General features: G+C 62.6%; 51 protein-coding genes (2 of these 51 cut by a window edge). 21 read left to right on the plus strand and 30 right to left on the minus strand.

The window, feature by feature from the left end:
* A protein-coding gene (locus CRO06_RS07170) for a hypothetical protein (RefSeq protein WP_143247725.1) crosses the window boundary here: on the minus strand, nt 1-195 show its 5' portion. It extends 336 nt beyond the left edge of the window; the window shows 195 of its 531 coding nt (coding positions 1-195); it begins with the start codon at nt 193-195; its stop codon lies beyond the left edge, outside the window.
* Between the two features lie 25 nt (nt 196-220).
* On the opposite strand from CRO06_RS07170, the gene CRO06_RS07175 reads away from it, so the two are divergent.
* The gene (locus CRO06_RS07175; protein WP_097058098.1) at nt 221-1,015 is read left to right on the plus strand and encodes a hypothetical protein; all 795 of its coding nucleotides are present in this window, start codon (nt 221-223) and stop codon (nt 1,013-1,015) included.
* Nucleotides 1,016-1,021: 6 nt separating this feature from the next.
* Here the strand turns inward: CRO06_RS07175 and CRO06_RS07180 are convergent, their stop codons facing one another.
* The 5 genes from CRO06_RS07180 to yrfG form a co-directional block, all read right to left on the minus strand.
* A complete protein-coding gene (locus tag CRO06_RS07180) occupies nt 1,022-1,975 on the minus strand; it encodes a helix-turn-helix domain-containing protein (RefSeq protein ID WP_026948485.1) in 954 nt (317 codons plus the stop codon).
* 249 nt (nt 1,976-2,224) lie between these two features.
* A complete protein-coding gene (locus CRO06_RS07185; protein ID WP_026948486.1) occupies nt 2,225-3,769 on the minus strand; it encodes a phosphoenolpyruvate carboxykinase in 1,545 nt (514 codons plus the stop codon).
* 319 nt (nt 3,770-4,088) lie between these two features.
* Complete coding sequence (gene hslO, locus CRO06_RS07190; RefSeq protein WP_026948487.1) at nt 4,089-4,943, minus strand: Hsp33 family molecular chaperone HslO; 855 nt, start codon at nt 4,941-4,943, stop codon at nt 4,089-4,091.
* Between the two features lie 49 nt (nt 4,944-4,992).
* Nucleotides 4,993-5,382 carry an RNA-binding S4 domain-containing protein gene (locus CRO06_RS07195; RefSeq protein WP_022994322.1) on the minus strand — a complete coding sequence of 130 codons (390 nt, stop codon included), beginning with the start codon at nt 5,380-5,382 and terminating at the stop codon, nt 4,993-4,995.
* A complete protein-coding gene (yrfG, locus tag CRO06_RS07200) occupies nt 5,379-6,032 on the minus strand; it encodes a GMP/IMP nucleotidase (RefSeq protein WP_197020953.1) in 654 nt (217 codons plus the stop codon). Before yrfG ends, CRO06_RS07195 begins: the two co-directional genes overlap by 4 nt.
* Before the next feature lie 140 nt (nt 6,033-6,172).
* On the opposite strand from yrfG, the gene CRO06_RS07205 reads away from it, so the two are divergent.
* Entirely contained in the window at nt 6,173-7,621 is a 1,449-nt protein-coding gene (locus CRO06_RS07205) for an aminotransferase-like domain-containing protein (protein WP_097058099.1), read from the plus strand.
* Here the strand turns inward: CRO06_RS07205 and CRO06_RS07210 are convergent.
* Nucleotides 7,608-9,812 carry a hypothetical protein gene (locus tag CRO06_RS07210; protein ID WP_097058100.1) on the minus strand — a complete coding sequence of 735 codons (2,205 nt, stop codon included), beginning with the start codon at nt 9,810-9,812 and terminating at the stop codon, nt 7,608-7,610. The genes CRO06_RS07205 and CRO06_RS07210 overlap by 14 nt on opposite strands.
* A 584-nt stretch (nt 9,813-10,396) precedes the next feature.
* On the opposite strand from CRO06_RS07210, the gene CRO06_RS07215 reads away from it, so the two are divergent.
* From CRO06_RS07215 to CRO06_RS07230, 4 genes are all read left to right on the plus strand, one after another.
* On the plus strand, nt 10,397-12,697 hold the full coding sequence (locus tag CRO06_RS07215) for a DUF6351 family protein (RefSeq protein ID WP_097058101.1): 2,301 nt from the start codon (nt 10,397-10,399) through the stop codon (nt 12,695-12,697).
* A 308-nt stretch (nt 12,698-13,005) separates the two neighbouring features.
* On the plus strand, nt 13,006-13,560 hold the full coding sequence (gene nudE / locus CRO06_RS07220) for an ADP compounds hydrolase NudE (protein WP_022994326.1): 555 nt from the start codon (nt 13,006-13,008) through the stop codon (nt 13,558-13,560).
* A gap of 23 nt (nt 13,561-13,583) precedes the next feature.
* On the plus strand, nt 13,584-14,396 hold the full coding sequence (gene cysQ, locus CRO06_RS07225) for a 3'(2'),5'-bisphosphate nucleotidase CysQ (RefSeq protein ID WP_097058102.1): 813 nt from the start codon (nt 13,584-13,586) through the stop codon (nt 14,394-14,396).
* A gap of 2 nt (nt 14,397-14,398) precedes the next feature.
* Nucleotides 14,399-15,322, plus strand: coding sequence for an alpha/beta hydrolase (locus tag CRO06_RS07230; protein WP_055099324.1), 924 nt, complete (start codon nt 14,399-14,401; stop codon nt 15,320-15,322).
* Between the two features lie 10 nt (nt 15,323-15,332).
* Here the strand turns inward: CRO06_RS07230 and CRO06_RS07235 are convergent, their stop codons facing one another.
* Together CRO06_RS07235 and CRO06_RS07240 are read right to left on the minus strand one after the other, a co-directional pair.
* Nucleotides 15,333-15,629, minus strand: coding sequence for a hypothetical protein (locus CRO06_RS07235; RefSeq protein WP_097058103.1), 297 nt, complete (start codon nt 15,627-15,629; stop codon nt 15,333-15,335).
* A 123-nt stretch (nt 15,630-15,752) separates the two neighbouring features.
* Nucleotides 15,753-16,442: a Crp/Fnr family transcriptional regulator gene (locus CRO06_RS07240; RefSeq protein WP_022994330.1), complete on the minus strand. Its 690-nt coding sequence runs from the start codon at nt 16,440-16,442 to the stop codon at nt 15,753-15,755.
* A gap of 322 nt (nt 16,443-16,764) precedes the next feature.
* Between CRO06_RS07240 and CRO06_RS07245 the strand changes: the two genes are divergently transcribed.
* Nucleotides 16,765-17,373 carry an HD domain-containing protein gene (locus CRO06_RS07245; RefSeq protein WP_022994331.1) on the plus strand — a complete coding sequence of 203 codons (609 nt, stop codon included), beginning with the start codon at nt 16,765-16,767 and terminating at the stop codon, nt 17,371-17,373.
* A 148-nt stretch (nt 17,374-17,521) separates the two neighbouring features.
* Nucleotides 17,522-19,456, plus strand: a complete 1,935-nt coding sequence (locus CRO06_RS07250; protein ID WP_097058104.1) for a laminin G domain-containing metallophosphoesterase family protein — start codon at nt 17,522-17,524, stop codon at nt 19,454-19,456.
* 56 nt (nt 19,457-19,512) lie between these two features.
* Here CRO06_RS07250 and CRO06_RS07255 read toward each other — a convergent pair whose 3' ends face one another.
* From CRO06_RS07255 to CRO06_RS07295, 9 genes are all read right to left on the minus strand, one after another.
* Nucleotides 19,513-19,953, minus strand: coding sequence for a MarR family winged helix-turn-helix transcriptional regulator (locus CRO06_RS07255; protein ID WP_080530357.1), 441 nt, complete (start codon nt 19,951-19,953; stop codon nt 19,513-19,515).
* A gap of 200 nt (nt 19,954-20,153) precedes the next feature.
* Nucleotides 20,154-22,040, minus strand: coding sequence for a choice-of-anchor I family protein (locus CRO06_RS07260; RefSeq protein WP_097058105.1), 1,887 nt, complete (start codon nt 22,038-22,040; stop codon nt 20,154-20,156).
* Between the two features lie 111 nt (nt 22,041-22,151).
* Nucleotides 22,152-23,825 carry an AMP-binding protein gene (locus tag CRO06_RS07265; RefSeq protein ID WP_244902790.1) on the minus strand — a complete coding sequence of 558 codons (1,674 nt, stop codon included), beginning with the start codon at nt 23,823-23,825 and terminating at the stop codon, nt 22,152-22,154.
* Nucleotides 23,826-23,988: 163 nt separating this feature from the next.
* Nucleotides 23,989-24,885, minus strand: a complete 897-nt coding sequence (locus tag CRO06_RS07270; RefSeq protein WP_026948493.1) for an ABC transporter permease — start codon at nt 24,883-24,885, stop codon at nt 23,989-23,991.
* Nucleotides 24,882-25,841 carry an ABC transporter permease gene (locus CRO06_RS07275; protein ID WP_026948494.1) on the minus strand — a complete coding sequence of 320 codons (960 nt, stop codon included), beginning with the start codon at nt 25,839-25,841 and terminating at the stop codon, nt 24,882-24,884. The genes CRO06_RS07270 and CRO06_RS07275 overlap by 4 nt, the downstream gene beginning before the upstream one ends.
* A gap of 49 nt (nt 25,842-25,890) precedes the next feature.
* Nucleotides 25,891-27,477, minus strand: a complete 1,587-nt coding sequence (locus tag CRO06_RS07280) for an ABC transporter substrate-binding protein (RefSeq protein WP_081744247.1) — start codon at nt 27,475-27,477, stop codon at nt 25,891-25,893.
* A gap of 40 nt (nt 27,478-27,517) precedes the next feature.
* Complete coding sequence (locus tag CRO06_RS07285; protein ID WP_055098716.1) at nt 27,518-28,573, minus strand: ABC transporter ATP-binding protein; 1,056 nt, start codon at nt 28,571-28,573, stop codon at nt 27,518-27,520.
* Between the two features lie 2 nt (nt 28,574-28,575).
* Nucleotides 28,576-29,586, minus strand: a complete 1,011-nt coding sequence (locus tag CRO06_RS07290; RefSeq protein ID WP_026948497.1) for an ABC transporter ATP-binding protein — start codon at nt 29,584-29,586, stop codon at nt 28,576-28,578.
* A gap of 85 nt (nt 29,587-29,671) precedes the next feature.
* Nucleotides 29,672-30,340: a TetR/AcrR family transcriptional regulator gene (locus tag CRO06_RS07295; protein WP_022994341.1), complete on the minus strand. Its 669-nt coding sequence runs from the start codon at nt 30,338-30,340 to the stop codon at nt 29,672-29,674.
* 140 nt (nt 30,341-30,480) lie between these two features.
* Here CRO06_RS07295 and CRO06_RS07300 point away from each other — a divergent pair, with 140 nt between their 5' ends.
* On the plus strand, nt 30,481-33,777 hold the full coding sequence (locus tag CRO06_RS07300) for a carboxyl transferase domain-containing protein (protein ID WP_097058107.1): 3,297 nt from the start codon (nt 30,481-30,483) through the stop codon (nt 33,775-33,777).
* A 90-nt stretch (nt 33,778-33,867) separates the two neighbouring features.
* Here the strand turns inward: CRO06_RS07300 and CRO06_RS07305 are convergent, their stop codons facing one another.
* Nucleotides 33,868-34,797 carry a 2-hydroxyacid dehydrogenase gene (locus CRO06_RS07305; protein ID WP_244902791.1) on the minus strand — a complete coding sequence of 310 codons (930 nt, stop codon included), beginning with the start codon at nt 34,795-34,797 and terminating at the stop codon, nt 33,868-33,870.
* A 243-nt stretch (nt 34,798-35,040) separates the two neighbouring features.
* Here CRO06_RS07305 and CRO06_RS07310 point away from each other — a divergent pair, with 243 nt between their 5' ends.
* Both CRO06_RS07310 and CRO06_RS07315 read left to right on the plus strand, forming a co-directional pair.
* Nucleotides 35,041-36,129: a pyridoxal-phosphate-dependent aminotransferase family protein gene (locus CRO06_RS07310; RefSeq protein WP_022994344.1), complete on the plus strand. Its 1,089-nt coding sequence runs from the start codon at nt 35,041-35,043 to the stop codon at nt 36,127-36,129.
* Between the two features lie 96 nt (nt 36,130-36,225).
* Nucleotides 36,226-36,675, plus strand: coding sequence for a DUF2147 domain-containing protein (locus CRO06_RS07315; protein WP_022994345.1), 450 nt, complete (start codon nt 36,226-36,228; stop codon nt 36,673-36,675).
* Between the two features lie 103 nt (nt 36,676-36,778).
* Here the strand turns inward: CRO06_RS07315 and CRO06_RS07320 are convergent, their stop codons facing one another.
* Entirely contained in the window at nt 36,779-37,390 is a 612-nt protein-coding gene (locus CRO06_RS07320) for a TetR/AcrR family transcriptional regulator (protein WP_022994346.1), read from the minus strand.
* Between the two features lie 119 nt (nt 37,391-37,509).
* On the opposite strand from CRO06_RS07320, the gene CRO06_RS07325 reads away from it, so the two are divergent.
* The 4 genes from CRO06_RS07325 to CRO06_RS07340 all read left to right on the plus strand — a co-directional run bounded on the left by CRO06_RS07325 (nt 37,510) and on the right by CRO06_RS07340 (nt 41,769).
* Entirely contained in the window at nt 37,510-38,355 is an 846-nt protein-coding gene (locus tag CRO06_RS07325) for an SDR family NAD(P)-dependent oxidoreductase (RefSeq protein ID WP_063140406.1), read from the plus strand.
* 29 nt (nt 38,356-38,384) lie between these two features.
* Complete coding sequence (locus tag CRO06_RS07330) at nt 38,385-39,314, plus strand: reductase (RefSeq protein ID WP_022994348.1); 930 nt, start codon at nt 38,385-38,387, stop codon at nt 39,312-39,314.
* Nucleotides 39,315-39,366: 52 nt separating this feature from the next.
* Complete coding sequence (locus CRO06_RS07335) at nt 39,367-41,034, plus strand: flavin-containing monooxygenase (protein ID WP_097058109.1); 1,668 nt, start codon at nt 39,367-39,369, stop codon at nt 41,032-41,034.
* Nucleotides 41,035-41,226: 192 nt separating this feature from the next.
* Complete coding sequence (locus tag CRO06_RS07340) at nt 41,227-41,769, plus strand: CbrC family protein (protein ID WP_097058110.1); 543 nt, start codon at nt 41,227-41,229, stop codon at nt 41,767-41,769.
* A gap of 14 nt (nt 41,770-41,783) precedes the next feature.
* Here the strand turns inward: CRO06_RS07340 and CRO06_RS07345 are convergent, their stop codons facing one another.
* The 3 genes from CRO06_RS07345 to CRO06_RS07355 all read right to left on the minus strand — a co-directional run bounded on the left by CRO06_RS07345 (nt 41,784) and on the right by CRO06_RS07355 (nt 43,692).
* Nucleotides 41,784-42,101: a CcdB family protein gene (locus CRO06_RS07345; RefSeq protein WP_080530364.1), complete on the minus strand. Its 318-nt coding sequence runs from the start codon at nt 42,099-42,101 to the stop codon at nt 41,784-41,786.
* A complete protein-coding gene (locus CRO06_RS07350) occupies nt 42,101-42,346 on the minus strand; it encodes a type II toxin-antitoxin system CcdA family antitoxin (RefSeq protein ID WP_097058111.1) in 246 nt (81 codons plus the stop codon). The genes CRO06_RS07345 and CRO06_RS07350 overlap by 1 nt, the downstream gene beginning before the upstream one ends.
* Before the next feature lie 101 nt (nt 42,347-42,447).
* The gene (locus tag CRO06_RS07355; RefSeq protein WP_097058112.1) at nt 42,448-43,692 is read right to left on the minus strand and encodes an acyl-CoA dehydrogenase family protein; all 1,245 of its coding nucleotides are present in this window, start codon (nt 43,690-43,692) and stop codon (nt 42,448-42,450) included.
* 207 nt (nt 43,693-43,899) lie between these two features.
* Here CRO06_RS07355 and CRO06_RS07360 point away from each other — a divergent pair, with 207 nt between their 5' ends.
* Both CRO06_RS07360 and CRO06_RS07365 read left to right on the plus strand, forming a co-directional pair.
* A complete protein-coding gene (locus CRO06_RS07360) occupies nt 43,900-44,769 on the plus strand; it encodes a CHAD domain-containing protein (RefSeq protein WP_097058113.1) in 870 nt (289 codons plus the stop codon).
* 270 nt (nt 44,770-45,039) lie between these two features.
* Nucleotides 45,040-46,539, plus strand: coding sequence for a flavin-containing monooxygenase (locus CRO06_RS07365; protein ID WP_097058114.1), 1,500 nt, complete (start codon nt 45,040-45,042; stop codon nt 46,537-46,539).
* 4 nt (nt 46,540-46,543) lie between these two features.
* Here the strand turns inward: CRO06_RS07365 and CRO06_RS07370 are convergent, their stop codons facing one another.
* The 5 genes from CRO06_RS07370 to serB all read right to left on the minus strand — a co-directional run bounded on the left by CRO06_RS07370 (nt 46,544) and on the right by serB (nt 52,914).
* On the minus strand, nt 46,544-47,404 hold the full coding sequence (locus CRO06_RS07370; RefSeq protein ID WP_097058115.1) for an alpha/beta hydrolase: 861 nt from the start codon (nt 47,402-47,404) through the stop codon (nt 46,544-46,546).
* A gap of 9 nt (nt 47,405-47,413) precedes the next feature.
* On the minus strand, nt 47,414-49,819 hold the full coding sequence (locus tag CRO06_RS07375; RefSeq protein ID WP_097058116.1) for a TonB-dependent siderophore receptor: 2,406 nt from the start codon (nt 49,817-49,819) through the stop codon (nt 47,414-47,416).
* A 138-nt stretch (nt 49,820-49,957) separates the two neighbouring features.
* Nucleotides 49,958-50,932 (minus strand): FecR domain-containing protein, encoded by a 975-nt coding sequence (locus CRO06_RS07380; protein WP_097058117.1) that lies wholly within the window; start codon nt 50,930-50,932, stop codon nt 49,958-49,960.
* Nucleotides 50,933-50,934: 2 nt separating this feature from the next.
* Nucleotides 50,935-51,453, minus strand: coding sequence for a sigma-70 family RNA polymerase sigma factor (locus CRO06_RS07385; RefSeq protein ID WP_097058118.1), 519 nt, complete (start codon nt 51,451-51,453; stop codon nt 50,935-50,937).
* Between the two features lie 231 nt (nt 51,454-51,684).
* Nucleotides 51,685-52,914: a phosphoserine phosphatase SerB gene (serB, locus tag CRO06_RS07390; protein WP_022994357.1), complete on the minus strand. Its 1,230-nt coding sequence runs from the start codon at nt 52,912-52,914 to the stop codon at nt 51,685-51,687.
* Nucleotides 52,915-53,049: 135 nt separating this feature from the next.
* Between serB and CRO06_RS07395 the strand changes: the two genes are divergently transcribed.
* Nucleotides 53,050-54,273, plus strand: a complete 1,224-nt coding sequence (locus tag CRO06_RS07395; protein ID WP_097058119.1) for a nucleotidyl cyclase domain-containing protein — start codon at nt 53,050-53,052, stop codon at nt 54,271-54,273.
* Here CRO06_RS07395 and CRO06_RS07400 read toward each other — a convergent pair.
* Together CRO06_RS07400 and CRO06_RS07405 are read right to left on the minus strand one after the other, a co-directional pair.
* Nucleotides 54,198-55,013 carry an ATP-grasp domain-containing protein gene (locus CRO06_RS07400; protein ID WP_233917974.1) on the minus strand — a complete coding sequence of 272 codons (816 nt, stop codon included), beginning with the start codon at nt 55,011-55,013 and terminating at the stop codon, nt 54,198-54,200. The two genes, CRO06_RS07395 and CRO06_RS07400, sit on opposite strands and share 76 nt — an antisense overlap.
* A gap of 94 nt (nt 55,014-55,107) precedes the next feature.
* Nucleotides 55,108-55,416, minus strand: a complete 309-nt coding sequence (locus tag CRO06_RS07405; RefSeq protein ID WP_022994360.1) for a GNAT family N-acetyltransferase — start codon at nt 55,414-55,416, stop codon at nt 55,108-55,110.
* Nucleotides 55,417-55,830: 414 nt separating this feature from the next.
* Between CRO06_RS07405 and hisB the strand changes: the two genes are divergently transcribed.
* The 3 genes in view from hisB to hisA are tightly spaced (at most 53 nt apart) and all read left to right on the plus strand, a layout consistent with a single transcriptional unit that may run on beyond the window.
* Nucleotides 55,831-56,436: an imidazoleglycerol-phosphate dehydratase HisB gene (gene hisB / locus CRO06_RS07410; RefSeq protein ID WP_022994361.1), complete on the plus strand. Its 606-nt coding sequence runs from the start codon at nt 55,831-55,833 to the stop codon at nt 56,434-56,436.
* Between the two features lie 11 nt (nt 56,437-56,447).
* Nucleotides 56,448-57,089 (plus strand): imidazole glycerol phosphate synthase subunit HisH, encoded by a 642-nt coding sequence (hisH, locus tag CRO06_RS07415; RefSeq protein ID WP_022994362.1) that lies wholly within the window; start codon nt 56,448-56,450, stop codon nt 57,087-57,089.
* A 53-nt stretch (nt 57,090-57,142) separates the two neighbouring features.
* Nucleotides 57,143-57,167 carry the start of a 1-(5-phosphoribosyl)-5-[(5-phosphoribosylamino)methylideneamino]imidazole-4-carboxamide isomerase gene (gene hisA, locus CRO06_RS07420; protein ID WP_097058121.1) on the plus strand. Its footprint extends 716 nt past the window's final position, so the window shows 25 of its 741 coding nt (coding positions 1-25); its start codon is at nt 57,143-57,145; its stop codon lies beyond the right edge, outside the window.

The following is a 57,167-nucleotide window of genomic DNA, read 5'->3' on the forward strand; positions in this document are numbered from 1 at the left end:
CATCAGAAACGACAGGCTCATGCCCGCCATGATGACGCCGGGAAAGCTGACCAGCGAGGTCAGATAGAAAAGAATGCTGTCCTTCAGCGATTCACCCGTGCCCAGGCAGATCCAGACCGGCAGGAACCCCATGAAAGTGAAGATGGTGCCCGAGATGGCGGTGGGATAGCGCTTCAGGTAGTAGGATGTTGCCATGTCCGTATTTCGCCGGTAAGCGTCCATGAACGGATTCAAGCACAAAATGGCGGTCAATACCGCCGATCCTGCCCGCGGCTTTCTCTTTGTGGCGTTGCTGTGGCTATGGCCGGTGGTGCCTTGGGCTACGGAGATTGGTCCGCCGGGCGTTTATCTGGATTTTGCCGGCGACCGTCAGGACCGGTACCAGGGGCAACTGACGGCGCCGGAATTCACCGAGCCGCTTTATTTTCTGCTATCGGATTGGGTCGCCGCCGATATCGACGTTGCTGGCGCCGAAGGCACGGTGGTGGCCCGGTTGAGCCGGGAGATGGGGGATATCTGGGGCGGGCCGGGCAGCTATGATCTGGCGGAAGGGCCGGCGCCGGACAGCGGCTCCTGGTTCGCCGGCGTCCTGGCGCCGGGACGCTATGCGCTGTGGGTGGCGTCACCGCAACGCAAGTCCCTCTCCTACACCGTACTCATGACGGCGCCATCGCGCCGGCCCCCAGAGGTTTGGAGCGTGGCGCTCGGGCGTCTGTCGCGGGAGCCGATCCTGGTTACCGAACAACTGGAGGCACCGGTACTGACGCATCGTTATCAGGTGAGGATCGACCGTGAGGTGTTGTTGGAAGCGACGCTCGGCGTGACCGGGCCGATACCTCGGCTGCGGATTCTGTCCGCCGGTGGCCACCACGCCGTGGCACATACCCATGATGGGGAGGATGGCGTGCGCGTCCGGGTGCCGCCGGGCCGTTATCAAGTGGAGATCAGTGGCGAGCGGCCCGCGCACTATGACCTGACACTCCATGCCACGGGGTTTTCCGCAAGCAGGCCCTGACCGACATCAGTTGTGACGGCCCCGTGCCTGCAGACGCCAGTCGCTGGGGCTGATGGCGAAGGCCGCCTTGAAGCTGCGGCTAAAGGACGCACTGTCGGTAAAGCCGTAATCCAGAGCCACTTCAAGAATGCTGCGATGGTCATTGTCGGGCAAGGCGAGAGCGTCGCGCACCGCATCCAGCCGCACCTGGCGGATGAAGCGTCCGGGGGTGACCTGGTGCTCCTGAAACAGGCGGTACAGGGCGCGCCGGGACACATGCAGCGCCTCGGCCAGTTCGTCCGGGCTCAAATGCGGGTCGTCGATATGGGCAAGCACATGCTGATGGGCGGTATCCAGCCGAAGGGTAGGCGAGGCCTGACCCGCCGGCCTGACGGAACAATGGATCAGGGCGGACAGCATTAATTGCACCGCCTGAAAAATGGTCTGGGCGCTGTCGCCGTCGCCGGGGCGCTCCAGTAAAGCCAGCAGGGCGGCAAGGGCCGCGCGGGCGGTGGTGCGATCACTCAACGAACGGCCGCAAAGACGGTCACTAATCTGGTGCCAGCCGGGCACCGCGTGATAGGGCAGGGTCAACACCGTCAATTGCGCCTGGTGATCTTTCTCCAACCGATAGGGGCGGCTGGTATCGCACACGGTGATATCGCCGGGGCGCAGCACCGTACGGTGGCCATCCTGCTCCACCAGCATGCGCCCGGCCTGCTGCCACATGACCTTGAGGTAGCCGGTTTCCGCCCGTTTGATGGCGTAATCGGTGCGGGTGAGCTGGCACTGGTCGGCACGGATCACCGCCACCGAGCGCTCGCCGAGGCTGGTCAGGCGCACCCGGGCATGGAAGTCGTCGTCCCGGGGCGAGGCGATCCTGAGCCAGGGGAAGTTGTCGTTGACGAACTGCCGCCACGGCTGAAATCCCCGCAGGGTGCGGGTTTCCACAAGATGACTGGTGCTGGCTGCGGGTTCCATCGGGACCCTCCGCGTAGGCGTTGGCGAAAAGAAGAGGACGGCTACCGCTTTCCGGTAATGCCGCTACCGGAGCAGCAAACGCCGTGCCAATGCTTCCTTTCCGCCTGGGATTGTTGGACTTTTAAGGAAATATAACAAATTAATGAATTGGGGCAATCAGGCAGAGGGAGGAGGGGGCCGCCATGGACTGCGGCCCACAAAAAAGCCCGCCTAAGCGGGCTTTTTTACTACCGGGCGCTGATCAGGAGATCAGGCCTTGGGGCCGGCGGCGTGGATCTCTTCGGACACATCCGCGTATTTCTCGGCGAAGTTTTTCTCGAACTGCTGCGCCAGGTCACGGGCCTTGGCGTCGTACTCTTCCGGGTTGGCCCAGGTGTTTTTCGGTTGCAGCAGGTTGTCGTCCACACCGGGCACGGTCTTCGGCACATCCAGATTGATGATGTCCAGGTGCTCGGTTTCCGCGTCGTCCAGGGCGCCGCTGAGGATGGCATTGACCACGCCACGGGTGGTGGGGATGCTGAAGCGCTCGCCCTGACCGTAGGGGCCGCCGGTCCAGCCGGTGTTGACCAGGAACACCTTGGAGCCGAATTCTTCCATGCGCTTGATCAGCAGCTCGGCATATTCACCGGCACGGCGCGGGAAGAACGGGGCGCCGAAGCAGGTGGAGAAGGTGCTCTTGATGCCGGGCTCGGAGCCCATTTCGGTGGAGCCGACCAGGGCGGTGTAGCCGCTCAGGAAGTGGTAGGCGGCGGCTTCCTTGCTCAGACAGGACACCGGCGGTAGCACGCCGGTCAGGTCGCAGGTCAGGAAGATCACGTGCTTGGGTTCGCCGGCGCGGTTCTGCGGTACCCGCTTCTCGATGTTTTCCAGCGGGTAGGCGGCGCGGGTGTTCTGGGTCAGGGACACATCGCTGTAGTCCGGCAGGCGGGTTTCGTCGTTAATGATGACGTTTTCCAGCACCGCGCCGAATTTGATCGCGTCCCAGATCACCGGCTCGTTCTTCTGGCTCAGGTCGATGCACTTGGCGTAGCAGCCGCCTTCGATGTTGAACACCACGCCCTTGCCCCAACCGTGCTCATCGTCGCCGATCAGATAGCGGGCCGGGTCCGCGGACAGGGTGGTCTTGCCGGTGCCGGAGAGGCCGAAGAACAGGGCCACATCGCCGCTTTCGCCAACGTTGGCGGAGCAGTGCATCGGCAGCACGTCCTTGGCCGGCAGCAGGAAGTTCTGTACCGAGAACATGGCTTTCTTCATTTCACCGGCGTAGCGCATGCCAGCGATCAGCACTTTGCGCTGGGCGAAGTTGAGGATCACGCAACCGTCGGAGTTGGTGCCGTCGCGTTCCGGATCACACTGGAAGTCCACCGCGTGCAGGATCTGCCATTGGTCCTTGCCGGCCGGATTGTAGGTGTCCGGGCGGATGAAAAGGGTGTTGGCGAACAGATTGTGCCAGGCGGTCTGGGCGGTGACCTTCACCGGCAGGTAGTGCTCTTCGGCGGCGCCAACGTGAAGATGGGAAACAAAGCTGTCACTTTCAGTAACGAAGGACGCCACCCGATCCCAGAGGGCGTCGAACTTGTCCACCGGGAACGGGCGGTTCACCGGACCCCAGTGGATCTGCTCACTGGTGGAGGGTTCGTCGACGATGAAACGGTCCATCGGGGAGCGGCCGGTACGGTGACCGGTTTCCACCACCAGGGACCCGTTGGCGGCCAGTTGGCCTTCGTTGCGCTGAATCGCCAGCTCCACCAGTTGGGCCGGGCTCAAATCGTTGTAAATAATGGGATCGGTCATGGTTTTTCCTGGGCTTGTGGCCGAGCTGCGGGCTTGTACTCGGCGGCCGAAACCGCGTTCAAGGTAGCAAAGCCCCCTAGTTCGCATTGCGGGTGACAGTGCCGGTCTCGTGCCCTTTCGGGGCAAGACCTGAACCGGTGGTGTTTCCCACCTTTCGCCGTTTCCGGACCCGGAAAAACAGGCCAAGGGTAGCCGGACGGCGACTGCACGGGCCCAAGGAAGCAACCGGGTGGATGGCTTCGGGAAGCCCGACAGGGGCGCGATTATGCCAGAAAAGCCAAAAGGTGGCGACGCCGCGCCGGGGTCCGTTGCCACGGTTTTATGTTTCTTTGTGAATCAGCTCAGCCAAATCCACCGCATCGAAGTGTTCCTGGTGGCCGCAGAAGTCGCAGGTCAGGGTGGCTTCCCCCTGTTCGTCCAGGATCGCCTGCAGCTCTTCCTTGCCCAGGGAAACCAGTGCCCGCTGGGTGCGTTCCCGGGAGCAGGTGCAGCCGAATGCCAGCGGCTGCGCCGGCGGCAGCTGGGGCGGCGTGTCGTGGAACAGCCGGTGCAGTACGGTGGCGGTGTCGAGGTCCAGCAACTCCTCGCCACTGAGGGTGCTGGCCAGCGTTTCCAGGTGTTCCCAGGTGATGGCGTTGTGGTCGGCTTCGGCGATCTGATTGGGCAGGCGTTGCAGCATCAGACCGGCGGCACGGCCGTTGCCCGCCGCCAGCCACAGGCGGGTGGGCAGTTGCTCGGATTGGCGGAAATAGCCTTCCAGACAGGTGGCCAGGTCCGGCCCTTCCAGGGGCACGATGCCCTGATACTGGCGGCCCTGCTCCGGGCTGATGGTGATCACCATGGTGCCTTCGCCCAGCAGCGCCGGCAGGTTGGTGCGATCCGCCGGCAGGGATTCGGCGTGGCGAGCCAGCGCGCGCACCTTGCCGTCGTCGCTGCATTCCGCCATCAGTAGGGACAGCGGTCCCTTGCCCTGGGCCTGCAGTGCCAGGCGGCCCTTGAATTTGAGGGTGCTGGCGAGCAGGGCCACGGCCACTACTGCTTCGCTGATCAGGCTCTGCACCACCATTGGGTAGTCGCGGTTGCCGGTGATCGACGCCAGACTGCTTTCCAGGCGGATCAGTTCGCCACGGATGTCGGAGTCCGGGAAGAGAAAACGTTGCTTTTGGTCCTGCATTGGTGCCTTTCCTGCTGTTTTTGGGGCCATGACGACTATGAACAGGCGCCTAGATGTCGTTGTCGCGCTTGAAACGGGCCAGGTCGCGCCGTTCCTTCTTGCTGGGGCGGTGATCCGGGCTGGCGTTGGCACTGTGCGCCAGGCGCCGCTGTTCCGACTTGTCCTGCCGTTGCTGGCGGCTCTCCTCGGTTTCCTGATAGAGCGTCTGAGCGACGCTGGCCGGGCCACGCTTATTGCTGAGGCCTTCGACCCGCACCGTCCACTGCTCATCCCCTTTGCGGATCACCACTTCGCTGCCGGGCTGCACGGTTTTGCTGGGCTTGGCCTTGGCGCCATCGACCTGGATCTTGCCGCCCTCAACGGCCTGCTTGGCGAGACTGCGGGTCTTGAAGAAGCGGGCCGCCCACAGCCAGGAATCAATGCGGGTGCCTTCGCTCATGGCAGCACCCGCAGGAAATCATCGATGGCCTGGAACGGGCGGGTGTCGTCGCGCTCCGGCAGGCTGGAGTCGGGGCGGCGGATGGAAACCAGATGGCCAAGGCCGAAACGGCGTCCGGAATGCAGCACCGGCAGCGAATCGTCCACCAGCAGCGTGCGGGCCGGGTCGAACGGGTGCGCCTCACGCAGATTCCGCCAGAACGGCTGATGCTCCTTGGCGTGGCCATAGTCGTGGCTGGACACCAGGGCATCGAAGTAACGTTCGATGCCGGTGCGTTCCAGTTTCACCTGCAGCGCGTCGCGGTGGGCGTTGGTGACCATGACCACCCGCCGGGAACTGGCCGCGAGGGCGTCCAGGAAAGCCTCGGCACCGGGGCGGATAGCGATACGGTCCGCCGCCGCCCGCTTCAGTTCGGCGATGTTGAGTCCCAGTTCCGAGGTCCAGAAGTCCAGGCAATACCAGTTCAGGGTACCCTGGTGGCGGCCGATCCAGTCATGCAGCTTACGCTCCGCCTGATCGGCGGGCAGCCCATGGGCCTTGGCGTATTGTTCGGGGACGTGCTGCTGCCAGAACCAGTTGTCGAAGCGCAGATCCAGCAGGGTGCCGTCCATGTCCAGCAGCACCGTGTCGATAGCGTTCCAGTCGATCATTGTCATGCCTGTCGGGGGAAGTGCCTGTCGCGGTGGCACAGTATGCAGGATCGGCGCCGGCGCCGAAATACACCGGGTGTCCGGTCCTGGTGCGGCGGTGCATAATCGGGACACATACGACAATAAAATGAGAAGGTTCGGTGAACGAAGAAGGGTTCCTCTACGAGCGGATCAGTCGCCGGCTGTTGGAGCAAATCGGGGCTGGCAGCTATGCCGTGGGGCAGAAGCTGCCCTCGGTGCGGCACTTGAGCCGCCTGTTCCAGGTCAGCGTCAACACGGTGATGCAAAGCTATCGCCAGCTGGAGGCGGAAGGTTATCTGGAGATTCGTCCCCAGTCCGGCGCCTATGTGCGTCATTGCGATGTCCATGACGTGCCGGAGCCGGATGGCTCGCGCTACCCGCTGCTGCCGGTGGAAGTGTCGCTGAGCGAGGAGGTGCTGCATTACATGGAATTGCATGTGGTGCCGCACCAGGTGCGGCTCGGTATCGCCCTGCCGGGCGTCGAGGTGATGCCGGTGGAGCGGGTCACCCAGACGATTCGCGAGGTGGCCCGGCATTACCCCCAGGAAACCTGGGATTACATGCACCCCCATGGCTTTCCGCAGTTCACCCACCATCTGGCCCGCCGCAGCCTGTCGTACGATGTGCCGGTGGTGCCGGACGATATTATCGTCACCGGCGGCGCCATGGAGGGGCTGTCCCTGGCGCTGCGCAGCGTCAGCCGGCCCGGCGACGCGGTGGCGGTGGAGTCTCCCACCTATTACGGCACTTTGTTGCTGCTGAAGACACACCAGCGCCGGGTGGTGGAAATTCCCACCCATCCGCGCCACGGCATCAGCCTGTCGGCATTGGAGCGGGTGTTCGCCGAGCGCGGGGTGTCCGCTTGCATCGTGTCCGCCAATGCTCAGAATCCGCTCGGGTTCACCATGAGCCTGGAACGCAAGCAGGCGCTGTCGGCGCTGGCCCGGCGTTATCAGATCCCGCTGATCGAGAACGATGTTTGGGGCGACACCGTCTACGAAGACGGCGCGCTGCCGGTCAAGGCGTTCGATGAAGACGGCTGGGTGCTGTACTGCAACAGTTTTTCCAAGACCCTGATGCCCGGCCTGCGCATTGGCTGGGTGGCACCGGGCCGGTTCCAGCGGCGCTTCCTGGAACTCAAACAGCTAAGCACCATCACCTCCACCTCCCTGTCGCAGATCGTCATGGGGCGGTTGCTGGAAAGTGGTTTCTACGCTCAGCATATCCGGGATTTGCGCGCTACCCTGCAGAGGCAGGTGGAGGCCACGGCCCGGGAGGTGCGCGCGGCGTTCCCATCGGGTACCCGATTGACCCGCCCCACTGGCGGCTGCGTGCTGTGGGTACGGTTGCCGGGCCGGGTGAATGCCGCGGCGCTGTTCGAAAAAGCGGCCCGGGAAGGGATCCATGTCTTCCCCGGCGGTGTGTTCTCGCTGGACAACAAGCACTCGGATTACTTGCGCCTGAACGCTGGTGGCCCGGTCACTGGAGAGGTAGTGCGGGCGTTACGCTGGCTGGGAAAAGCGGCCGCCGAGCTGGCGGCCGTGGCGGGGAACGCTAATCGCGGCTGAGGCCGGTGTAGTCGTCCGTGTAGCAGGGCGATTCCCCGCATACATCGATCACCGAACCGAACTGTTCCAGGAACGCTGATTTCTGTTGCCGTGCGCTCACTGTGTTGCGCGGGGACTCGTGAGGATCCTCGCCGGCGCTTGGGCCGGTATTGGTCAGCGGAGCATAGGGCGTGCCGTGGCCACTGTCCGGGTCATGGGCGCCGCTGTCCCAGACCATCAGGGCATGGCCGTGATAGGGGTACTGCTGGATGCGCTCAATATCGACATAGGGCACGGTGTCCGGGTGCTCTCCCAATCGGGCGGTCGGCTCATGCATGGCCGCGCCGATGGTGCGAGCCATGATTTCCGCGCTCCAGGTGGTGACCAGGTGATCACCCAGGGCGGGGTGAAGAAGAACGCGCTTGCCGGTGGGGGTGCCGGGCAGGGAACGGCCGGCAAGATGGCTGAGGTAGCCGTTGTTTTCCGCTCTGTCCCAGAGCATTTGCATCAATCCCAGCACCAGGCTGCGATCCAGTTCGTTCGGGTAAGCCTGGTTGAGAATGACGCCGAACCGTTCATTGAAAGGGCCGTACCGGCGCAGTAAAAGGCTGTAGTTGCTGCCGGGCACGCCCAGGACACCACGATGCAGATTCGGGGCGGTGGCAATGAGGGCGCCGCCCAGGATGCCGCCCTGGCTGTTGCCGTCGTAGAACACCTCGGTGGGGTCGTAGATCAGGGTGTTGTCCGGGCCATGGTGGAACGCTGGGTCGGAGGCGAAGCCATCGGGATGGCGCAGCAGCTCGGCCAGGAACATGGCATTGAGCAGGCCCTGTTGGCTACGGTCGAGTTGGCGCGGTAACAGAGAGATGTCAGCGAGGATGTGATGGATCACGCCGGCGATAAAATCCTCTTGAGCCATGCCTATCCAGTCGGTGGCGCAAAACAGGATGTTGTGCTCCGTTTGCATGGCGCGCACGTTTCCGGAGCGGAACTCACCGCCAGGGCCTTCGCCAAACAGACCATGGCCGTAAAGCGCGGGCCGGGCGGGAGTCACCGGGCTGTCCGGATCGGAGAAATCCTGCACCGTGGAGTCCGGGACCTGGCAGCGAAAGCGGGCGGTAAGGGTGTCATCGCCGTTCCACTGTTCCGGCAGAGCGTCCGGTGCGTTGTTCCCGGAATAGTTGAAGCTGGCACCGGGAACGCCTCCAGTTTTATTCAGAAAGTTGGGGACTTCGAAGGTGCCGGTGATGCCACGGCTAAGGCCGGAGCGGGGTTTGCCCTCAATATCCGTGCCGACCTGATCAATGGTGAACGCGGGGGCGCCTCCTCCCAGATTGGCGAAGGCCTGATCGCGGATATGAAGGAGCCGCTCGGTCAGGTTTTTCTGGCTGGCGACGGTAAAGGTCCATGCCTGTATCAGGTCCCGCCGTGCGATACCGTGGCTTTCCAGGGATGCAAACAGGGTGTTCATGCTTTCCCGGCGGGCTTCCAGCACCGGCTCCCCGGTATCTTGACCATCCCGGTAGGCTTTGAAGAGCGCGGACGCTTCAAGGGCTTCCCCCTGGTCATCAACCAGGTTGCGCAGGGCCACGATGTAGGTCCGTCCTTCCAGCAAATTCCGGGCGGGCCGGATGAGCAGGGCGCGGCCTTCCGTGCTGGAGGCATTGGCGTCCATCTCCACCCAGATCAGTTGCCGCTCACCGGTTTCCGCGTCGAGCAGCAGTACTGGGGCGTCCGTGTCCATCGCCTTGGACAGATCGTCGATAGTGACGGCGCCGCTGGCCTCAAGATCCACGTTTCCGGTCCAGGTCTGGATCATGGCGCCGGGCGAGAAACCATCGTTCCGGTTCCACTCGGCGGGATCCACTGGCGTGGCCTCGGTGGTATGTACTCCGGTTGGGGCATAGGGGTTGGCGTCGATGGCGACCGGCTGGGCGATGGGCATCGCCTGCCGCTGGAAATTGACCCGGAGGCCGGTTGGTGTGGCCGCATCGGCTTTGGTGAAGTAGTTGTTCGGAAACGGGTACAGACAACGAGCGGTGACGGTCAGATCGCAGTATTCGGCGCTGGACAGGTCCAGATCGGACAGGTCGGGGGGCGGCTCCCCGGTGGCGGGACCGGACGATGAGCCGGAGCCCCCGCAGGCGGTGAGCAAAAGGAAGGAGCATGCCGCACCGGCAATGGCCAGGCGAGGATGTCGGATACTAAACATGAATCATTCTCCAGAACGACATTTTGTTGTTGTTGGCCTTTTTATCTAGCCATCACCGGGGCCTTTGATGAAAGGCACAGTTTGGAAGAAGCGGCTGGAACAGTGGGGAAAATCCTGGATTTGAAGCCGCCGGGTAGCCGCGGACCGGCTTGGGAAAATAGGGGGGACGCGATAAAAAACGCCGGCTGACGCCGGCGTGGTGAGGCAGTGCAAAAGGTAAGGACGTTAATAGCTCTCCCGAGAGCGCTCACTAATAGCTAACGACCTCGGCGGTTATCTAACCGTCTCGCGCGGCGGCATAACAGATACAGTTGCCGCCATTTGGCTGAAACAGTTGCATAGCCTGATCCGGCCACTTCCGATGACGATACTGTGTCAGCAACTTTGCCGGAACTGTGTCTGTTTTGGCGATGCCGCCATGCCTACCTTCTAAACCGATAACAACAACATCGAGGAGAGACATGATGTCCGTGACAGGATCGGGCGCGCGCGCGTTGTCGGGCTATAGACGGTCGGATTATAGAAGGCCGGGCCGCAAAGGGTCGGACAGTAACGGGTCGGACAACAACGGATGGAAGCAGGGGGTGGCCGGCGCTTTGCTGGTTGGCGCGGCCCTGGCGCTGAGTGCTTGCGGGGGCAGTTCAAGTTCCCATGACAGCACTCCCGAGGTATCCCTGAGCGTGCTGTCCAGTGACCCGCAGTGGGTTAGCGGTGGCGATGCGCGGATTCGCATCGAAGGGGCGCCAGAGGGAGCGACCCTGGCCCTGAACGGCGAGCCGGTGACCGCCGATAGCCTGTCAGAGAAAGAAGAAGGTCTGGAAGGCGTGATCTCCGGCCTGGTTCTGGGCGACAACGCACTGACCGTGAGCGACTCGGAAGGTGGCGTCCTGGCCACGCTCACGCTTACCAATTACCCGCAGGAAGGCCCCATGTTTTCCGGGCCGCATCAGTATCCGTTCGTATGCACCACGGTATCCGAGTTCGGCAAGCAGCCGCTGGTGGATACCGACGGCGACGAAGGCTTCCCGGTTTATGACGAGGGCGGACAGCAGATTGGCCTGAGCCGGGACTGTGGCCTGGAGCCGTTCGTGGAGTACGTTTACCGCGGCACCGACGGCAGCTACAAGCCGATGCCCGAGGACGGTTCCCGGCCGGCGGACATCGCCACCACCACGCTGCTGGACGGTCGCGAGGTGGATTTCGTGGTGCGTTGGGAACGCGGCACCATTAACCGCTTCCTCTATTCCATCGCGATGCTGGCGGAAGCCGGCGAGGATCCCGATTCGCTGGACACCGGCCTTTGGAACGGACGGCTCATGTACCGCTTCCAGGGCGGCGTCGGTATCGGCCACACCCAGGGGCGCATGGACGTTAATCGCCGGGCGTTACAGCCGGACGTTCTGGGCAAGGGCTACGCCATCATCTATTCCACCGGCACCCGCATGTCCGAACACTACAACGTGCAGGTGGGCGGCGAGACCGCGCTAATGGTCAAGGAACGCTTTGTCGAGCTGTACGGCAAACCGCTCTATACGGTTGGACTGGGTGCTTCCGGTGGCGCTATCCAGCAGTACGTATACGGTCAGAACCACCCCGGTCTGATCGACGCGGCGATTCCGGTGCAAAGCTATCCGGACATGGTCACCCAGACCATTCACATCGGCGACTGTGAGTTGCTGGAGTACTTCATGGACGCCACTGACCGGGATAACACCAAGTGGCATGCCACCAAGAACCGCACCTGGCTGGTGGGGCTGAACGCCACTGATGAGGTACCCGATCCATTGGCCGGCGCCAAAACGCAACTGGGGTATGGCACCGCGCCCGGCTCCACCGAGTGCGTGGAATCCTGGCGCGGGCTCACTCCTTTGACCATGAACCCGCATTACGGCCAGGCCCGCAACCAGGAGCAGATGCAGCCGCCGGGGATCATGGATTCGGTGAACTGGAGCCACTACGACGACCTGCGCAACGTCTACGGCGTGGACGGCGAAGGCTATCCCCGCCGCCTGTTCGACAATGTCGGTGTGCAGTACGGTCTGCAATCCTTCCTGGACGGCCATATCTCCGCCGAGGAGTTCCTCAAACTGAACGCCACTGTCGGCGGCTGGAAGCCGCAGAAAGAGATGGTGCAGGAAGGCTTTCCGTTCCTGGGTACCCAGGACGACGTGCTGGCGGACCCAAGCACATTCGACCCCTGGAGCAGCCGCAACATGACCCTCAGTGAGGATCCGTCCACGCCGGCGCCGCGTACCGAGGGTAATCTGGAGGCGATTCGCGCCGCCTATGACGCGGGTATCGTGTTCCACGGGGAGATCGACATTCCGGTGATCGACTGGCGCCCGTATCTGGAGGAAGAACTGGACATGCACAATGCCCACCAGTCCTTCGCCGTGCGCCAGCGCATGATCGATTTCGCCGGCAACGCCGACAATCAGGTGATCTGGTTCAGCGACGCCCGCCCCGAGGAAGGGCCGGACCAGGTGGCGCTGGCACTGGAAGTGGTGGATGAATGGATGGCCAACCTGCTCGCCGACCCGCAAGCGTCGGTGGCCCAAAGCCGGCCAGAGCGCGCCCGGGACGCCTGTTTCGCCACCGATGGCAGCCTGATCGCCCGTGGTGATGATGTGTGGAACGGCGTGCTCGATGAGCAAGCGGATGGGGCCTGTACCCAGACATTCCCGCTCTATTCCACATCGCGCATCGTCGCCGGCGCACCCTATCAGGGGGATGTCTTCAAATGCGCGCTGAAACCCGTCAGCACGGCGCTGCAAGACGGAACCTACGGCGATTGGGCGCCTACGGCGGAGCAGATCGCCGAACTCAACGCCATCTTCCCGCAAGGGGTATGTGACTACAGCCAACCGGATCAGGGCCGGCCCTGATCCTCATCCGGGGCGTCCGGCCGGGCGCCCCGTCTACCTTTCACCGCTCAATCCCGTTACGCTTGGGGCCGAGAGCCTGTTCATGATCTTTACGCCGCCGCGCCGGAGTTCCCTGTTTACCCGGTAGAGAGTGTTGTCAGGTTGTGATTCCGATTGTGCGGTGTAGTCCATCTACATAAACAAGCGTAATCGCGGCCTGGCGGACTCTCCACCTAAGGAAAGTGGAGCCCGGCCCTTCGGGTTGCGCTGGAAAAGCCGCAACGCGGCGGCGTAAAGATCATGAACAGGCTCCTGACACAGGAGCCCCCATGGACGAACAAAAGCCGCGTATTCTGGATACCCGCCTGGTGGCGCAAAGCCGCCTGTTCGGCATCGAAGAGATGCATCTCCGCTTCTCCAACGGCGAGGAGAGAACCTACGAACGCCTGCGTACGCCGCCCTTGGCCGGTGTCATGTGCGTGCCGATGCTGGACCAGGATACGGTGCTGCTGATCCGGGAATACGGCGCCGGCGTCGAGGAATATCTGCTGACCCTGCCCAAGGGGGCCTATGAGCACGGCGAGGACTGGCGCGAGGCGGCCAATCGCGAGTTGAAGGAAGAAGCCGGCCACGGTGCCCGCAAGCTGACCTTCCTGAAGCGCATGTCCTTGTCTCCCGGCTATATGGGCCACCATATCGGTGTGGTGCTGGCGGAGGAACTTTATGAGGAATCGCTGCCCGGCGATGAACCGGAGCCGCTGGAAGTGGTCCCCTGGAAACTGTCCGAGCTGGATCGTCTGATCGAGCGGGACGATATGACCGAAGCGCGGGTCATCGCCGCGCTGTATATGACGCAACGCATTCTCGACCAACGCCATTCTTGACCAACGAAAAGCGGAAAGCCGTAATGACTGACTTTAATGCCCTGCTGGACTCCCTCTCCAAGATCGCTCGTGACGCGGGCAGCGCCATTCTGACAGTGTATGAGCGGGATGATTTGGGCGTGGAAACCAAAGACGACAAATCGCCGATCACCGAGGCGGATAAAGCCGCCCACGACATCATTGTCGCCGGCCTCGAGACGCTGACGCCGGAGATTCCGGTGTATTCCGAGGAATCCGGAGACATCGACTACGCCACCCGCAAGGACTGGCCGCGGTTCTGGCTGGTGGACCCGCTGGATGGGACCAAGGAGTTCATCAAGCGTAATGGTGAGTTCACCGTGAACATCGCGCTGATCGAAGGTGATACGCCGGTGCTGGGCGTGGTCTATGTGCCGGTCACCGGTGTGCTGTACCTGGGTGGGCGCGGCGTTGGCGCCTTCAAGGAGGAGAATGGCGACCGCGCTGCCATTCAATGCCGTGAGCGCACCACACCGGTGGTAATGGTGGCCAGCCGCAGCCATGGTGGTGAAGCGGTGGAGAAACTGGAGGCCTTCATTCGCGAGGAAGTCGGCGAAGTGGAGCGCACCTCCATGGGGTCGTCGCTTAAGCTGTGTCTGGTGGCGGAAGGCAAGGCGGACCTCTATCCGCGCCTGGCGCCCACCAGCGAATGGGACACCGCCGCCGCCCATGCGGTGGTGTCCGCCGCCGGTGGCGTGGTGGTGAACACCGCCTTTCAGCCGTTGGTCTACAATAAACCGGACATCCTCAATCCCCACTTTCTGGTGCTCGGCCAGGCGGTGGACAGCTGGCGGTTTATCGCCCCCGCCCTGGAGTAACCATGAGTCAGAGCGAAGCCATCCGATTCGTCAGCGCCGGTCAGTCCTGTTGTGGTGATTTGTTCCTGCCGGAAGGGGACGGGCCCTTCGCCACCCTGATCATGGCCCACGGCTTCGGCTTGACCCGGGAGTGCGGGCTGGCGCCGTTCCGGGACGCCTTTCTGGCCGCCGGTTACGCGGTGTTCTGGTTCGATTACCGCCATTTCGGCGACAGTGAAGGCATGCCCCGGCAACTGTTGTCACCGGCCCGTCAGGTGGCGGACTGGCAGGCGGCATTGCACACCGTGCGGGGCCTTGCGCAGGTGGATTCGGATCGCATCGTCCTGTGGGGAACGTCGTTTTCCGGCGGTCTGGTCACCGCGGTGGCGGCCCGTGAACGGGTGGCCGGCATCATCAGCCAGTGCCCGATGATGGACGGCTTCAACGCGGTGCTGGAAGTGATCCGCTACGCGGGGCTTATGCAGGGGCTGAAACTTACCGCCCTGGGGGCTCTGGACGCGGTGCGCGGCGCGGTGGGGTTGGCGCCGTACTATGTGGCCAGCGCCGGCCAACCTGGTGAGGTGGCGGCGATGAGCAGCGACGACGCTTATCAGGGTTACACCGCTTTGCTGGCGGACGGCGTCCCCAACCAGGTGGCGGCGCGGATCGCGTTCAGCCTGCCGCTGTTTCGCCCGGTGACCGTGGCCGACCGGGTGCAATGCCCGGCGTTGGTGCTGGTCTGCGATGAGGACACGGTGGCGCCGGCGCGGGACGCGGACCGGGCGATCGCCCGGATGCCGGACGCGACGGTGCGCCGCTATTCCATCGGACACTTCGACATCTATCAGGGCGAACACCGCGAGCGCAGTCTGCGGGAGCAATTGGCCTTCCTGCGGCGGATTCTGGCTCCGAGTGATGAGCCGGCCACGCCAGAGGCCGGCCAGTAGCCGCGGACTTTCAGCTTAGCCAGGGCGGCAGCAGCTCAATCAGCTGTTGGGTCATATAGCCATGGCTGAGATGAAAGGCCATGCCGAACAGGCACAGATTCAACGCCGGCAACATCATCCCCAGCACCAGGAAATTCACCACCACGGTTTGGCGGATGCGTCCGCTCCACAGCAGCGCGCTGATCACCACCACCACCGCCAGTGGCGCCGCCAACCAGTCCGGCGGCGTGATTTCGGTCCAGCCTGGAGGCAGGACGGGCAAGGTCAGGTCAGGCAATAAATCGGAAAACAACGGCGGTGCCCCCACAGCAAGCCGTCCTTGAATGTCCGTGGCGGTTCTTTATTCCGTGTTCCGCCAATAATGATTTGGTGGCGAAATGCTATCATGGTTAATACTAAAGTGTTAACCGTGTCTAGCCAGAAAGTCACACTAGTGCCGGTCCAGGTAGTACCGCAGGGCCTGGGGATCGGGCAGGGTAACCGTACCGTAGCCGAACCGGACCAGCCCTTCCTTCTCCAGCTGCTTGAGCACACCATGCACGCCTTGGCGGCTCATACCCAGCATGCTGGCGATATGCTCCCGGGTAAGCTTGAAGGTCACCGGCTCGGTGAGGGCGTGCCCGTCCAGGGTTTCCGCCAGAAACAACAGGCGCCGGCCAAGCCGGCCCGGCATGTCGCGCAGAGCGTTGTCCTCGATCACGGAAATGGCCGACCACAGACGGCGGCTGAGCATGTCCAGAGTGCGGGGATAGGCCTCCGGGTATCGGCTCAGCAGGGCCCGGTAATCCTGGCCGGGGATTTCCAGCAGCTCGCCATCGCTGTGGGCGGTGGCGCCGAACACCCTGGGCATGCCCGGCGAGAACACGGTGTCGCCGAACCAGGCGCCGGCATGGAACAGGGTCAGGATGACCTCGCGCCCCTCGGGATTGGTGGAACTGATCCGCACATTACCGGTGCCCACCACCGACAGGGTCGATTGCACCTCTCCCCGCTCGTACAGCACCTGGCCGGTCTGGAACGGCCGGATGCGGGCCGCCGTGGCCGCTTCCCGCAAGGCTGATTCGGGCAATCCCGAGAGCAAGGAACAGCTGCGTAAAATAGCCAGGGCCCGGTCACTCATGGTCGTTTCCCAATTGCTCTCTTCGCCATTCTTCCCGCCTCTTCGTCCTTCCATCGGCCAAGTGTAAAGAAATTGACAGTTTGCCGCTGCCCCCGGACCTAGACTGAACCCACGGTTCCGTTGTTTGGCGCCCGCCGTGGCGCGGACCGATAGCAGGGCCTGTTCACACTATTTCCATCCAGCAGGCGGGATGGAAATAGTGTGAACAGGCCCTAAATAACGTTCAATAATGACCCGTCGCGCCAGCCCGCCGCCACCGCGACCCGTTCTCCGGGCCGTGCCATCGGGGACCCTCCGCGCCGGGGTTCGGGAGAACCACATCATGCAAGGTCAGCACGACGAACTCAGAGCCAGCTTCACCCACATGGAAGACGGCAAGGCCGAGGACTGGCAGATCATTTCCGATGCCTTCGGCGGTTTCGCCCGGGAACTGCCGGACCGGGTGATCGAACACCTGCGTTTGCTGGAAGGCGATTGCGGCGGCTTCCCGGTGGACCGTCTCACCCACTGTTTGCAGACCGCCACCCTGGCCCATCAGGACGGCAAGGACGAGGAATATGTAGTGTGCGCGCTGCTGCATGACATTGGCGACACTCTGGGCCCGTACAACCACGCCGACATCGCCGCCTCCCTGCTGGAACCGTTCGTCAGCGAGGAGAATCACTGGATGGTGAAACACCATGCCATTTTCCAGGGCTACTATTTCTTCCACCATCTGGGGCTGGATCGCAATCTGCGTGACCAGTTCCGGGACCATCCGTGTTTCGAACGTACCGTGGAGTTTTGCGCGAAATACGACGGCGCCGCCTTCGACCCGGAAGCGGAAACCCTGCCTTTGTCGTTCTTCGAGCCGATGCTGCGACGGGTAATGGAAAAACCGAAACGCTCCCTGTACAAGAAGACCTTCGATAAGCAGGAAGCCACCGCCTGATCATCGCCCGCCTGATCGCCAATACCGATGGACATACCTGTCGGTATTGGCACTTCTGTTATTGAAATGACATTTCATCGTCACCGCCTGGTCACCTCCGTTTTCTAAAGTACGCGCCCAGTCCTTATCGTGATTGCGGAGCTTGCTAATGAATGCGTTGAGACCCGGCGGGTGGCGTGCCACCTGGCTCGTTATTCTTTTGTCTTTGTTTCTGAGCGCCTGTGGTGGCGACAGCAGCAGCCATTCCGGAGGCGAGCCCACGCCACCGGATACCGGAAACGGCGATAATGGCGGCGACGGAGACGGTGGTGGGGATGACGGCGGTGATGACGGTGGGGAAACCGGCCAGAGCTTCACCGTGGCGGTGATCCCGGACACCCAGAAGTATTCCCGTTATTCTCCGGAACGTTACATCGCCCAGACGCAATGGATCGCGGACAATTACCAGGAATACAACATTCCCTTTACTCTGCATCTGGGGGACGTGGTGGACCTTCCCCGCGAGGATTCCGAATGGGCGGCGGCGATGGAAGCCATGCAGATTCTCGACGTCAATCCGGAAACACCCTACAGCATCCTCGCTGGCAACCACGATGTGCTGAACAGCGGGCAGTGGGACGCGGACCGGGATCTGGCCGCCGAGCCTTTTCCGCGTTACTTCTCCGCGGCCCGCCAGGCCGGCAACTTCTCCACCTTCCAGGGGGCGGACGATACGGGTTTCAACAGCTACCACATCTTCGAAGCCGAAGGGCGTGAGTATCTGGTGCTGGCCCTGGACTGGCGAGTGTCCGATCAGTCGCTGGAATGGGCCCGTGGTGTGCTGGATGCGCACCCGGACGTTCCCACCATTTTGACTACGCACCAGTTGCTCAACATCGCCGGTGATGGCGAGACCGCTATTTTCACCGAGCATGGCGCCCGTTTGTGGGATCAACTGATTCGCAGCCACGATCAGATTTTCCTGACTTTCAACGGCCACCACCACGGCGAAGCGATGATGGTGGGCAAGAACGACTACGGCCGTGATGTGGTCATGGTGGTGGTGGATTACCAATCCGGTTTCTGGGGCGGTAATGGCATGATGCAGCTGGTGACGTTCGACCTCACCAACGACGAACTGGATTTCATGTCCTACTCACCCTGGGTGGCGGCCATCGACGAAGCCAGCCGTCAGCCCCAGGACGAATTGTCGCGCTGGGAATTCAGCGTGCCGATGGACTTCGAGCAGCGCTTCGCCGACCTGAACCAGGGCGAGGGGATCGTGGCGCCGGGCAGCATCGAGGGCACCCAGGCCTACTGGATTCTGGATTCGGCGCACCAACTCACCGCCACCGACAACAGCGTCAAGTTCATGGACGCCTCCGGCAACGGCAACACCATGACGTTGGTGCCCTATAAAGATGCCGAAGGTAACGATCCGCAAGGTGCACTCTCCGACTTCTTTCAGGTCACCGCGGAGGCGCCCGCGTTCGGCTACGCCACCGGCAGCGCCCGCTTCATGGGGCGCAACGAAATCGGCGGCTATTACCTGACCACCGACGGCCCGAGCCTGACCTTCGAACAGAGCGCCGCCGGCCAGCCGGGCTTCCTGCCACAGTACACCATCGAGGCCGTCGTCCGTCTGCCCGGAGGCTGGACTCCCGAGAACAATCAGTGGTCCGGTATCCTCAATCACCAGCCCGGCATTTCCCAGGTGTGTAACTATCACTCGGTTTCTTGCTCAGGCAGCGACGCATCCCTGGGCCTGAACGTCTCTTCCCTGAAAGAGTTCCAGTGGGTGAGCACCTCTCAGAACGGCAAGGGCCAGGACAACTGGTCCTGGGAAGTGAGCAACGAGTACTGGTACCACATCGCGCTGGTCAACGACGGTGAGCGGGTGCAGATGTACGTGGACGGCTCCCTGGTCATGCGCACCGGTGTCGATGAGCAACAGGGTCTGCTGGTGGAGCCGGGCCAGCCCTGGTCCATCGGCGTGAACAGCTGGCAGGGCAACCCCAGCAATCTGTTCGCCGGCGATATCGCCGAGATCCGTATTAACAACCGCGCCTTGGGACGGGACGAGTGGTTGTATAACCAGAGATAACCATAAAAGTAACTACCCTCATTTTCAGGGCGCCGGATGGCGCCCTTTTTTTGGGCTCAGCCGCCCAGCCGCCGCGCCATGGCCTCCATGACACGGCGCCAGCCTTCGTGATCATCGCCGGTCTCGGCGAAGGACTCTCTTAACAACTGGTGCTGGATACCGGTGAGATGGGCCTGCAGGGCCTTGCCTTGCTCGGTGAGGGACAGGCGCTTGATGCGTTTGTCGTTGTCGTCCCGGCGCACGTCCACGTAACCCTGCTCGGCCAGGGTCTTCAGAGGTTTGTGAATGGCCTGCTTGGTGAGGCGCATGGCTTCCACCAGCTCATTGACGCTGAGGTCGTTGTAGCGGTTGATGAAGAACAGCAGACGGTGATGGATACGGGACAGGCCATAGGTCTTGAGGATGGCGTCGGGTTCCGCGACCAGGCCGCGAAAGGCGAAATGGAGGGTCTCCAGGGTGGCGTCCAGGTCTTCGGAGGAAAGGCTCTCTGTCATCATCGACTCACTGTCTCGATTGGCTGAGGGTCATTGGTCAGAATGATTGACTTTCTTGGGGGTATTATGCAACCCGGTTGGGGCTAAAAGATGAGTCGGGAGCGCACGCGGGAAAGTAAATAATACGATATTAATGAAATGCGCGGATAGGAATAGGGGCGGTGCCGGTGGGAACCGGCCGCCGCCCCGAGCAGGATCGGGTATTAGTCCGCCAGCTCGGACTCTACCCGGTAGATGGCGGTGGTGCCGCTCACTTCGTTGCCCACGATCAGCAGCGCCTCTTCATTGGGAGACTGGTCCGCGGGGATGAATACCAGGCCTTCCGGGCCCAGGTCTCCGGCTTCCACGGTGGACGGGTCTTCCGTTGTCCAGTCTTCACGGGTGTTCAGATAGTCCTGGAAGATCGGCGCGGCGGGGTCGGTGATGTCATACACCAGAATGCCGCCCATGCGCTCCAGGCCCAGGAACAGGAAGTGCTTGTCGCCGATCTGGCCGATGGTCAGGCCTTCCGGCTCCGGCCCTTTGTTGTCGCTGCGGCTTTCCAGGGCGCTGCCTTCGTCGTGATTGCTGTTGAAGAAGTCCTTGCATGGAATATCGCGATTGCTGCCCAGCATGCACTCATCGCCGGCCAGAAACTGTTCGATGGCGTCGCCGGAATCCCATACCAGAGCGCCTTGTTCGTCCCAGATGGAGAACGAGCGGCCGCCAAAGGCGTACAGGTTGTCGTACATGAGGCGGTCGCCGTTGGCGTCTTCCAGACCCTGGTCGTTGAACATCACCGGGTTGCCAGCCTCGTCGGTGCGATAGCCTTCGGTCCAGGTGATGTTGAGACGGCCGAGTTTTTCATCGTCACGGCAGGTGCCCGGGTCGCCGGCGGTGGCGCCGCAGTAGCTGAAGGTTTCCGGATTGAGCAGTGCTCCAGCGGCCAGGGCGCGCAGGTGGGCCGGCAGGTCGTCGCCGCAGCGGCGATCGAAGCCGTTGGCGTGCACCAGATGTTTGACGCGCCATTCCTCGACGAAGCCCTGGGTGACGTCGCCGTCGCAGGGCGCGGCGTCCTCGGTGCCGAAGTAGGCGGCGTTGTCTTCGCCCCAGGCGCGGGCGTCACCTTCGTTGGCGGTGACCAGATAGGTGGCGCCACCGGATGGGTAGGCGGCGATGGCATCCGGCAGGTACAGACCTTTGACACCGGGCCAGGTGGTGATGTTGATGGCGCCGTCGTCATCGGAGACGTCGAGCCCGTTGCCGTCTTCACCATGGTCCTTGGCGCCCAGCGCTACAATGTTGGTGACCTTGGCGCCGGCGATGTCGACAATCGCCAGAGCGTTGTTTTCCTGCAGGGTGACCCAGGCCTTGCCGCTGTCGGTGGAAACCGCGATGTATTCCGGTTCCAGGTCCATGGCCACGGAGGCGCCGGGGCCGTAGATGCGCACGCCGGCGGCCAATAGCTCGTCCTTGCGGTCATCAAAGCCGGTGAAATCCGCGGTGTTTTCCTGCGGGCTGGCCGGGTCGGTGATGTCCACGACACTGATGGAGCCTTCCGGATCCACGCTGTAGTCATCGCTGGGTTCGCCTTCGTTGGCGAGCAGGACGTATTGGCCGTTCGGGGTGAAGGTCACCATGTCCGGTTGAGCGCCAACCGATGTGGTGGAGATCAGTTGGAGGGTGCTGGCGTCATACAGCGCCAGATGGCCCTGATCGGTCTTGGTGGGTGCCTCCACCGCCAGAGCCACCAGATCGCCGTGCACGGCGACGCTGTTGACCACGGTGCCCTCACCAATGCTTTCGGTGGTCAGGGTGTCGGCGTGAACCGGGTTGGCCGGATCGCTCAGATCCAGCACGTCCACCGCGCCTTTCTGGGCGTTGACCACGAAGGCCCGCTTGGTGCCGGCATGATAGGCGGTGATTTCCGCCGCGCTGACGCCGAATTCCTGGCTGCTGTAGCGGCCCAGCAGTTGCAGGCTGATGCTTTCCGGGGTGATTACCGGCGGATCCACCGGTCCCGGGTTGTCGTTGTTGTCACTGTCTCCCCCACAGGCACTGAGGGCGGCGGCCAGTACCGTTGTGGTGGCCAGAAGTCGCCAAGTCGCCATGAATCGTCTCCAGTTGTCATTTTGGTCGCCCTTGGGGTGTACAGAACGGCGATGACAATGGCGTGACGAAACGGTGACCGCCGTATGACGGCGGTCACCGTGAACAGGCTCTTAATCCTTCAGTAGACGGCGCAGTACCTTGCCGGCGGGGGTGGCCGGCAGGCTGTCAATAAAGGCAATGTGGCGCGGGTACTTGTACGCCGCCATGTGCTCCCTGGCCCAGTCGATCAGGTCCTGCTCGCTGACCTTGCCTTTATGCTCGGGTTTGAGCACCACGAACAGTTTGACCGTCTCGCCGCGTTTGTCATCGGGGATGCCGATGGCGGCGCTCTGGGCGACCGCGGGATGGTCCTGCATCAGCGCTTCCACGTCCTCGGGGAACACGCTGTAGCCCGAGCATTTGATCATTTCCTTCACCCGGCCGGTGAAGAACAGGTAACCGTCCTCGTCCAGATAGCCGACATCGCCGGTGTGCACCCAGCCGTCACGCAGGGTTTCCGCGGTGGCTTCGTCCCGCTTCCAGTAGCCTTTGAATACCGCAGGGTTGCGCACCACGATTTCGCCGCTCTGGTTGGGGCCCAGTGGCGTTTTGCTTTCCATATCGAGAATGCGGATCTCGTTGCCCGCCACCGGTACACCGCAACTGCCCCACTTGATGCGATCCTTGGGCATGAAGGTATCGGAAGTATGGGTTTCGCTCAGGCCATAGGAGGCTTCGTGCATCTGGCAGCCGGTCAGCGCTTTCCATTCCTCGGCCAGCTTTTCCGTCACCGGCATGCCGAAGCTGGTGGCCGGGTTATTGATCAGGCTGCTCAGGTCGTAGTCGCGGATGTTGGGCATGTCCAGCAGCGCCCGATTCATCGGCGCGATGGAGTACCACATGTCGCAACGGTATTGGTGCAACGCCCTGGCGGTGGTTTCCGGATCGAAGCGTGCCAGGATCACGGTGGTGCGGCGCGCGTACACCGGCATGTACACACCCATGTTCATGCCGGCGATATGGCATAGAGGCGCGATGGCCAGGCCAATGCCATCCGCCTTCAGGCGGTTGGCCTGGAACGACGCCGCCATTTTGAAAAGGCTGCTGCCGTAGCTGAGCATGGCGCCCTTGGGGCGGCCGGTAGTGCCGGAGGTGAAGGTCATCAGGCCGATGCCGTTCCACAGATCAGCGGCCGGCAGTTCGGCCAGCGGCGCGGTGTCACGCAGTACCTGGCTCAGATCCACGGTATCCGCCGGTGCCTGGTCCGGTTCGTCCAGCAGTTCGCCGGGAATTTCCAGGGTGGGCTCCGCTGGCAGGTAATCACCATAGGCGACGGTCAGAATGGTGTTCAGGGTCGGGACCTGGTCCCGCGCCTGCGCCACGTTCGGGTACAGATTGCGCGCGGCGATCAGCGCGCAAACCTCGGCATTGCTCAACTGGTAGGCGATTTCCGCCGCTTTGTACTGCGGGTTCACCGGTGTCACGATGCCGCCCAGGCTTTGTACCGCGTAGTGCGCAATGATGTATTGCGGGCAGTTTTGCATGTACAGCGCTACCCGGTCACCTTTGCCGACGCCTTGCTGGCTCAGGTAGGCGGCAAGGCGCCGTACCTTGTCGCCCACCTCTCCCCAGGTCAGTTCGGTGCCGTAATAGATGTAGGCGCGGCGATCGGGCACCTCCTCGGCGTGTTGTTGCAGGTATTCATGCAGGGGTTTTTCACCGCGCAGGTATTCCACGGTTTCCCCGGCCCAGGCGGAACCGGGAACCGCCACCGGATTGAGCTCGGCTTGGGTCTGGCTGGACATCTGGTTGCTCTCCTTATTGGCCTTATCGGCCTCGATCAATACAAAGAGCGCCCCGACCTGCCTCTGACGGCGGGGCGCTAAAAAATGGCCGGGAGCCATTTTCAACGTCGCTTCAGCGACGGCCCTATGGGTGACCGCCATGGACGGCGGCCAAAAAAAGGGGTTATCCGTGGCCCTGGGTGGTTGGGTCGAGGGCCGATCGCAGGGACTCGCCGAGGGCGTTGAAGGCTACCGCTGTGATCATGATCAGCAGTCCGGGTGCGTACATTTGCTCCGGCACGATGGACATGTACAGGTAGCCACGGGCAATCATCGAGCCCCAGCTGACTTCCGGCGGCTGCACGCCAAGTCCGAGAAAACTCAGACTCGCTTCCGCCAGCAGCGCCACCGCCAGCAGCAGGGTGCTCTGCACGATCACCGGCTGTACCGCGTTCGGCAGTACGTGTTTGATCAGCAGCCGCGCCGGCGAGGCGCCGAAACAGCGGGCGGCGTCCACATACAGTTCCTGGCGCACCACCAGAGTACGGGCACGAATCAGGCGAGCGATTTGCGGGGCGAACACCAGCCCCACGGAAAACATGGCGTTGGTCAGGCCGATGCCCATGGCGCCGGTGACCGCCACCGCCAGGATGATCGCCGGAAACGACAGAAAGGTATCGATCAGACGGCTGATCACCTGATCCACCCAGCCCCCGGCGAAACCGGCGATCAGGCCCAGCGGCAAGCCGATCGCCAGCGCCACGGTCACCGCCAGCAGTGCGGCGTAGAGCGAGTTGGCGCCGCCATGGATCAGGCGGCTGAACACGTCCCGGCCGAGATCGTCGGTGCCGAGCCAGTGATCCGCGCTGGGACCGGCCAGCATCAGGTCGATGTTCTGGTCGGTGGGGGAGTGCGGGGCGATCCAGGGCGCCAGTAGGGCGGTGCCGAGGATGATTACCAGAATCGCCAGGCTGACGGCCGCGCGCGGGTCGCGGCGCAGCCAGCGTAGAAGGCGGACCGGTAACGCCGGCTCTTCCCAGTGCGGCAAGGGTTCCGCTTCGGACAGCGTCAGGTTGGTCATGATGCGTTGATCCTCGGGTCAAGAAGAGTGCACAGCAGGTCGGTCACCAGGTTGACCACGATGACCGTGACCACCATGGCCAGTACCGCGCCCTGTACCACCGGGAAATCACCCTGCAATACCGCGTTGACGATGCTGCTGCCGATGCCGGGAATGGCGAACACCGCTTCCACCACCACGGTGGCGGCGAGGATTTTGTTGAACAGCAGCCCGACCACGGTGAGCAGGTTGACACTGACGTTTTTCAAGCCGTGCAGCCAGAGGATGCGCGCCGGGCTCAGACCCTTGGCGTGCAGGGTGCGTACATGTTGGGAGGACTGGATTTCCACCAGGGAGCTGCGTAGCTGTCGCGCCACCTCGGCGATACCGTTAGTGCACAGGGCCAGGGCGGGCAGCGTGGCGTACCACACCGCCTGGCCGAAATCCTCGAATGGAGAAACAAAGCCGGTAGCGGGGAACCACTTGAAGGTCAGCGCGAAGTACAGCACCAGGATCATGCCGAACCAGAAATTGGGCAGAGCCACGCCGAGGGAGGCGGCGCCCATGATGCCGCCGTCCAATTTGGAACCGGAACGAGTGGCGGCGAGTATGCCCAGTGGTACGCCGATCACGATCGACAACAGGGTGGCGTATACGGCCACCAACAGAGTGTTGGGGAAGGTCCGGGCAACGGTTTGCGCCACCGGCTCACCGGACAGCAGCGCCGTGCCAAGATCGCCACCGGCGGCTTGCCACAGCCATTGGCCGTATTGCACGAAGAACGGCTGATCCAGACCATAAGCCTGGCGAATCTGGGCGATCCGTTCCACCGAGGCATTTTCTCCGGCCAGAGTGACGGCCACGTCACCGGGGATCAACTGCATCAGGCAGAACACAATAAAGGTGGCCAGCACCAGAATGGGGATCGCCTGCAGCAGGCGCGCAACCACCATTCGTTGTTTTACACGAGTGACCATGGGGGGAACTCCCGCCCGGGCGCGCGCCTCAAGGCGCGCGCCACGGACGTCAGGCTTTCAGGGAAACGTTGTCGAATTTGGGTTTGCCCAGCAGGTTGTTCTTGAAACCCTGCACCTGAGCGGTGGTGGCGACGATGCTCTGGCGGAAAGCCAGCGGTACCACCAGGGCGTTCTCCATGACGATGCGTTGCAGCCGCGCCAGGGCCTCCTGGCGTTTCTGCTGATCATCACTGCTGCGGGAATCCAGCAGAGCCTGATCGAACCCGTCCGGCGCCTTGACCCGCCCGGCGTTGAAATAAGCGTTGCTGCTGTAGAGCAGGCCATAGGCCTGGCTGGGATCGGGGCGGCCGGTCCAGGCGGACAGCAGCATATGGCCGGCTTTTTCCTGACCAAAGTAAGCGGCGGACATGTCGGCGATGGTACCGGTGCGGAAGCGGCCACGGATGCCCACCTTGGAGAATTGCTCCATCAGCACTTCCTGCATTTGCACCGAGGACTGATCGTTGTAACCGCGCAGGTCCAGCTCGATCCCGTCGGCATGGCCGGCTTCCTTGAGAAGAGCCCTGGCCTTGTCCGGATCGTGGGGGTAGAGCTTGGCGGTTTCCGGATCGTAGGCCCAGTGCGTTTTCGGCAGGTTCATGTGCGCGGGCTCACCGGCGCCGGCCATGGCGGCGCGGATGAAGGTTTCGCGATCCACCGCGTAGTTGATCGCCTGCCGCACCCGCACATCATCCAGCGGCTTGCGCGACATATTCAGGTAGAACTGGTAACAGTAAATAGTAGGATCGGCGAAGCCCTGTACGGTGGGCAGTTTTTCGATCATCTGTTTCTGGCGCCCGTCCAGATGGTAGGCCACGTGGGCCTGGCCGGACATCACCGAACGCAGACGGGTGGCACTGTCGGTGATGATCTTGAAGCTGATGGCCGCCACTTCGGGTTTATTGGGGCCCTTGTAATCGGCGTAGCGGGTCATCGCCACTTCGCTGCCGTCGTTCCATTTCTCAAAGCGCATGAAACCGGCACCCACCGGGTTGCGATCCACGCGGTTATTGTTATCCGCCAGGGCCTTGGGGCTGACCATCATGCCGGCGCGGTCGGAAAGAATCAGCGGCAGGGCGCTGTCCGGGTTCTTCAGATGCAGGGTCACCACGTGCTCACCGCTGACCTCGATATGATCCACCGAACCGAGCTCCTCGCGGATATTGGAAAAATCGGCGGTGCGGCTACGGTCCAGATTGATCTTCACCGCTTCCGCGTTGACCGGCGTGCCGTCGTGGAAGGTCATGCCGGGACGCAGCTCCAGCACCAGTGTTTTGGGATCGGGGAAGGACCACTTCTGTGCCAGGCCGGGGATCGGCGTGAGCGATGAGGGATTCCAATTGATCAAGGTGTCGTACAGCGGGAACAGCAACGCGTGATCGGAGCCGGAGCCGCCGGTGGTGGGGTCCAGGCTGGAAGGGTTGGCCGGTGCGCTTACCATCAAGGTGGCGCCACCACCGGCCTGCGCCCAACTCCATGAGGGCGACATCAGGGTGCCGGCCGCCACCGCGCCGGACAGCATACCGAGAAAAGCCCGGCGTCCCATGGGCACGCCGTTGATGATCAGATCGTCGTCGTTGTTGTCGTGATGGTTCATGATGCCCTACCTGTTGTTGTTGTGCTCAAATTCGGGCGCGCTAAACCGTTTCGGTGGCGCTTTCCCGTCCAAACGAGATCGATTGTTCCCGGTCCAGCGGACCGCCTTCACTGTCGGCGAAATGACAGGCCACCCAATGTTCGGGTGCGACTTCCCGCCAGGCCGGCTCCTGCTCGGCGCAGCGGGACTGCGCCGCCGGACAACGGGTGCGGAAGCGGCACCCGGAAGGCGGCGCCAACGGACTGGGAATTTCCCCTTGCAGGCGGATGGCGCGGCGTTGGTCGCGCTGGTCGCTGGGCAGTGGCAGAGGCTCCGCCGACAACAGTGCCTGGGTGTAGGGGTGAATGGGTTTTTCGGTGACCGCCGCCGCCGGGCCCACTTCCATCAAGCGGCCCAGATACAACACGCCAACGCGATCGCTGACGTGGGACACCACCGAGATATCGTGGGTAATGAAGGCATAGGTGATGCCCAGTTCTTTCTGCAGATCGGCGAACAGGTTCAGCACCGAGCCGCGAATGGACACGTCCAGTGCCGCCACCACTTCGTCGCAAACAATGAAGCGGGGCTTCAGGGTCAGAGTGCGGGCGATGTTCACCCGTTGCTTCTGGCCGCCGGACAGTTCGTGCGGATAACGCCTGCCGATTTCCGCTGGCAGGCCCACCCGTTCCAACGCTTCCTTGGCGACCCGTTGGCGCTGGCGGGCGTCGCCGTCGCGCAGGATCTCCATCGGTTCCATCACCGATTGCAGAATGGTCATGCGCGGGTTCAGCGCGGCATGCGGGTCCTGAAAGATAATCTGATAATCCCGGCGGATCTGGCGCTGCTCGGCCTTGGATAGTGCCGCCGGTTCCCGGCCCTGATAGCGGATGTGGCCGTCAGTGGCTTTGAGCAAACCGGCCAGGGCCCGGCCCAGGGTGGTTTTGCCGGAACCGGATTCGCCGATGATGCCGAAGGTTTCCCCGGGGCGGATATCGAAGCTGACACCGTCCACCGCCTTCACGGTACCGGCGCGAGTGTGGAAATGAATCACCAGGTCGTCCACCGAGACGGCGTCGTCACGATTGTCGATGGGGTTGGAAGCCAAAGCGTTCATATTCATACCGCTCCCGTCAGCGTCAGTTCGTCCTTGCGCCAGCAGCGTACTTCGCGGGGGCCCTGGAACGGCTCCAGCTCCGGATGCTGTTCACATAAAGGCGCGGCATGGGGGCAGCGCTGTTGGAAGCGACAGCCCGCCGGCATCTGATCCGGCGCCGGGACCCGGCCGGGAATCGAAGGCAGGCGGCTGCCACGCTCGCTCAGTCCGGGCAGGGAGCGCAACAGGCCAGAAGAATAAGGATGGCCCGGGCGCAGCAGGACATCGTCCACCGGCGCATTCTCCACCACCTCGCCGGCGTACATGGTCAGCAGCCGGGAACAGGTTTCCGCCACCACGCCAAGATCGTGGGTGATGAACAGCAGGGCGGTGCCGTGGCTGTCGCTGAGCGAGCGCAGCAGATCGATGATCTGCGCCTGCACGGTGACGTCCAGTGCGGTGGTGGGTTCGTCGGCGATGACCAGCTTCGGCCGGCAGATCAGCGCCATGGCGATCATCACCCGTTGCCGCATGCCGCCGGAAAACTGATAGGGATACTCGTCGATGCGAGTGTGGGGAGAAGGAATGCCCACCTCCTCCAGAGCGGCGATGGCCCGCTCGCGGGCCTCCGCGCGGCTGACTTTTTCGTGGCTGCGCAGGGTCTCGGTGAGTTGCTCGCCGACCGTGAACACCGGATCCAGGGCGCTCATCGGTTCCTGGAAGATCATACTGATGTCACGGCCGCGCAGGCGTCGGAACTCCCGCGCCGGCATGGTCAGCAAATCCCGGCCCTGAAACAGAATCCGCCCGCGAACCCGGGCGGTACGTCGCGGCAGCAGGCCGAGCAGGGCAAGGCCCGTGACAGTCTTGCCGCACCCGCTTTCGCCGACCACGCCGACCCGTTCGCCGGCGTTCACATCGAACGACACGTTGCGAGTGATCGACGTTTCGCCACCGGGTCGGGCGAAGGAAATACTCAGATCACGCACTTCCAACAGCGGACTGTCGGTGCGCGCTTCCGATGTTTGCGCCATGTTTGCCTCCGGCACTGGCCCGCGTGGTGTGTTGTCGCGGGCCTGTTGTTATCTGAATGTGTGCTGGGCCCTGTCGCGCGTGGGGTTACGCGTCGTCAGGTGTGCCATAGGCCGCGTTGATGGTGGTGCGCACCGCGGCATAGTGGTCCATCAGTTTTTTCAGGCCGCTGTGTTGGGTCAGCAGCGAGCCGAAATTCCATATCGGCGAAATCATCAGAACGATGGTGCGGACCGGCGCATCGTGGCGCAGCTCGCCGTTGCCGATGGCCAGCTTCACCGCATGGGTCACGTAGTCCTCGAAGCGGCGGGACATATTGGAAATGCCGGTCTGCACCTTGGGCGAAATATGCTGGCTGGTGAAACGGGCCTGGGCGGAAAGACTCCAGGGCCGGCGGCCTTTTTCGTGATCGTTGAACTGGTAAAAGCGCTCCGCGCTGTCCTTCGCCGTCAGTTCTATGCGCTGATCCAGGGTCAGGCCGGGCTTGGCCCAGATCTCCTGGAAGGTGTTCTCGACGCTGTCGAAGGTCTCCTGGAACACCGCTTCGATCAGCGCTTCCTTGTTGCCGAAGTGGTAGTGCAGGTTGGCCCGGGTGGTATTCACCACCTCGGCGATATCGCCGTAGCTGACGTCACCGATGCCGCGCTGGATAAACAGATCCCGGGCCGCCTGTTTGATCTGTGTCTTCATGGGCGGCTGGCCGAGTCGTGCTTTTTTCTCCGGGCGTCCCACGGGGGCGATCTCCGACTGGTCCAAATTGGCCTCCTAATCTGCAAGTAAATAAAAACCCTGTCAATACTAATTGACGTGTAAGTAAGTAAATCGCTATCGTCGTACCCCGTGACCGGTGCTCCCTGATGTAGGCACCTATTCGAATAACAGGACGGACCAGCCCCATGACCATTTCCAGACTGCTGATTGCCAACCGTGGAGAGGTGGCGGTACGCATTGCCCGAGCCGCCGCCGATCTGAATATCGCCACCGTGGCGGTGTACCCCGAGGACGATGCCGCTTCCCTGCATACACGCCTGGCGGATCAGGCGGTGGCCCTGGAAGGGCGTGGCGTGGCGGCGTACCTGGATGGTGAGCAACTGTTGCGGGTGGCCAGGGAACACGGCTGCGACGCGGTCCACCCCGGCTATGGCTTCCTCAGCGAAAGCCCCACCTTCGCCGCCTTGTGCGAGCAGGCCGGCATCATTTTCGTCGGCCCCTCATCGGAAACCCTGTCCCTGTTGGGGGACAAAGCCCGGGCCCGGGAACTGGCGCAGGAATGCGAGGTGCCGGTGGTGCCTGGCACCAATGGCGTTACCTCGCTGGAACAGGCCCGGGCTTTCCGGGCGCAACTGGGCGAGCAGAGCACGGTGATCGTCAAGGCCATCGCTGGTGGCGGCGGACGCGGCATGCGCATCGTCGGCCCGAATGACGACCTCGACGAAGCCTATCGCCGTTGCCAGGCGGAGGCCGCCTCTTCATTCGGTAACGACGCGGTCTATGTGGAGCGCTTCGTGGCGCGGGCCCGTCACATTGAGGTGCAGATCGTCGGCGATGGCGGGGCCGAGCCGGTGCATTTGTGGGAGCGCGAATGCAGCGTGCAGCGCCGCAATCAGAAGCTGCTGGAAATCGCGCCGAGCCCCACCCTTTCGGAAGGCATGCGCCAGCAACTGCTGGACGCGGCCCAGCGTATCGCCGCCAAGGTCGGTTATCGCGGTCTCGGCACCTTCGAGTTTCTGGTTGACGCGGATGAATCGCACTTTGCCTTCATCGAAGCGAACCCGCGCTTGCAGGTGGAACATACCGTCACCGAGGAAGTCACCGGCGTGGACCTGGTGCAGACGCAACTGCGCCTGTTCGGCGGTTGCTCCCTGGCTGAAATGGGGCTGGTATCCGGGCGCGAGCCGGCGCCGGTGGGGTATGCGATCCAGCTGCGTATCAACATGGAAACCATGAGCGCCAACGGTGACACCCAGCCCAGTGGCGGCACACTGGCCACCTTCGAAGCGCCGGGCGGCCCCGGCGTGCGCGTGGATACCTTCGGTTATCGCGGCTACCGCACCAGCCCCCACTACGATTCCCTGCTGGCGAAGCTGATCGTGCACAGTCGCGGCGCCGACTATGCGGACGCCGTGGGGCGCGCTTACCGGGCCTTGTGCCAGTTCCGTATCGAGGGCGTGGAAACCAACATCGGTTTCCTGCAGAACCTGCTGCAACGCGATGAAGTGGTGAGCAATACGCTGCACACCCGCTTCGTGGATCAGCATATGGCGGAACTGGTGGGCGATGGCGAACATCGGCGGCTGCACTTCAGCAGCGGCGCCGAGGAGCAGGCCGCCACCGTCCAGCGGGTTCAGGGGCCCGCGGGTACCGAGCCGGTGATCACGCCGATGCAGGGCGTGCTGGTGGAATACATGGTGGCGGAAGGCGATACCGTGCGTGAAGGTCAGCCGGTGGCCTTCGTCGAGGCAATGAAGATGCAGCACCAGGTGGTGGCCTCCATGAGCGGCATCGTGCGTCTGTGCGCGTTGGACGTGGGCGACGCGGTTGGCAAGGATGAGCCGCTGTTGTTCGTGGAGCCGGCGGAAGTGGGCGGCGAGCAGGGGGTCGAGGAAGAGGACATCGATCTGGACTACATCCGCCCGGACCTGGCACGGCTGAAACAGCGGCTGGCACTGCTGGAGGATGAGAACCGCCCCGACGCGGTGGCCAAGCGCCGCCGCACCGGCCAGCGTACCGCCCGCGAGAACGTGGCGGCGATTTGTGATGCGGACAGCTTCATCGAATACGGCGGGCTGACCATCGCCGCCCAGAAGGCCCGTCGCAGTGTCGAGGATCTGATCAAGAATACCCCGGCGGACGGCATGGTCACCGGCATTGGTTCGGTGAACGGCGATCTGTTCGACGACAGCAAGAGCCGCTGCGTGGTGCTGGCCTACGATTACACCGTGCTGGCCGGTACCCAGGGCACCATGAACCACAAGAAAACCGACCGTATTCTGGAAGTGGCGGAGAAGCACCGGCTGCCGGTGATCTTTTTCGCCGAAGGCGGCGGCGGCCGGCCCGGTGATACCGATAACGCCACCAAGGTGGCGGGCCTGGATGGCCCCAGCTTCCTGCAATACGCGCGCCTCAGCGGTCTGGTGCCGCGCATTGCCGTGGTGTCCGGACGCTGCTTCGCCGGCAACGCGGTGTTCGCCGGCTGTAGTGATCTGATGATCGCCACCGAGAACGCCTGCATTGGTATGGCCGGCCCGGCGATGATCGAAGGCGGTGGCCTCGGCTCTTTCCGCCCCGAGGAAGTGGGGCCGGTATCGGTTCAGCGCCACAACGGTGTGATCGATTGCGTGGTCAAGGATGAGGAAGAAGGGGCTGCCCTGGCGAAGAAGCTGATGGGCTACTTTCAGGGGCCGGTGGACAATTGGGACTGCGAGGATCAGCGCTGGTTGCGCCGGGCCATCCCGGAAAACCGCCTGCACGCCTATGACGTACGCTCGCTGATCCGCACTCTGGTGGACAGCGACTCCTACCTGGAGCTGCGACCGGACTTCGCGCCGGGCATGATCACCGCCTTTATCCGCATCGAGGGCCGTCCGCTGGGGCTGATCGCCAACGACCCGAAAGTGCTGGGGGGGGCCATCGACGCGCCGGGGGCGGACAAGGCGTCCCGCTTCATGCAACTGTGCGATGCCTTTTCCATTCCGATGCTGAGCCTGTGCGATACCCCCGGATTCATGGTCGGTCCGGAGGAAGAAAAGACCGCCACCGTGCGCCACACCTGCCGCATGTTCGTCACCGCCGCCAGCCTGTCCGTGCCGCTGTTCTCCATCGTGCTGCGCAAGGGGTATGGATTGGGTGCCCAGGGCATGACGGGCGGTTCCTTCCATGCGCCTTTCTATTGCGCTTCCTGGCCCACCGGCGAATTCGGTGGTATGGGGCTGGAGGGGGCGGTGAACCTGGCGTACCGCAAGGAACTGGATGCTCAGGAAACGCCGGAAGAACGCCAGGCGCTGTACGAGAAACTGGTGGCTCAGCTGTATGAGAAAGGACAGGCGCTGAGCATGGCCGCGGCGCTGGAAATCGATGCCGTGATCGATCCGGTGGATACCCGTGCCTGGGTGATGCGCGGCCTGCGCGCGCAACCGCCGGAAGGCATGGCGCCGATCGCCGGCAAGCGGCGCCCGATGATCGATACCTGGTAAGGAAGGCAGGGTAGGAAACCATATCGCGGTCCGTGGTGTACTCCATGGGCCGCGATGTTTTTCTGGCCTGCTGGATTCAGCTCGTTACATTCAACTTACTATATTTAATAAGGGCTCACCCCGCGCGATCCGCCCCACTTGGTCGCGCAGGAACGCCGACAGCCGGGGCTTCAGTCCCTCGCTGCGGCCGCCCACGTGCGGTGTGATCAAGGTGTTTGGCGCGTCCCAAAGAGGGTGATCTTCGGGCAGGGGCTCCGGCTCCACCACATCCAGAGCGGCACGCAGCCGTCCGCTTCGCAGCTCCGCCAGCAGGGCATCGGTGTCCACCACCGGGCCTCGTGCCACGTTCACCACCAGTGCGCCATCGGGTAGGCGTGCCAGAAAATCGGCGTTCACCAGATGGCGAGTGGCGTCGTTAAGCGGGGTGATCAGCACCACGATGTCCGCTTGCGGCAGCAATGCCGGCAGTTCGGTGTTGGCCCGGATGACGCCCAGGTCGTCTTCCCGGGCTCTCTGTCCCACCCGCAGCAACGTCACACCGAATGGCAGCAGCCGCTCGGCGATGGCGCGGCCGATACCTCCGGCGCCGATGATCAGCACGGTGCGGTCCACCAGTCCTGGTGTTTGTTTCGGCGCCCAGCGATGGGCTTTTTGATCCACGGCAAAATCAAAGAGTGACCGCTGGCCCGCCAGGATCAGGCCCAACGCCAATTCGGCGGTGGCTTCCGCATGCAGGCCATAGGCGTTGGCCACGGTAGCGCCGCCGGCGGCCTCGACGAAGCCGTCATAACCGGTGGATTGAGTCTGCACCAGTTTCAGATTGGGGAGTTGCCCCAGCCGCGCCAGCCCGGCCTCGCCGGCGGGATGATGAAACACCACCGCGTCGATCTCCTCTGCCGGTATCGGCGGGTCATCACGCAGATCCCACTTCACCAGACGTAGCGGTCCCGCCACATCCCGCACAGTATCCATATGCCAGGAGGTGGGCAGGGCAAGGGTCTTGATGTCCAGAGTGGTCATGATGGTTTCCCTTTGGCGGCAATAGGACAAGAAAGTTTCCATTGTAGGGGAAGTGGGGATCGGGTACAGCGAGGGCGAACCGGTCCCGGGGAAAGGATCAATGGTTCCGTCCGCCAGCCGAATGCTCTATAACGAGGGGCTGTTGCATAACGATAGCGGAGAGAGCTTGTGTCTGAACGGCCCATATCAGAACGGGGAGCAGAACGGAGAGCAGAGCGGACAGCCGAGGTCGACCCGGAGGGCTTGCTGGAGTATTCCGTGGTCTTCACCGACCGCTCCCTGAACCATATGTCCCAGGCTTTCCAGGCGGTAATGCGGGATATTTCCGGGACCCTGCGGCAGGTCTACAACGCCGCCTCGGTGGCGGTGGTGCCGGGCGGGGGAAGTTACGGCATGGAGTCGGTGGCCCGTCAATTCGCCACCGGCAAGAAGGTACTGGTGATCCGGAATGGATTTTTCAGCTATCGCTGGAGCCAGATCTTCGAGATGGGCGCGATCCCCGCCGAGGAGATCGTGATGAAGGCGCGGATGGTGTCCGATCAGCCCCAGGCGCCGTTCGCCCCGCCCCCCATTGATGAAGTGGTGGCGCGTATTCGCGGCGAAAAGCCGGATCTGGTGTTCGCTCCTCACGTGGAAACCGCCGCCGGCCTGCTGTTACCGGATGACTACCTGCAAGCCGTGGCCGCCGCGGTGCACGAACATGGGGGTCTGTTTGTCCTGGACTGCATCGCCTCGGGGACGTTGTGGGTGGATATGGCCGCCAACGGTGTCGACATCCTGATCAGCGCGCCGCAAAAAGGCTGGAGCTCCTCACCGTGCAGCGCCCTGGTGATGTTCGGTGAAGAGGCGGCCAAACGTCTGGAACAAACGCAAAGCACCAGTTTCGCCATGGATCTGCTCAAATGGCGGCGGATCATGGAAGCCTACGAAAACGGTGGTCATGCCTACCATGCCACCATGCCCACCGACGCCTTGCGCAAATTCCGCGATGCCATGCTGGAAACCCGGGACGCCGGCTTTGAAGCGGTCCGCGAGAAGCAATGGGAGCTGGGGCGCCGGGTACGGGAGCTGTTCGCGGAACGGGGGCTGGCCAGTGTGGCGGCGCCGGGATTCGAAGCGCCTGGTGTGGTGGTGTGCTACACCGAGGACGACGGGATGCACAACGGCAGCAAATTCATTGCCAAGGGGTTGCAGACCGCCGCCGGTGTACCGCTGATGTGCGATGAACCGGCCGGATTCAAGACTTTCCGCGTGGGCCTGTTCGGCCTGGATAAACTGGGTGACGTGGACCGGGCGGTGCGGCGTTTGGCCGAGGCGTTGGACAACATTTAACGATCCGATGCGGTAATCATGATGTCGCGCAAGGACAAGTCGGCGTAATTGGTATACCCTTTCTCGCACTTTGTATACGCGTGCGGAGGTTCCAATATGCTGAAAGTCCTGACCAGCAGTGTTTTGCTGCTCATGAGTGTGTATGCCTACGCCGGCGCCGATGCGATCCAGGGTATCTGGGAAACGGAAGATGGCGGCTACGTCTATATCCACCCGGAAGGCGACACCTGGGTGGGTACCGCGGTGGGTTCCCGGGACGGTGAGCACCGTTACGACAACGAGAACCCCGATGAAGAACTGCGTGGCCGCCGGCTGCTCGGCGTGGATGTGGTCACCGGCCTGAAGTACGACGGCGATGATCGTTGGGACGATGGCAAGGTCTACTCACCGGATAACGGCAAAACCTACGATCTGAGTGCTGAACTGAAGGATCAGGATACTCTGAAGGTGCGCGGTTACATTGGTGTCAGCCTGCTTGGCCGCAGCCAGACCTGGCAGCGCATCGATGAAAGCGCGCCTCATGTGCAGAAGGAATTTCTGCAGTAGTGCCCGGATCTTTAGCAACTGTAGGAGCCAGCCCTGTTGGCGAATTTTTCTCCAGACCCTATTCGTCAGCAGGGCTGGCTCCTACAGCGGCGTCGGACTCCGGTTAATCCTCCTTCCTCAATTCCCCTTCCACGAAGTGCGCGACCATGTCGCCCAGCCCCTTGACCAGTTCCTCGAAACCGATGGTGGGATTGGGTTCGCTCAGATAGCGCAGTACCGTGAAGACGCCGCCATTGATCATGATATAGCCCATGGCCGGCAGATTGCCCAGACGCGCCAGTTGCGGGTGATGAATCACATACTGCAATAGCAGGTTCATCAGCAGCCGCTGGATCGGCTCCATGTGATTGCGGGGCGCGAAGTAGGCGGCGTAGCTCATGTAACGCAGATAGCGGCCCTGGTTTTTTTCCAGCAGATCCCGGAACCCGAACAATAATTCCTTGATCAGGTCGCGGATTTCCATCCTCACCAGCGCCGGTGTCATCGGTTCCACCATGGCCACGACCTCCGCCACCATATGGTGGTGCATGGCTTCGAACACCTCCTCCTTATTGGCGAAGTATTCGTAAAGTGAGCCAACGCTTACTCCCGCCAGATCCGCTATATGGCGCGTGGTCGTGCCCTGCACCCCGTGCTCCGACAAGGACAGGAAGCCAGCCTCGACAATGGCATTGACGGTGGCTTTGGCGCGCGGCTGGCGGGGCGTGCGTGGCATCTGAGCTCCTCATTGGCGTTAGCGGCGGGAATCCGAATTGAATCCGAACAAACAGTCGGCTTAATTTGCCATTACTGAATGTAACGGTCAATTTGTCATCGTTGTCGCGAGGAGCCGGCATGCCCCAACAACATTTGTCCCATGGCGCCCGCGCGGTGGTAACCGGAGCAGGTAGCGGCATTGGTCGTGCGTTCGCGCTGGCTTTGGCCAAGCGTGGAGGCCGTGTGGTCTGCGCCGATCTGAATATGGCCGCCGCCGAGGATACGGTGGCGATCATCGAACGGGCGGGTGGCCACGGTCTGGCTGTGTCCTGCGACGTGTCCGAGCTGGCGGCGGTGGAACGCCTTGCCGCTGAGGCCGTCGACTGGTTCGGCGAGTCTCCCAATCTGGTGATCAACAACGCCGGCGTCGGCGCCGGCGGCAAGGCCATCGGCGATATGTCGATGGCGGACTGGAAGTGGGTGCTGGATGTGAATATGTGGGGCGTGATCCACGGTTGCCACGTGTTCACACCGTTGCTGCGCGAGCTGCCGCGGGCGGGCGTGATCAATGTCTGTTCCACCGCCAGCTTCGCCGCCGCGCCGCGCATGGGCGCTTACAACACCAGCAAGGCCGCGGTGCTGGCGCTGTCGGAAACCCTGGCGGCGGAAAACGCCGGCAGCGGTCTGCGCGTGACCGCGCTGTGTCCCACCGTGGTGAAAACCAACATCTTCAGCGCTGGCCGTATCGATCAGGCGCTTACCCCGTTCATGGACCGGATTATCTCGCTCACCGGCGTATCCGCCGAGAGTGTGGCGGCCACGACTCTGAAAGCCCTCGATCGTGGCCGCTTCTATGTCATGCCGCAATTTGATGCCCGGCTGATCTGGCGTGCCAAACGCTTCCTGCCGGTGACCTACACCCGTGGCGCCAGCCTGCTAGGCAGGCTGGTCAGCGAACGCCTCAAAACCAACCCGGCTCAGTAACAGGCCCACTCAGTAACAGGAGAGCCAAAATGGCGAATATCGATCTGGATAAAATGCTGGCCAAGGTGAAAAGCAGCCAGTGGGCGTTGGCGGACATTGATTGGGACGCCCCTGGCGCGGACCTGATCACCGAAGAACAGTGGCCGAAACTGAAAGCGTTCATGGCCGACCTGATGTGGATCGAACATGTGGGCGCCCGCGGTTTCGCCGCTATGGCCAAGAAGGCGCCCGATGACACCCTCAAGCAAATCTATACCTATTTCCACGCCGAGGAGCAGCGCCACGCCAATGCGGAAATGGCACTGATGAAACGGTGGGGCATGCTCGATGGCGATGAGCTGCCGGAACCCAACAAGAACCTGAAGCTGGTGATCCAATGGCTGGATAAATACAGCGATGACATGCCGCTGGAAGTGCTGGGGTCGGTAATCCCGATGCTGGAGATTGCCCTGGATGGCGCGCTGTGCACCTTCCTGCTGGATACCGTGGACGATCCGGTGTGTCACCAGGCGTTTGCCCGTATCAACGACGATGAATCCCGGCATCTGGGGGTTGGCTTCCACGTTCTGGAAATGCAGGGGCGCGGTGACCTCTACATCAAGGCATTGAAAACCGTGGCCACGGTGCTCGATCCACGTCTGATTCTCGGCATCGCGTCCTATGTGCCGCTGCTGAATCGCATGCGTGACAACGTGGTGGCCATGGGGCTGAGCGAAGAGAAGCTCTATGCCTGCATGAAAAAGTTCGAGCGCATCGGCGGACGCACCGCGCAGGGGCGCCGCAATCCCTGGTATCAAATCATCAGCCGCCACGGCCGCATGGTGGTGAACCGCGATAACCGCGCTTATCACGCTCCGGTGGATCTGATGGTCCGGTTGACGGATTACATTCCGGAGCGGCTCATGCCCTCGCGAGTGCCCACCTGGGTCAAGGGCATCAGCTACCGGCCCACCGCCTGAGCCCGGATGCGCCATCCACTATCCGATTGTCTGATACATTGAACGGACCGCCATGAGCAACGAGAACGAGCAGAATCAGAACACCACCGCGCCGGCTCCAGCGGCGAAAAAGAAAAAGGCCGCCACCCGCAAGGCGGCAGCCAGGCCAGCTGCGAAAAAAGCCGCGGTGAAGCGTAAAGCCACGGCACGGAAGAAAGCCGTGGCCGCCAAATCCAGCCGCCGTAGCGACGCGCAAAGCAAACGCAATGCGGTGAAAGAGGCGTCCGTGGTCATCGTGGGCGCTGGTTTCGCCGGTCTGGGCATGGCGATCCGGCTTCGTCAGGCGGGCGTGGATGATTTCGTGCTGTTGGAGCGTGCCGACAAGGTGGGCGGCACCTGGCGCGACAACACCTACCCCGGCGCCGCCTGTGATATTCCCTCCCACCTTTATTCCTACTCTTTCGCGCCGAATCCACATTGGTCCCGGCATTTTTCCGGCAGTGCCGAGATCCTGGGTTACATCGAGCACTTGGTGAAACAGTACGGTTTGCGCGACAAGATTCACTTCCAGCAGGACGTCACCGATGCGCGCTTCGATGAAACGAAAGGCCAATGGCGCGTGGATACCCGCCAGGGTGATGTCTGGCAGGGGCGGGCGGTGGTCATGGCTCAGGGGCCGCTTTCCAATGCCAGCTTTCCGGACATCGAAGGTCTGACGGACTTTAAAGGCAAGCGCATCCACAGTGCCCGCTGGGACCACGATTACGATTTCTCCGGCAAGCGGGTGGCGGTGATCGGCACCGGCGCCAGCGCGGTGCAGATCATTCCGGAATTGGCGAAAACCGCTGGTACTCTGAAAGTGTTTCAACGTACTCCGGCCTGGGTGATTCCACGCCCGGATTACGCCACTCCGGATTGGAACAAGGCGCTGTTCGAGAAACTGCCGCTGACCCGTAAGGCCATGCGCCAGGCGTTGTACTGGACGCATGAAACCATGGCGCTGGCGGTGATCTGGAATTCGCCGCTGACCCGTCTGGCGGAGCGGCTCAGCCTGACGCACCTGCGTAGCCAGGTGAAGGACGACTGGATGCGCCGGCAATTGACGCCGGATTTCCGCATCGGCTGCAAGCGGGTCTTGCTCTCCAATGATTACTACCCTGCTCTGCAGAGGGACAACGTGGACCTGATCACCTGGCCCATCGCCCGCATCGCCGAGAACGGCGTCCGCACCTGTGATGGCATTGAGCACCAGTTCGACTGCATCGTCTTCGCCACCGGTTTTGATGTGCCCAAGAGTGGCACGCCGTTCCCGATCCGTGGTCTCAATGGTCGCGAGCTTGGGGAGGAATGGTCCGGCGGCGCGCGGGCCTACAAGAGCGTCAGTGTGGCCGGTTATCCGAACCTGTTCTTTACCTTCGGGCCCAACTCCGGTCCTGGCCATAATTCGGCGCTGGTGTACATGGAAGCGCAACTGGACTATGCGGTAGAGGGTATTCGCCGCATTCTCGATCATGACCTGAAGATCCTTGATGTGCGCGAGAGTGTGCAGCAGCGCCATAATCGTCATTTGCAAAAGCGGCTGGCCCGGACCAACTGGAACTCCGGGTGTAAAAGCTGGTATCTGACGGAGGATGGCTATAACGCCACCATGTACCCGGGCTTCGCCAGCCAGTACCGCCGTCAGATGTCCCGGTTCGTGGATCAGCACTATCGGCGGGTGCCGCAAACCGGGAGCGCGTGAGTCGGGGGCTCTTATCAGGGAGGGAGAGCCTCGGAGCCGCCGTTTGGGCCGCCCGGGCGGCGCTCCGCTTGGCAGCGAATCGGCGCAGGGGCTCGCCAATGCACGTTCGAGGGTTATAAGCGGTTTACGTATACTCTCTGAAACACGGCGCTAACGGGCCTTGATACGAGAACAGGCATCAGGATGGAGCACATGGGGCAACGCTTCAAACACATCGCGGACAGTGCTCTGGAACCCTGTGAAGGCACGGTCTGTCATCATTGCGAGCGTGACGACCGTCCGATCTTCGAATACTCCGGCCGAATTGTTGATCCGAAACTGGCCGCCGATCCGGCTCTGGCCGAGGAAGAACCGGAGGTGTCGGAGTTATGTGCCGACTGTATTCTCGGCGGTAATGTGGTGAGTGACATGGATGACCGTTTGCGCGCCTTGGTCGACAAACTCTCCGATTCGCGGCGGCTATGGCGGGAGTTTCAGCAGTTGCCGGAGATTCCGCTGTTTATGCAGGGGTTCGACTGGCCTTTGTGTTGCGATGATTGGTGTGAGTTCGTCGGTTGCGCGGAAAACCACCAGAGTCTGATCGAACGCCACGAGCAATCCCGCGCCTGGGATCGGGGGCCCACCTCCTATCGCCGTGATTTCAGGAGAGACGGGGCTCCCGAATCCCTGCGGGAAATTTCGTTCTTCCGCTGCCACCATTGCCGGCGGGAAACGCACATCGACCAGTTCACCTGATTCGAATGTCCCACTCAAATACCGGTAACCGCGAAATCCAGGGCCGCGATGATGTTTTCCCTGAAATGCGCAAGAGAACCGACGGGGGCATCGAGACGCTTCACCGGCAGGGAAGAAATCTGAGGTGTCAGCAACAGTAGCACCTCATCTTCAAAATGGATTTCCGGGGTCAGTCCCCGCATGGCCTGGTCGCCAAAGGCAGAGCGCTTGGCCAACGGAATGACGATACGCGTGGCCAGATCCTCCAGAATGGGACTCTGTATATCCACCAGGTAGGGGTAGAGGGCTCGGCTGGTATTGCTCGGATTGCGGTAAACGTCGAACTGGGCCATCAAAATTCCCGAAACTCATCTCCGAAACAGCCGTGCTGCTCAACGCTCTCGTTATACTTCCTGATTGCTGCCCGGTTCTCCTCGACCCAGCGGGCGCCCTCGTGCCGGGCCAGTTCTTCCTTGAGTGCCCTCTCCAAAGTGGCCGACAAATTGATATTGAGCGCCCGGGTCTTCTTGAGAAGGTCGCTGTTGATGGACAAATTAGCTGCTTTTTTGGGGGCCGTGGTGTCGTAAATTTCGTGCATTGCAGCCTCCATGGGAGCTGTGGGTAACGTTCCTGAAGTGTATGCGCATTGGTGTGCGCATACAAGGCGCTGACCGCGGAGCACTCCGCCGTCGCCAGACATCACAGCGTGAAATACACCGCCGTGGCACCGCGGTTTTCCCGTGCCCGGCGCAGCTCTTCCCGTGCCACGGTGCGCAGGTGCACCTCATCCGGACCGTCCATGAAACGCAGGGCGCGGCCCCAGGTCCACAGATAGGCGAGCGGTGTATCGGGGCTGAGGCCCATGGCGCCGAAGATCTGCATGGCCCGGTCCAGTACCCGGGTTTGCAGGCGCGCGGCCACCACCTTGATGGCGGATACCGCGACCCTGGCGGCCGGGTTGCCGTGGCGGTCCATCCGCCAGGCCGCCTGCAGCACCAGCAACCGGGCCTGATCGATCTCCAGCCGGCTCTCGGCGATCCAGTCGCGAATGTTGTCGAAATCGCACAGGAACTTGCCGAAGGCGCGCCGTTCCAAAGCCCGTTCACACATCATCTCCAGGGCCAGCTCGCATTGGCCGATGGTGCGCATGCAGTGATGCACACGGCCCGGGCCGAGCCGGGCCTGAGCCATGGCGAAACCGGCGCCGGGCTCGCCGAGCAGAAACTCGACGGGCAGCCGCACCTGACGAAACAGCAACTCGCAGTGACCTTCCGGGGAGTGGTGCTGGAGGATGGGAATGTTGCGTTCCACACTCACGCCCGGGGTGTTGAGAGGCACCATGATCATGGAATGCTGGTGGTGGGGGCCGCCGCCTTCATGGTCATCGCAGCGCGCCAGCACGATGGCGAAGTCGCAGCGGGGGTGGGCGGCGCCGGTGATGAACCACTTGCGACCGTCCAGTACATAGTGATCGCCGTCCCGGCGCAGAGTGGTGGCGATGTTGGTGGCGTCGGAGGACGCCACGTCCGGCTCGCTCATGGCGAAACAGGATCTTACCTCGCCTTCCAGCAGGGGGCGCAGCCAGCGGTCGTACTGCGCCGGGGTGGCGAAACGGTGCAGTAATTCCATGTTGCCGGTGTCCGGAGCGCTGCAATTGAACACCTCCGCGGCCCACGGGATGCGGCCCATGATTTCCGCCAGCGGCGCGTAGTCCAGGTTGTCCAGGCGGGTGCCGGGTTCCTCCTCGCGAAGCTCGGGCAGGAACAGGTTCCACAGGCCGTCTTCCCGGGCCTGGAGCTTGAGCGGATCGATCACCGGCAGAGGGTATTCTCCGGCGTTGGCCAGCCGGTGCCATTCCGCGTTGCGGGGCATCACCCGGCGTCGCATGAACTGGTGCATCACGTCCTGGACCTGGCGGCTGTATTCGGGGAATTCGAACTCCATGGGGCGCTCCTCGCTGAATGGACCCTTCAGCCTAGGACATTGGGATGGCGGGGCTTTTGATGATGATCAAGAAAGCGGCCGGCACGGTGGATTAGGATTTGACCTACTGGTTGGCAGGTACGGTGATCGCTGTCATTTCCTTGTCACGGTAATCCCGCCGGGGGCCTGCCATAATCGAGCGGCTTTTTGCACTCCCCGGAGGTATCCATGAGTTCCCCCATGCTGGAACGGCTGGTGGCCGTGGCCTGTGACCAGGATTGTCAGGCCCTTGCATCGTTGATGGACCAACAGCAATTGACACCGGAACAGGTTCATTCCTTACGTGTGCTAATCAAGCGTCAGCGCGCGTTATGGCAACTGATGTCCACCCAGGGAGAGAGCAAACGCGCGCAGAAACAGGACAAGGCCCTGCGTGCCGGAGCCAGACTGCTGGCCGCTTCCCGTGATCGTCAGGTCACCGAAGAGACTCTGGCCACGTTGAAGCAGACCACGGGGCGGGATTATGAGCTGGAGGCCCTGGAGCGGGTGATGGCCTGGCTGGCGGAGGAACAAAGCGATCCGGTGGCGCCGCCGGTGCCGGAAGCGCTGCCGCTGGTATTCCAGGCAGACCTGGACGCCTGGCAGGCACTCAAGCGCAAAGGGGAAGATCAGGATGTGATCCGCAAGGGTTACGTCACTTTGTATCGGCAATTACGCCAGCAAGCTCTGGAGACATTGTCCGAGGGCAAGGACGAGGACTGGCACCGCCTGCGCCGCGACGTGAAATACCTGCTGTATCAACTGGAACCCCTGGGCGGCACGCTGGCGGACGCCGAGGTGGATATAAAGCGGATCCGCAAGCTGGGCAGCCAGCTTGGCGACTTGCACGATCTGCATATGCTCGGTGACCAGTTGAAACGCCGTCTCAAGAAAACCGGAGACGCGGGGCTCCGTGAAGCCCTGGTCTGTGTGCGCCAACTGGCGGCCCGTCGCGAAGAGAGGGTGATGACGGAGTGCCGGCAGCGCACCCGCCGTGTGTTTGAACTGAAGCCCAAAATGCTGCGACAGGCCCTGGAGCAGCTTGCCCTTCCCATCTGAGTTTTCTCTGGAGGTGATCGGCTGTCGGAATGACCCCGGCGCCGGTCCGGTTCCGGCGTCATCATGGCGCAAACATCCTTTACATCAGTCAATGTCAAGGACATTGGCCGCAGCGCCCCGATCGGGCCACCCGCTTGGCCGTAGCGCCGATGATTCGGCACCATCCGACCTTCCGATCCCCCTTGGGATACCCGCATTATGGGCCAATGTCACGAGCCACTGCCCCGCCCGCGCGAGGAGGACGGCTCAGCCCATACGGCGGAGAGAATCATGTCCAACAACCACTTCGATGTTCTGATCATTGGCGCCGGCCTGTCCGGTATCGGCGCCGCCTGTCATTTGAGCCGCCAATGCCCGGAGCGCAGCTACGCCATCATCGAGCGCCGTGAGCGCATGGGAGGCACCTGGGACCTGTTCCGTTACCCGGGTATCCGTTCCGACTCGGACATGTTCACCCTGGGCTACAACTTCCGCCCCTGGACCGAAGCGAAGGTGCTGGCGGACGGGCCGTCGATCCGTAATTACATTGTCGACACCGCCAAGGAATACAAGGTCGAGGATAAAATCCGCTACGGCCGCAAGATGACCGGCGCGCGCTGGTCGTCATCACAGAACCGCTGGACCGTGGACCTGGTCCGTGAGGGAGACGGCAGTGCCGAGCAGGTCACCTGCCAGTTCCTCTATTGCTGCACCGGTTACTATAACTACGATGCCGGCTATACCCCGGACTTTCCCGGCGTGGACGACTTCAAAGGTCAACTGGTCCATCCGCAGAAATGGCCCGAGGACCTGGATTACTCCGGCAAGAAGGTTGTGGTGATTGGCAGTGGCGCCACCGCCGTGACGCTGGTGCCGGCGATGGCGGACAAAGCCGGCAGCATCACCATGCTGCAGCGTTCGCCCACCTATGTGGCCACGGTGCCGCAGGAAGACCCGATCTCCGCCAATCTGCGCCGGTTTCTGCCGGAAATGGCGGTGTACCGTCTGGCCCGGGCGCGCAATATCGCGCTGCAGCGCATGGTCTTCAAGCTGTCCAAACAGCGGCCGAAGCTGGTGCGGCGCGCCCTGCTGGCCGCCGCCCGCCGTCAGTTGGGCTCCGAGTTCGACATGACCCACTTCAAACCCCAGTACAACCCCTGGGACGAGCGCCTGTGCGCGGTCCCCAACGGCGATTTGTTCAAGGTGCTGCGCAAGGGTAAGGCGGACGTGGTGACCGATCATATCGATACCTTCACCGAGAAAGGCATCCGTTTGAAATCCGGCAAGGAACTGGAGGCGGACATCATCATTACCGCCACCGGTCTGGACCTGCAGCTGCTGGGCGGCGCCAGCCTGACCGTGGACGGCGAAGAAGTGGTGCCCAAGGACACCCTGGTGTATCGCGGGCTGATGCTGCGTGACGTGCCCAATATGGCGCTGGTGTTCGGTTACACCAACTCCTCCTGGACACTGAAAGCGGATCTGGTCAGCGAGTATGTTTGCCGCCTGCTCAACTACATGGCGCGCAATGGCATTGAGCGGGTCACGCCGCGTGACCAGGAAGGCTGCGATACCGACGACAATTTCGTCGGCTTGCAATCCGGTTATGTGCAGCGCGCCGCCGACCGTCTGCCCCGCCAGGGCAGCAAGGCGCCCTGGCAGGTGCTGAACAACTATTTCAAGGATTTGCCGGCGCTGCGGTTCGGGCGCATCGAGGACGACACCCTGGAGTTCTCACCGGCCCCGGCCAGCCGCCGCCGCGGTGGTTTGCTGGCGATGTTGCGGAGCTGAACGCTTACCGCCGCCGCGCGGTCAGCACTTCGCGTAACACCAGGTTCTCGATGCGAAACGGCACCGACATATGATCCTCGGCCTCGATCACCGTGACGCTGCTGCGCAATCCCAACGCCGACAGCGGCTGCAACCGCTTTTGCAGCGCCACGGCGTTTTGCACTTCCTGAGGCGAATCCCGCTCCGCCACGATCAACGCCAGGCTGGTGTGCGTCACATCGATCTTCCGGTCCATCGCCTGTTCGGTGAAATGCCGCTCCGGTGGCAACAGATAATGGTCATGCCACCACAGGCTGGGGCTGGCGGAAACGATGTGATCGAACAGCTCCGGCCGGGTGAAGAGCGTGTAAACCGCGAACATGCCGCCAAATGAATGACCATAGAGGCTTTGTTGATCCTCGTCCACGGTGTAGTGTTCCGCCACTTTCGGCATTAGCGTCCGCTCAATGAAATCCAGCAGTTGATCCTGGCCGCCTTGGGGCGGGTCATTGCGGTCCTCGGGAACCGGCGGTGAAAAATCATAGGAACGGCGCAGAAAATTGAGCGGTTTATCGCCGGGGTAACCGATGCCGACGATGATGGCCTTCCGGTACGCCTTTTGTGCCCGTTTCGCCTCGTGCAGCGATGCGAAATAGGCGTTGGCGTCCAGCACATACAGCACCGGGTAGCCACCGGTGTAGGGCAGTTCCCCTTCCGGTTCGCTGATCATGATGCGATAAGGGTGACCATCGGCATTGGTAAGCCGCCATTCCCGAGTGCCGCTTAAGGTTACCGGGGAATCGTCGGCGGAGGCGTTTAACGCTACCAGCCCGGTCCAGCAGAGCAGGGCGATGACGCCACCACGGAGAATAAAAACAACAGGCATGAAGTGCTCCTACCAGCGATAGCTGACGCTGCCGATCACGCTGCGGCCTTCACCGCGATAGCAGTAGCCGGCCTCGCAGGCGATGTATTGTTTGTCGAACACATTTTTGGCATTGACGCCGATACGGAAGCCGGCGAGTGCGCCGTGCAGATCATAGTGGGCGCCGAGATCCACCAGCGTGTAGGCCTCGTTCCTGTCGTCGTTATTGCTGTCACTGTAGTTGCTACCGACATAGCGGGCACCGCCCGCCACGCCGAGGCCATCCAGAACGCCGCCGTACTGGCGATACTCCAGCCACAGGCTGGCCAGATGGCGGGGCCGGTTGATCGGGTCCTTGCCTTCGTCGCCGTCATTGCTTCTGGTCACCTCGGCGTCGTTGAACGCATAGCTCGCGGTCATGCGCAGCGCCTCGTTGATGTCGGAAACCGCTTCCAGTTCAATGCCGCGGGAACGCTCTTCGCCGGTCTGCAGATGGTTCAGTGCGTTGTCGGGATCACGGGTGAGCACGTTGGTTTGGGTGAGTTGATAAACCGACGCGGTGAGCAGGGTGCGGCTGCCCGGCGGCTGGTATTTCACGCCCAGTTCGAACTGTTCGCCTTCGGTGGGCTTGTAGTCCTCACCGTAGAGGTTGGCGCCGTTCTCGGGGAGGAAGGACAGGGCGTAACTGGCGTAGGGGGCAACGCCGGAATCGAACAGATAGAGGACGCCGGCTTGACCGGTGGTTTTGTCGTTGTGGCTCTTGTCGTGGCCGCCGGCGAGATGGTTTTTCTTGTCGGTGGCGCTCCAGTCCTGGCGGATCCCGGCGGACAGGCGCCAGTTGCCGACTACCATTTGATCCATCAGGTACAGACCGCCGCGGTGGGAGGCTCCGGTTTGGTCGGTAAACACCGTGCCGGTGGTGGGCTTGGGCACCGGTTGGCGGTAGTCCGGGTTGGCAATATCAATGGAGGGCGCCGGCCCGGACGCGTAGACCACGTCGTACTTCAGCCAGGTGTAGTCGACACCGGTGAGCAAGGTATGCCGGGCCGCGCCGGTGCTCAGTTCAGTGACCAGACGGGTATCGGAAGTCACCGACTCCATGGTTTCGTAAATGCCGTAGCTGGATCGCTGCAGCAGATTCGGGTTGCTGCTGTCGACGCCTGTGACACTGAGATACTGGTTGGTGGTATCAACGTTGCCGTAGCGCAGATTGTGTTGAAGGCGCACGCGATCGGTGAAGGCGTGCTCGAATTCATAGCCGAGCGTCCATTGCTGCTGATCGAGCTTGTCGAAATCCTCGTCGCCTGCCCAGAAGCGGGTCAGCGTGTCGCCTTGCTGGTAGGGTCGCGGCGAGCCGCTGGTGAGGCGGTCGCTGTACTGCGCCAGCAGCGTGAGGTGGGTGTCATCGTCGATGCGCCAGCTCAGGGATGGCGCCAGCAGGGTAATGTCATTGTCCACTTGCTCGATGTCGGTTTCGGCGTCGCGGGCGACACCAACCAGGCGGTAAAGCACATTCGCGTTCTGGTCCAGTTTGCCGCCGACATCGAACTGGCCTTGCAGATGGTCATTGTTGCCGGCCTGCAATTCCACTTCCTTGCGCGCAGACAGGCTGGGTCTTTTGCTCACCCTGTTGACCATGCCGCCGGGGCTGATCTGGCCGTACAACACTGAAGCGGGGCCCTTGAGAATTTCAACCCGCTCCAGCGCATAGGGCTCACTGGTGTAGTAGGACAACCAGCCGGTGTTGGGCTGGCGCAGCCCGTCCAGGAAATCGGCGTTGGTGGTGGCCGCGTAACCGCGCACCTTGATCTGGTCAAAACGCGGGTCCAGGCCGGCGCCGCCGACGCTGACCCCGGCGGTGTAGGCCACCGCCTCCTCGACACTGGTGGCTTTGCGGTCGGCGATCTGATCGGCGGTGACCACGCTGATACTCTGCGCGGTTTCCAGAACAGGAGTGTCGGTTTTGGTGGCGGTACGGCTGTAGCCGGCCTGGTAGCCGTCCACCGGATCGATACCATTGGCGCCGCCGGGTTGTCCCCGCACGGTGACCGGATCCAGTAAGTGTGCCCGGGCATCCTGTTGGACCGGAACCACCACATAGCCGCTGCGGCCCTGCTCCGCGGTGAGCCCGGTGCCGGTCAGCAATTGCGCCAGCGCTTCCGCCACCGAGGCGGGCTGTCGCAGGCCCTGGGTTCGCCGGTCTTTGACCAGGTCCGGGGAAAAGGACAGGGTAATGCCGGTCTGCTGGGCGAACTGGCTCAGCGCGGGCGCCAGCGGACCGGCGTCGATGCGGACGTCCCGCAGGGTCATGGAGGCCGGAGTCCGGGCGGATTCAGCGGCCAGCGCCGGACCGTAAAGGGCCAGTGCAAACGCGGAGGCCAGGGCGCGCCGGCGCCATTGGTGGCCGCCGGAGTGATGGGAAAAAGAGAAAAACATGGTGTCGTTCCGCTGTCGTTTAAGGACGTGTCATCCCGTTAACCGAACGACGGGGGAAAAACCGACAAACTTTTTGATTTCCTGCTAACACTGATGCCTACTACTGGGCGGCTTTGTAGTCCCGGCGATGCTCCGGCGTCATGCTTGGGCGACCACCCGGACCCACCAGGGCGTACGCCAGACCACTTCCACCGGCAGCAGGCGGCCGAGGTCATCCATCAAGGCATCGGGATGGTCCAACTGGAACACGCCGGAGAGGCGTAAATCCGCCACCGCCGGATCGCAACCGGTGTGCCCGCTACGGTAACGGGCCAGTTCGGCGACAAATTCTTCCAGGCGCATGTTGTCCACCACCAGCATGCCGCGCGTCCAGGCGGTTGGCGGCTGCGTCGGTGTGGCCAGTGGAGTGATGGCGACGTCGCCCAGCCGCCAATGTTCACCGGAGGCGCAACGCTGCTGTTGACCGGTGGCGGTAATGGCGGTGACCTCGCCCTGCTCCACCCAAAGGGTGGCGAAATCGCCCTGGTGATCCCGTAACAGAAACCGGGCCTGCCCGGCCTGGCAATGACCGAAACGATGCTCTACCCGCAGGGGGCGGGGCACGGCGTGGCCGGAGTCCGCTCCGCTTTCCACCCACATTTCGCCGTGATTCAGCACCAGACGCCGCTCGCTGTCGCTGTAGCGCACATCCAGGGAAGAGCGGGTATTGAGCTGGATGCGGGTGCCGTCATCCAGAGTCAGGCGCTGCTGTTCTCCGGCACCGGTACGGTAGTCGGCGTGTAGTGGCGAGTGCCGGTAGGTCAGCCAGCCGCCGGGCGCGCCGACCAACAGCGCAAGCAGGCTCTTCAGCGTGCGGCGCCGATGCAGATCGGCGCCGGCATTGTTCAGCACCGGTAACGCCATGTCCTTGTCCGGCAGAGCTTCCAACAGTGAACGGAATTCGCCACGCAGGTTGCACAGACGTTCCCAGGCGAGGGCATGGTCGGGATGTCGTTCGCACCAGTCGCGGATGCTCCGCCGCAGGGCCCGGCGATCATCGGTGCCATCCAGCCGCAGTTGCCATTGGATGGCGGTGTGCACCACCGATTCCGGCAGGGTCCGGTCGTCGGGCATGGTCAGGCGCCGCCCTGTTCGAAGCGCAGCCGGTAGCAATGCATCAGGGCTTCGGCCACATAACGCTCGGCGGTGCGGGTGGAGACGCCCAGCTGCTCGGCCACTTGGCGATGATTCTGGCCACCCAACTGGTAAAGCAGGAAGGCTCGACGTACCCGGGTCTTCAGGCCGTCCAGCATGGCCGCCACCCGCTCCAGCATTTGCAGGGCCTCGTTACGGGTTTCGGCGGAGGGGGCGTATTCCCGAGGCAACTGTGCCAAGGCTTCCAGGTAGGCTTTTTCCAGAGCGCTGCGGCGCCAGAAATCGATCACCAGCCCCTTGGCGATGGTGCCCAGAAAAGCCCGCGGCGCTTCGTCGGTGACCGGCTTTCCGCGCACCAGCACACGCACGAAGGTGTCCTGGGCAATATCGGCGGCCTGCTCGGTACAACCCAGCTTGCGCCGCAACCAAAGATGCAGCCAGCCATGATGGTCACGATACAGCTCGGCCAGATGGGACGGATCGATTTCAGTGGCGGGCATGGGACGGAGACGGGTGGTTGGCGAAAGTGCGATGCCTGGAAGCAGGCGTTGAAAACACACATTAAACGCGAATCAGTCTCATTACAAGGGGGCAATAGCAACGGCCCAACGCGGTTCTTTTCAGTATGACGAGCCGTGGAGGCCAGGTGCAAAGTTGTTCGCTGGCAAGCCAGCTTCACACGGAGGTCCAAGAAAGCTGCTGTGGGAAGCTGGCTTGCCAGCGAATACGGACTAGTTCAGCAGTTCCGCCTGGTCCTTGTCGCGCACACCGATCAGATAGAGGATGCCGTCCAGGCCCAGCGTGGAAATCGATTGCTCGGCGTTCTTTTTTACCAGCGGCTTGGCGCGGAAGGCGATGCCAAGACCGGCGGCGCCCAGCATGGGCAGATCGTTGGCGCCGTCGCCCACGGCGATGACCTGCTCCAGGTTGATGTTTTCCTGCTTGGCGATCTGTTTGAGCAGTTCCGCCTTGCGTTCGCCGTTGACGATCTGGCCTACCACCCGGCCAGTGACCTTGCCGTCCTCGATTTCCAGTTCGTTGGCGTAGACGTAGTCGATGTTCAGGGTGCGCTTGAGCCATTCGCCGAACCAGGTAAAGCCGCCGGATAGAATGGCGGTGCGGTAGCCCAGTGCCTTGAGGGTGGGGATCAGGCGCTGGGCCCCTTCGGTCAGTTCCAGGCGGTCGCGCACTCGCTCCAGGGCACCTTCGTCCAGCCCCTTGAGCAGGGCCACGCGGGAGCGGAAGCTTTCATTGAAGTCCAGTTCACCGCGCATGGCCCGTTCAGTGATGGCGGCTACCTGCTCGCCGACGCCGGCCTCGGCGGCCAGTTCATCGATCACTTCCGAGCGGATCAGGGTGGAATCCATGTCGAATACCACCAGCCGCCGATTACGGCGGAAAGCACTGTCGCGCTGGAAGGCGATGTCCAGGTTGCGCTCGTTGGCGATGGACAGAAAAGCGGCGCGCATGGCCGCCGCGTCCCGGGGTTCGCCGCGCACCGAGATTTCCACGCAGGCGCGGGTGTCCGGGTTTTCCTGCTCACCTTCCAGGCGAACCCGGCCGGACAGGCGGGTCATGCTGTCGATGTTGAGGCCATTGTCGGCCACCACGGTGGTGACTTCGGCCAGCTGTTCGGCGGTGATCTTGCGCGACAGCAGGGTGATGATGTGGCGGTCCTTGCCCTGGCCGGCCACCCATTCCTCGTAGCGGTCCTCGTCGATGGGACGGAAGCGCACCGAAATATTACGTTTGTGGGCCTCGAACAACAGGTCCTTGAGCAGAGGCGATGCTTCCCCTTCCGGTGGCACCTCCACCAGAATGCCCAGGGACAGGGTGTCGTGGATCACCGCCTGGCCGATATCCAGTACGTTCACCTGGTAGCGGCCCAGTATCGCGGTGAAGGCCGCGGTTAAGCCAGGCCGGTCATTGCCGGATACCTGGATGAGAATGATCTCGCGCACTAACTGTGGTCCTTGGTAAAAGGTCGGCGTAGCGTAGCAAAAAGCGCCGGCCAGCGGCAGCCCGGTTTGGCGCCATGAACAGGCTCTAAACAGGTATACTCGGCCCCGCGATTCGCCCAACAGGAAATACGGATCATGTCCCTTTGGCAACGATGGCGCCCGTGGCTGCGCCAGGAGCGCGTTCTGCTGGTGGAACTGGCCACCATGCTGCTGATGGCGCTGGTGATCGGCGTCTACTTTCTTGAGCACTTTTCCGCCCGTCTGGAGGAGCAACAGCGGCAGGAACTGACCTCCCTGGCCCGACAGACCGCCCTGCGCGCGGCCGAGTCCATGGTCAGTGATGACCTTATCAGCCTCAATGTCATCGCTCGTGAGACCCGCGCTCTGGACACCGTCAGTGAGGCGCGCTTCCTCAGTGTGGCCCGGCAGCCGCTGGCCGGCGGCGAGCTGCCGTCGGCGGCCACGGTGAGAGTGGAGGTTCCGGTGGCGTTGGCGGATGGCGAACCGGCTGGAGCCCTGGTGCTGGCGGCCCGTCCGAGCACCGCCCGCGAGGGGCTGGAATCCGGCTATGTGCTGGTAGTGCTGGGCGTGTTGCTGTTGCGGGTGGCCGGGGAAGTCATGTGGCGGCGAATCCAGCGGGGCCAGCCCCCCCGGGCCAACGGCGAAACGCCGGTAGAGGATTTGGACAACGGCGGCGCTGAAGCGCTGGACGGCGCTCCACCGTCCATCGTGTTCCGGCGTCCGCAAGGCAATGGCGGGCCGGGCGGCAGCGATTTGCGCCTGAGCATCGTCAATTTCGATCACTTCCGACAACGCTATACCGCCGATGCCCTGCGGGCCTTGCTGGACGACTATCACCATCTGCTGAGTGAAGTGGCGCGCCTGTACGGCGGCCAGGTGGAACGTGGCCTCGGCGACCGTGCGCTGGTGCGCTTCCCGGGGCAGCCGTTGTCATCCACCTCCTTCGCGGCTCTGTGCGCGGGCTTGTTGTTCCTGCGCCTGGCGCGGTTGCAGGGGCCCCGCCGCAAGGCGCATCAAGCGCCGGCGCTGGAGTTCAAGGCGCTGGTGTGTGATGACTTTGGGGAAGAGGAAAGCTGGGCACTGTGCGTGGCCGGCGTGCCCGGCCGGTTGCAGGTGCCGGAAAGCCAGCTCACCCGCGGCGAGCTGGATGTGAAGGCCCTGTACCAACCGGAGCGGGCGCTGACGGTGATGGCCGGCGAGCGCCAGGTGCGGCTGCAGCCGGTGGAGCAATTGGCTTATCGCTATCAGGCGCTGCTGCGCAGTCAGGCGGAAGCGGTGATGGGCGACGGGTTGGGTTCCGGGCCGGCCGGCGAGGATGGCGTTTCGCCGAGCAGGTAATCGTTCATGGCCGAGGCGATGCGCTGCGGCAGATCGGGCATGCCCTGATTGCCGAACAAGCGGTTGAACTCCAGCACATAAGGGTGGCCATCCACCCAGGCCACGTCGAAGCCGGCGTAATCGATGCCGAGGCGCAGGGCCAGGTCGTGCACCAGCGCCACCGCGGCCTCCGGCACCGGCAGGTCATGACGTACACGGCCGCCGCGTGCCACGTTATTGAGGAATCCCTCACCTTCGCGCCAGTAAGCGGCGATCACCTTCCGGCCCACCACGACCACACGCAGATCGCGCACGATCGGCAGCAGCTTCTGGATGTAGAGCACGTCGTTTTGCGCGGCGAACGCCTGTAATTGCTGGCGGTTCTCGATCAGGAAAACGCCCTCGCCGCGGCTGGAACGGGCCTGTTTGCCCACGAACGGGAACGTCCAGGTGTCCAGGATGCGACTTATTGAAAGACTGTCCGAGGGCAGCACCTCGGTGGTTGGCAGGTGCTGGGGGCAGGCCAGTTCCAGCGCCCGGGTCATTTCGATTTTGTCGTGGCCCAGGTGATAACTGGCCGGGCTGGGGAAAATCGGCCGCTGCAGCACGTAGTGCAGACCGTGCAACTGCCAGTACGCGGGAAACAGCAGCCAGTCGGCTTCACTCAACTCGCTCACATGGGCAGCGGCATGTTCCGGTTTGATGTAGCGAACCGAAGCCAACCCCAAAGTGCGGAAGGGATCAAAGGTGATCAGTTTCAACGCAGGATAGCACCATTTAGCCGTAACGGACGATTTTATAGGGCCAAATCGGGTGTCTCGGCAAGCAAATTCAGCGCTGTCCCGCGGCGGTGATTCAGCCCGGCCGGCGGCACTCCGGCGGCAGTGACAGAGGGCCGCCCTGGTGCTGTTCCAGCAGGCGTAGAAAATCCTTGCCAACGCCACGCCCCCGGGTGGACGGATGCACCACCATCCACAGCAGCGCCTCGCCGTCCAGGGCGGCCACCGCCACCGGCTGGCCGTTGAAATGGGCGCCGGCGATGGTGTGCCCCGCGGCGATGGCCTGGCGCAGCGCCCGGGCGTGGTCGGGATCATCGCGCAGGGTCTTGGCGAAAGTGTCGTTGACGCTGTCACTGGCAGCGTGAATCTGGAGCTGAATCGGCATGCGGTCTCCCGGAGGCGGTAAAAAACGTCCGTACCCCGCCGGTCTCGGCGGGCCACGTAGGCTAAAGGGTCGGTTCCCTAGTATACTACCCGCCTAAGAGCCTGTTTATGATCTCTACGCCACCGCGCCGGAGTTCCCTGTTCACCGGGTAGAAAGTGTCGTCAGGTCGTGATTCCGGTTGTGCGGTGTAGTCAATCTACATAAACAAGCGTAATCGCGGGCTGGCGGCAAAAGGGACCCGGCCCTTCGGGTTGCGCTGGAAAATACCCGGAGGGCACAGGGCCGCCAGACGACGCTGCGGCCTTTGACTTTGGACCCACCAGAGCCTGCAGCCCGCAACGCCGTCTGGCGGCTTTTCCAGCGGCAACGCGGCGGCGTAGAGATCATAAACAGGCTCTCATATTGGAGGTACCGATGAGCGAACGTCGCGCCACTGTCGAGCGCAACACACTGGAAACCCAGATCCGGGTCGCCGTGAATCTGGATGGCACCGGCACCTGTAAGCTGGACACCGGCCTGCCGTTTCTGGAGCACATGCTGGATCAGGTGGCACGCCACGGTCTGATCGACCTGGACATCGTCGCCAACGGGGATTTGCATATCGATGCCCACCACACCGTGGAGGATATCGGTATTACCCTGGGGCAGGCGCTGTCCCGGGCCTGGGGCGACAAAAAAGGCATTCGCCGTTATGGCCACGCCTATGTGCCCCTGGATGAAGCCCTGTCCCGGGTGGTGATCGATCTGTCCGGCCGTCCCGGCCTGGAAATGCACGTGCCGTTTACTCGCGGCATGATCGGCGGCTTTGACGTGGATCTGTTCCACGAGTTCTTCCAGGGCCTGGTGAACCACGCCATGATCACCGTGCACGTGGACAACCTGCGCGGCAAGAACGCTCACCACCAGGCGGAAACCGTGTTCAAGGCCTTTGGCCGCGCGCTGCGTGTGGCGGTGGAGAGGGATCCGCGCATGGGTGACATCACTCCCAGCACCAAGGGCACCTTGACGGAAACCGAATGAGGAACCCAGGTATGAGTGAAACCGTCGCCGTGGTCGATTACGGCATGGGAAATCTGCACTCCGCCGGCAAGGCGCTGGAGAAAGTGGCTTCCGGTCAGCGCATCGTGATTACCGGTGACCCGGACCAGGTTCGCCATGCGGACCGGGTGGTGTTTCCCGGTGTCGGTGCCATTCGTGACTGTATCCGGGTGATCACCGAGACCGGGCTGGACCGGGCCATTCTCGATGTGATTGACGCGCGCAAACCGCTGCTCGGTGTTTGTGTGGGCATGCAGGCGCTGCTGGATCACAGTGAGGAAAACGACGGCGTCGACTGCCTGGGTGTCTTCAACGGCCGGGTGGCCCATTTTGGTGAGCAGTACGGGGAAACCGGAAACCGCCTGAAAGTGCCGCACATGGGTTGGAACGAGGTGCGCCAGATGCACCCGCACCCGATGTGGGCCGGCATTGCCGACAACAGCCGTTTTTATTTCGTGCACAGCTACTGTGCCGTGGACGTGCCGGAAGAGAATATCTCCGGCATGTGTCACTACGGCCGCGATTTCGCCGCCGCGGTGATCAAGAAAAATGTCTTCGCGGTGCAGTTCCACCCGGAAAAAAGCGCCGACGCAGGCCTGCAACTGCTGGAAAACTTCCTGCGCTGGCAGCCCTGAGTGCCAGCCCGGCCGAACAGAACGCCGATACACGTTGATAGAAAGAGACTTTGATGCAACTGATTCCCGCCATCGACC

The organism is Alloalcanivorax xenomutans, from assembly GCF_900217905.1.
GTDB lineage: Bacteria > Pseudomonadota > Gammaproteobacteria > Pseudomonadales > Alcanivoracaceae > Alloalcanivorax > Alloalcanivorax xenomutans.

Bases quoted from the DNA above. Each gene is read 5' to 3' on its own strand.
- CRO06_RS07175 (WP_097058098.1), top strand. From the start codon at position 221: ATGAACGGATTCAAGCACAAAATGGCGGTCAATACCGCCGATCCTGCC.
- CRO06_RS07180 (WP_026948485.1), bottom strand. From the start codon at position 1,975: ATGGAACCCGCAGCCAGCACCAGTCATCTTGTGGAAACCCGCACCCTG.
- CRO06_RS07185 (WP_026948486.1), bottom strand. From the start codon at position 3,769: ATGACCGATCCCATTATTTACAACGATTTGAGCCCGGCCCAACTGGTG.
- hslO (WP_026948487.1), bottom strand. From the start codon at position 4,943: ATGCAGGACCAAAAGCAACGTTTTCTCTTCCCGGACTCCGACATCCGT.
- CRO06_RS07195 (WP_022994322.1), bottom strand. From the start codon at position 5,382: ATGAGCGAAGGCACCCGCATTGATTCCTGGCTGTGGGCGGCCCGCTTC.
- yrfG (WP_197020953.1), bottom strand. From the start codon at position 6,032: ATGATCGACTGGAACGCTATCGACACGGTGCTGCTGGACATGGACGGC.
- CRO06_RS07210 (WP_097058100.1), bottom strand. From the start codon at position 9,812: ATGTTTAGTATCCGACATCCTCGCCTGGCCATTGCCGGTGCGGCATGC.
- nudE (WP_022994326.1), top strand. From the start codon at position 13,006: ATGGACGAACAAAAGCCGCGTATTCTGGATACCCGCCTGGTGGCGCAA.
- cysQ (WP_097058102.1), top strand. From the start codon at position 13,584: ATGACTGACTTTAATGCCCTGCTGGACTCCCTCTCCAAGATCGCTCGT.
- CRO06_RS07230 (WP_055099324.1), top strand. From the start codon at position 14,399: ATGAGTCAGAGCGAAGCCATCCGATTCGTCAGCGCCGGTCAGTCCTGT.
- CRO06_RS07240 (WP_022994330.1), bottom strand. From the start codon at position 16,442: ATGAGTGACCGGGCCCTGGCTATTTTACGCAGCTGTTCCTTGCTCTCG.
- CRO06_RS07245 (WP_022994331.1), top strand. From the start codon at position 16,765: ATGCAAGGTCAGCACGACGAACTCAGAGCCAGCTTCACCCACATGGAA.
- CRO06_RS07250 (WP_097058104.1), top strand. From the start codon at position 17,522: ATGAATGCGTTGAGACCCGGCGGGTGGCGTGCCACCTGGCTCGTTATT.
- CRO06_RS07255 (WP_080530357.1), bottom strand. From the start codon at position 19,953: ATGATGACAGAGAGCCTTTCCTCCGAAGACCTGGACGCCACCCTGGAG.
- CRO06_RS07260 (WP_097058105.1), bottom strand. From the start codon at position 22,040: ATGGCGACTTGGCGACTTCTGGCCACCACAACGGTACTGGCCGCCGCC.
- CRO06_RS07265 (WP_244902790.1), bottom strand. From the start codon at position 23,825: ATGTCCAGCCAGACCCAAGCCGAGCTCAATCCGGTGGCGGTTCCCGGT.
- CRO06_RS07270 (WP_026948493.1), bottom strand. From the start codon at position 24,885: ATGACCAACCTGACGCTGTCCGAAGCGGAACCCTTGCCGCACTGGGAA.
- CRO06_RS07275 (WP_026948494.1), bottom strand. From the start codon at position 25,841: ATGGTCACTCGTGTAAAACAACGAATGGTGGTTGCGCGCCTGCTGCAG.
- CRO06_RS07280 (WP_081744247.1), bottom strand. From the start codon at position 27,477: ATGAACCATCACGACAACAACGACGACGATCTGATCATCAACGGCGTG.
- CRO06_RS07285 (WP_055098716.1), bottom strand. From the start codon at position 28,573: ATGAACGCTTTGGCTTCCAACCCCATCGACAATCGTGACGACGCCGTC.
- CRO06_RS07290 (WP_026948497.1), bottom strand. From the start codon at position 29,586: ATGGCGCAAACATCGGAAGCGCGCACCGACAGTCCGCTGTTGGAAGTG.
- CRO06_RS07300 (WP_097058107.1), top strand. From the start codon at position 30,481: ATGACCATTTCCAGACTGCTGATTGCCAACCGTGGAGAGGTGGCGGTA.
- CRO06_RS07305 (WP_244902791.1), bottom strand. From the start codon at position 34,797: ATGACCACTCTGGACATCAAGACCCTTGCCCTGCCCACCTCCTGGCAT.
- CRO06_RS07315 (WP_022994345.1), top strand. From the start codon at position 36,226: ATGCTGAAAGTCCTGACCAGCAGTGTTTTGCTGCTCATGAGTGTGTAT.
- CRO06_RS07320 (WP_022994346.1), bottom strand. From the start codon at position 37,390: ATGCCACGCACGCCCCGCCAGCCGCGCGCCAAAGCCACCGTCAATGCC.
- CRO06_RS07325 (WP_063140406.1), top strand. From the start codon at position 37,510: ATGCCCCAACAACATTTGTCCCATGGCGCCCGCGCGGTGGTAACCGGA.
- CRO06_RS07330 (WP_022994348.1), top strand. From the start codon at position 38,385: ATGGCGAATATCGATCTGGATAAAATGCTGGCCAAGGTGAAAAGCAGC.
- CRO06_RS07335 (WP_097058109.1), top strand. From the start codon at position 39,367: ATGAGCAACGAGAACGAGCAGAATCAGAACACCACCGCGCCGGCTCCA.
- CRO06_RS07340 (WP_097058110.1), top strand. From the start codon at position 41,227: ATGGGGCAACGCTTCAAACACATCGCGGACAGTGCTCTGGAACCCTGT.
- CRO06_RS07345 (WP_080530364.1), bottom strand. From the start codon at position 42,101: ATGGCCCAGTTCGACGTTTACCGCAATCCGAGCAATACCAGCCGAGCC.
- CRO06_RS07350 (WP_097058111.1), bottom strand. From the start codon at position 42,346: ATGCACGAAATTTACGACACCACGGCCCCCAAAAAAGCAGCTAATTTG.
- CRO06_RS07355 (WP_097058112.1), bottom strand. From the start codon at position 43,692: ATGGAGTTCGAATTCCCCGAATACAGCCGCCAGGTCCAGGACGTGATG.
- CRO06_RS07360 (WP_097058113.1), top strand. From the start codon at position 43,900: ATGAGTTCCCCCATGCTGGAACGGCTGGTGGCCGTGGCCTGTGACCAG.
- CRO06_RS07365 (WP_097058114.1), top strand. From the start codon at position 45,040: ATGTCCAACAACCACTTCGATGTTCTGATCATTGGCGCCGGCCTGTCC.
- CRO06_RS07370 (WP_097058115.1), bottom strand. From the start codon at position 47,404: ATGCCTGTTGTTTTTATTCTCCGTGGTGGCGTCATCGCCCTGCTCTGC.
- CRO06_RS07375 (WP_097058116.1), bottom strand. From the start codon at position 49,819: ATGTTTTTCTCTTTTTCCCATCACTCCGGCGGCCACCAATGGCGCCGG.
- CRO06_RS07380 (WP_097058117.1), bottom strand. From the start codon at position 50,932: ATGCCCGACGACCGGACCCTGCCGGAATCGGTGGTGCACACCGCCATC.
- CRO06_RS07385 (WP_097058118.1), bottom strand. From the start codon at position 51,453: ATGCCCGCCACTGAAATCGATCCGTCCCATCTGGCCGAGCTGTATCGT.
- CRO06_RS07395 (WP_097058119.1), top strand. From the start codon at position 53,050: ATGTCCCTTTGGCAACGATGGCGCCCGTGGCTGCGCCAGGAGCGCGTT.
- CRO06_RS07405 (WP_022994360.1), bottom strand. From the start codon at position 55,416: ATGCCGATTCAGCTCCAGATTCACGCTGCCAGTGACAGCGTCAACGAC.
- hisB (WP_022994361.1), top strand. From the start codon at position 55,831: ATGAGCGAACGTCGCGCCACTGTCGAGCGCAACACACTGGAAACCCAG.
- hisH (WP_022994362.1), top strand. From the start codon at position 56,448: ATGAGTGAAACCGTCGCCGTGGTCGATTACGGCATGGGAAATCTGCAC.